Raw genomic sequence first — 56320 nt, forward strand, 5'->3', positions numbered from 1 at the left:
TCGCTCGCCGTCGACGGCGACCGAGGCACGGCGTGGGTCCCAGGAACGGACGGGCGCATGGTCGTCGATCTGGGACGGTCCGCCGCGATCGGCACAGTCAGGCTGACCTGGAACGGAGCGCAGGCGCCGGCCGCGACCGTGTCGGTCAGCGACGACGGCCTGACGTTCACCGACGCCGGCTCGGTCGCGGCCGGCACGCAGCTCGGCTCGGTCAAGCTGGGCGCCACAGCACGGTACGTCGCCCTGACCACCACGTGGCATCAGGGCGACGCCGGGCTCAGCACCCTGGAGGTAGGCCCGGGCGTGTAGCGCCACCGGATTCGAGTACAGCTCCATCGCCCTCCCCGGGTTCGCACCCGGGGAGGGCGTGTCGACGGGTCTACCGGCTCATCTGACGGTCACCGTGTGGAGCAGGTCGTTGTAGCCGGTGGCGGGCTCCCACACGCCGGTGTTGGCGAGCCGGATGGCGTACTCGGGCCGGTTGGCCAGGCTGGGCTGCGGGTCGGGCAGGGAGAGCAGCAGCCGGTAGCTGCCGGCCGGCACGCCCGACAGCGAGACGGACTGGTTGACCGTCGTGGAGGTGCCCGCGGCCCATCGGCGCGGGTCGGCGTTGAGCGGCCTCAGGTAGACGGCGCCGGAGGTGGTGTTGCGCAGCACGAGGGTGAGTCCACGCGGGTTGAACGGTGCGGCCCAGCCGGCGTTCTGCACGGTGAACTGGACCGCCAGGCTGCCGCCGGCCGTCGCGTTCGCCGGATACGTGCCCTGGGTGAGGGTGAACCGGTGGCCGAGGCCGCGGCGCACGGTGGTCATGCAGCCGCCGCTGGTCCAGCCGTTGAGCACCTCCGCGCGGTAGTCGGTGTTGAGGTAGTTCCAGTGGAACTGGCCGAGCTCCTGCAGCGCGGTCGGGCACTGCGAGCGTGGCGGGTTGGGCTGGCAGGTCTCGCCGCCCATCGGCACGAACTGGGTGTCCGCCGCCAGGTACGGGTACTCGACCGCGGTGTTCTCGTAGGTGCCGAGGTCGTCGGCGCTGGCGAGGAAGCAGTCGTTGTGGTGACCGATCCGGGCGATCGCGGTGCCGCCGTACGCCTGGCCGGACGTCACCGCACCGGTGCCGTACATCGTGCGCTTGAACTTGGGGGTGCGCACCTCGACCATGCGGCTGGACGGCAGGACGCTGAGGAGCTTGTCCACGACCGCCTTGCGGTTGGCCCAGTCCGCCTGGGTCACGGTGCCCTGGTTGCCGAAGTTCTGCGTGTACCACCACTCGCCCCACGCGCCGATGAAGCCGGCCTGCACGACGTGGATGACGTCGCTGTTGGCGCTGAGGTAGGGCGCGAGCTGGTCGAGGTGCTGCAGCACCCGGCTGAGCGGGGCGTCGTCGCCGGCGGTGGACGTGGTGTACGCGAACCGCAGGATCATCTTCAGCCCGGCGGCGCGCACGGTGTCGGCCTGCCGCTGGAACTGGGCGAGCGCCGCCGCGCTGATCGGCGCGTTCTTGAAGCCGGCGAGGTAGAACACGCACATGACGAGCGTGGTCTGCTGGCTGGTGCGGTAGCTCTGGAGGGTGGCGAGGTCGAAGGTGTTCGTGTCGCAGTCGCCGGTGTGGTGGTAGAAGCCGCGTTCGGGGTTGGCGATGTCGGCGGTGTCCGCCTGGTAGGTCACCGTGCCGCCGCCGCTGCTGGAGCCGCTGTAGACGTGGGTGTAGCGCGCCGAGGTGTCCAGCGGCGCCTCGGTCTGGAAGACCAGGTCGGCGTCGTTGGGCGTCGCGGTCTCGCCGATGTCGGCGCGGTTGACGGTCCAGGTGGCGACGCCGCCGCCGCTGGTGTGCGTGACGGCGGTGACCACCGTCCAGCTCCAGCCGCCGCCGGTGTTGCGGAAGAGCGTGCCGTTCTCCAGCAGGTAGTCGGCGCCGATGCCGGTGGTGGCGAAGCCGGTGGCCGCGTTGCGGTCGGTGTCGATGTAGACCCGCAGCCACGTGGGCGTTCCGGTGTACTGGTAGCGGTAGGTGACGGTGGTGGCGGTGTTGGTCGCCGTCTGGCCGGTGATCGCGGCGTGCGCCGGTGCCGCGCCGTACGTGGCCATGACCAACACACCCACGAGGGCGGCGGCGGTCACTCGTCTCGAGGACATGGCTCCCTTTCCCTTCGGTCACATGACGTTGACGACTGCGGTGGTGTACTCGGGTGAGCTGCCGGAGCCGTGGAACACGACCCGGTGCGGTGCCGCCGCCATCGCCGCCGGGATCTGCCAGACGTAGTGACCGTCCGCCGACGACACGAGCGGGCTGGGCCCGTCGACCGGTTCCCAGCTCCAGCCGGTGCCGGTGTGCCGGTAGAACCAGCCGTTCTCGATGAGCAGGTCGGCGCCGATGCCCGCGGTGGCGAACCCGGTGCCTTCGTCGCCGTCCACGTCGATGAAGACGTGGTGGAAGTCGTACGGCAGGGTGAAGGTCGCCTCGTAGGTCACCGCGGTCGCGCCGATCGTGCCGGTGGCCGCGGTGATCGGGTCGCCGGACGGGGTGGCCGTGGTGACCGTGAGCGGCCCGGCCATGGGCGAGACGTTGCCGCTGGCGTCACGGGCGGCGACCGTGAAGGTGTACGCCGTGCTCGGCTCCAGACCGCTGATCGGCACGCTCGGCTCGGCGCCGGCCAGCCAGGCGGGCACGGACAGCAGGCGGGTGCCGTTCAGCTGGATCTCGTATCCGGTGACGTCGCGTTCGGGTGCGGCCGTCCAGCTCAGCACGGTGTGCGCGACCCCGGTCTCGGATGCCCGGAGACCGGCCGGTGCCGCGGGTGGCTGCGGATCGGGCCGGGCGGTGGTGAGCACGGTCGTGGGGGTCGGGGTGGAGGTGTTGCCGGCGACGTCGCGCGCGGCCACGCCGACCCGGTACTGACGCCCGGGCTCCAGGCCGCGGATCGTGGCCAGGGGCTCGGTGCCCGTGGTGCCGGCGACCCGTGCCCCGTCGAGCAGCACGTCGTAGCCGGCGACCCGGCCGCCCGGGTCGGTGGCCGGCAGCCACGCGACGGTCACCTCGGTCGAGGTGACCCGGACCGGCACCGGGCCGCCGTGGACCCGCGGCGGGTTGCGGTCGGGGCGGCCGGTGTCCGCGGCGGCGGCCAGTTCGCGGGTCCAGTACTCCGGCGGCGGCAGGCTGTCCCAGGGGTTGGCCAGGACGTCCGGGGTGACGTAGACGTATCCGGCGTTGCGCTGCTTGCTCAGCCGCATCGCCTCGTCGAGCTGGTCGAGCGTCGCGGTGCCGTGCACCAGGTGCCACAGCCGGCGCGGGTCCATCGCGCGGTGCCATGCCGGCGGCTTCCACTGCCGGTACGTGTCGTACGTGCCTTCGAAGGTGAGGATGACGTCGCCGATGTCGGCGTAGCACGGCTCGGTCTCGATGCCGGGGTTGATGACGGTGAAGGCGCCGTGGTGCCAGGCCCGGGTGTGCTCGTCGAGCGCGCGGTAGGTGCGGGCGTATGCGCCGTCGGGGCCGCACACGTTCTGAACCTCGTCGAAGAAGATGCCGCCGAGCCCGTCGCCGCCGTAGAGCCGGTACCACGTCTCGATGTCCTGCTGCACCTGGGCGGACCAGGCCGCCGGGGTGGTCTGCCCGAGCCGGGTCGCCCGGCCGGTCGTGCCCAGGTATCCGGTGGGCACGTACCCCAGCACGGTGACGCCGCCGGCCCGGGCCGCGGCGATCGCGGCGGCGTAGCGGGGGTCGCGGGTCTTGCCGGGCCCGGAGAACGGGTTGGCCACGACGATCCCCGTGCCCGGGCCGGTGAGCCGCTGCCACAATGCGGTGCCGTCGCCGCCCGGGTAGAAGTAGGCCGGCACGGCCAGGCGCTGACCGACGCCGTCGGCGGTCACGCTGGTCGTGGTGCGGGTGGTGGGCGCGCCGGCGAAGGCCGGTGCGGGCGCGATCGGTGCGAGCGTCGGTGCGACCACCAGTGCGAGTGCTGCGGCCAGCGCACGCGGGCGCGACCGGCCGCGGCCATGTCGGTCAGACATGGTCGGCTCCATTCCTGTGCTGGTTGGGCCGTCAGCCCTTGTTGCCGCTGAGGGCGATCCCTTCGATGAAGTGCCGCTGCAGGACGACGAAGACCGCGATGACCGGCAGCGAGGCGAGCAGCGATCCGGCCATGAGCACCGGGTAGTCGGTCTGGAACTGGCCCTGCAGCGAGGCGAGGCCCGCGGACAGGGTCATCTTGTCCGGGTCGGTGTTGACGACCAGCGGCCAGAACAGGTCGTTCCAGGACCAGAGCATGGCGAGGATGGCGAGTGCCAGCAGGCCGGGCCTGGCCAGCGGGAGCATCACCGACCAGTAGATGCGCAGCGGTGACGCGCCGTCCAGGCGTGCCGCCTCGTCGAGTTCCTTCGGCAGGCCGAGGAAGAACTGCCGCAGCAGGAACACGCCGAACGCGCTGAACAGGCCGGGCACGATCAGTGCCTGGAGGGAGTTGAGCCAGCCGAGGTTCGCCATGATCTCGTACTGCGGGATGACGAACAGCGGTGGCGGCACCATGAGCACGGACAGGAAGACGCCGAAGAGCACGTTCCGGCCGGGGAACCGCAGCCGGGCGAAGGCGTACGCCGCCATCGAGCAGAACAGCAGCTGCCCGGCGGTGCGCCCGACCGCGGTGAGCACGGTGTTGAGGAACTGGTCGCCGAACGGCAGGAGCTCGAACACCCGCGCGTAGTTGGACCAGTGCCAGTCCGGTTCGATCGTCGGCGGCACCCGTGTCGCGCTGGAGAGGGTCTTCAGCGAGGTGAGGAACTGCCAGGCGAACGGGACGACCATCAGCGCCGTGCCGGCGGCGAGGAGCCCATGGGTCCCGAGATGCCCGCTGCGCCGTGCGGATCTAGCCATAGTGGACCCACCTCCGTTGGAGCCGGAACTGCACCGCGGTCAGGGCGACGATCAGCAGGAGCAGGGCCATCACGATGGCCGCCGCGTAGCCGCGGTCGTTGCTGGAGAACGCCTTCTCGTAGAACAGCGCGACGACGGTCTGGATGCGCGGGTACGCGGGGTTGTTGCGGGCGGACTGCCCGCTGCCGCCGATGACGTACACCAGGTCGAACAGCTGCAGCGAGCCGATCACGGACAGGACCGAGACGAAGAAGATGGAGGGCGACAGCAGCGGCAGCGTCACCTTGCGGAACTGCATGACCCGTCCGGCGCCGTCCATCGCGGCGGCCTCGTACTACTCCCGCGGGATCGCCTGCATGCCGGCCAGGAAGATCACCAGGTTGTAGCCGAGGCTGGTCCAGATGCCGACCGCCGCCAGCGCGTAGAGGGCGGTGGCCGGGTCGGCGATCCAGTGTGGACCATCGACGCCGACGAGCGACAGGGCGTAGTTGATCAGGCCGTAGTCGCCGTTGTAGAGCCACCGCCACACCATCGCGACGGCGACCGGCATCGTCACCATCGGCAGGAAGAACAGCATCCGGTAGACGGACACGCCCCGCAGCCGGCGCTGGTTGAGCAGCGCGGCGAAGCAGATGGCCACCGGGACGCCCGCCAGGCCCAGCACCGTGTACAGCGTCGTGTTGCCCAGCGCCCGCAGCACCTCGCGGTCGCCGGCGAGGGTCCGGTAGTTCTCCAGGCCGATCCACTCGTGCCCGCCGAACGGCCCCCACTCGGTGAACGAGAAGTACGCCGTCTGCAGCACCGGCCACAGGTAGAACACGCCCAGGCCGAGCCCGGTCGGGGCGATGAGCAGGTACGCCCAGAGCGCCTCGCCGCCCCGGCGCCGCCAGGACCGGCGCCGCCGGAGCCGGCCGGCGGGTGCGGGCACCGCGGCGGGCTCGGCCCGCGCAGCGCCCGACTCGGTGACCACCATCGCGAGCTACTCCTTCGCCAGCAGGGCGTTCATGTCCTTGGCGAGCGCCTTGGCCGCGGCCTCCACGTCCACCTCACCGCTGTACGCCTGGGTCAGGTACTTGGCCTCGGCCTCGTTCCACGCAGCCGTGTTGCGGGAGATGGGGTAGGGCACCGCGTACGCCACCGCGTCGAGGAGGTACTGCACCTGGAACCGCGCGTTGGCGCTCGCCCACGCCGTCTGCGTGCCCGTGTATGCCGGGATGGGCCCGCTGCGCCCGAGGATCTCGGCCGCCGGCCGGGAGCCGAGGAACTGCACGAACTGCCAGGCCTGCTCCGGGTGCTTGGTCTTCGTCGAGACCACGTTGGCCACACCGTGGATGATCGTGGCCTTCTTGACGCCGGCCGGCAGCGGGCCGACGTCGACGCGCGTCTTCGTGTACTCGTTCTTGGAGAACTCCGAGACGTTCCAGGAGCCGCCCCAGTACATGGCGAGCTTGCCGGACTCGAACAGCTGCAGCGGCTGGGTGTCCGTCATCGTCTTGAGGTCCGGCGAGTGTCCGGCCTTGATGAGATCGGTCCAGAAGCGCAGACCTTCGATGGTGGCCGGCTGGTCGTAGCCGGAGGTCTTGCCGTCGGCCGAGATCACCTGGCCGCCGGCCTGATAGATGGTGTTGTAGTAGTACTCCTGCCCGGACAGGTTGGCGCCGACCGCGAACACGCCCTTGGCGGGATTCGTGAGCTTCGCGGCCGCCGCCTTGAAGTCGGCCCAGGTCCAGCCGTCCTTCGGGTAGGCGACCCCGGCCGCGTCGAAGATCTCCTTGTTGTACCAGACACCCACGGTGTCGAAGTCCTTCGGCAGGCCGTACACCTTGCCTTCGAAGGTGTGCAGGTCGACGAGCGCCTTGGGGTACGCACCCAGGTCGATCTTTGCGGCGCTGATCCGGTCGGACAGCGGCATGATGACCTTGTTGGCGGCGTAGAGCTGGATGTTCGGGCCGTTCATCCAGAACACGTCCGGCGCCGCTCCGCCGCTCACCGAGGCCCGCAGCTTGGTCCAGTAGTCGGCCCAGGGGGTCATCTGGACGTCGACGGTGATGTCCGGGTGCTCCTTGGTGAAGGCCGCGGCGAGCTCCTTCATCACCGGCACCTGGTTGGTGTCCCACACCATGTACGACAGGGTGACCGGGCCTTCGGCGGGGTCCTTGCCGCCGCTGCACGCGGTGGCGGAGAAGGAGAGCGCGGCGGCCAGCATGGCGGCCAGCCCCAACCGCAGTGGTCTCGACATGTGGCGGTCCCTTTCCAGGAGACTCAGGTCACATCAACGACGCCACTATTAACACTCTCCCTCATAAGTCTGTCAAGGCCGAGCCGTCGATGCGTGCGCGGCACCCCGCGGAACGGGTCAGCGCGCGGGTGCCGCCGGCGCGGCCAGGCCGCTGCCCGGATCGAAGATGTGCCGCTCCAGATGGTCGAGGGCGTGACGGACCGCGCCGAGGGCGACGGCATCGTCGGCGAGCGCCGACCGCAGCACCTCCGGCGTGCGGATGCACCGCTTGTCCAGCTCCTGCCGCAGCGGCTCGAGCAGCACGTCCGCCGAGCGCGAGAACCCGCCGCCGAGGACCACCATCTGCGGATCGAGCGCCAGCACCAGTGCCGAGGCGCCGACCGCCAGGTCCTTCACGTATCTGCGGACCAGGGTGAGGGCGCGGCGATCGCCGTCCCGCGCGGCGGCGAACACCAGCGCGGCCACGTCGTCGGGGTGGGTGGTGGCCGGCGCGTCGGACCAGACGCGCAGATGCTCCTGGGCGCGGATCCAGCCCATCTCCGGCATCGCCCCGAGCTCGCCGGCCGCGCCCGCGAAGCCCCGGTGCAGCTGGCCGTTGATGATCAGGCCGGTGCCGGTGCGCAGCCCGGCCAGCAGGTAGACGACGTTCTGCGCGTACCTGGCGACGCCGCGCCACGTCTCGGCGAGGGCGGCGAGGCGGCTGTCGTTCTCCACCAGGACCGGCCCGGCGACCAGGCGGCTGAGGTGCTCGGTCAGGTGCACGCCGGTCCACTCGGGCAGGGCGACCGACAGCACCACCCGGCCCTCGGCGTCGGCCAGCCCGCTCGTGGCCACCGCCGTCGCCCACATCTCCGCTCCGGTGCGACCGGCGCCGGCCAGGCACTCGGCGACCACCTTGTCCACCACCGTGAGCCGCTCCGCCCGGCCGGCGTCGGGCGAGACCGGCCGGCGCGACGAGTGCCGGATCTCGCCGTCGAGGTCGGCCACCAGGGCCCGGACCGTGTGCCCGCCGATGTCGACGCCGAGCACCCAGCCGGCGTCGGCGCGGAAGCGGTACCGCCGGGCCGGCCGCCCCATCGAGCCCGCCGCCGGATCGACCTGATCGACCCACCCCTGTGCTTCGAGATCCCGGACGACCTCCTCGATGGCCGCCCGGGACAGGCCGGCCGCCCGGGACACCTCGGTCAGGGTGCGTGGCGCCTGATGGCGCAGCGCGTGCACCACCATGAGCGTGTTGAGCTGCCGCAACCTCGACAGGTCACCACCGGCGAGTTGTCCGGTCACCTGCATCCCCCTTGACGTCCGTCACCGGCGCACCTACTAATGATGGAGAGTCTAATAAGTAGCCCCACGGAAGGCACGCACATGACTGTAGACGGGGCACGACTGGTCGTGGCGGGCGCCGGACTCCGGGGGCTCGGGTACGCCCGCCTCGCCACCGCGTCCGGACGGGCTCGGGTGATCGCCGTGGCCGAGCCGGACCCGACCCGGCGCGCCCAGTTCGCCGCCGAGTTCGGCGTGCCGCCGGAGCACGTCTACACGGACTGGCGCGACCTCGCCGCGGCCGGCCGGATCGGTGACGCGGTGGTCATCGCCACGCAGGACCAGATGCACACCGACCCGACCATCGCCTTCGCCGAGCTCGGTTACCACATCCTGCTGGAGAAGCCGATGGCGACCGAGGAGGCCGACGCGCTGCGGATCGCCGCCGCGGTGGAGAAGGCGAAGGTCATCTTCGCGGTCTGCCACGTCATGCGGTACACGCGCTATTCCAAGGCGCTCAAGCGCGAGCTCGACAACGGTGTGATCGGCCGGCTGGTCAGCGTCCAGCACCTCGAGCCGATCGGCTGGTGGCACTTCGCCCACTCCTTCGTCCGCGGCAACTGGAGCAACAGCCACACCTCCGGCCCGCTGCTGCTCACCAAGGCCTGCCACGACATCGACTGGCTGCTGCAGCTGTTCGGTTCCGCGCCGACCGAGGTCAGCTCGTTCGGCCGGCTCAGCCACTTCCGCCCGGACCAGCGGCCCGAGGGTGCCACGGACACGTGCCTCACGTGCCCGGCCGAGCCGTCGTGCCCGTACTCGGCGACCCGCGTGTACCTGTCCTGCCTCGGCGACCCGGACCGCGAGTTCTGGCCGCTGTCCGCGGTCACCACCGACCACACGCCCGCGGGCGTCGAGGCGGCACTGCGCGACGGGCCGTACGGCCGCTGCGTCTACACCAGCGCCAACGACGTCGTCGACCACCAGGTCGTCACCATGTCGTTCGCGGACGGCGCGACCTGCTCGTTCACGCTCACCGCCTTCACCCCGATGGGGGGCCGCCGCACCCGCCTGTTCGGCACCCACGGCTCCATCGAGGGCGACAACAGCCTGCTGCACATCACCGACTTCCGCACCGGCCGGGAGTGGACGATCGACACCGAGTCGGACGCCGGCAGCACCGCCGCCGAGGGCCACCACGGCGGCGACGCCGCCATGATGGACACGTTCCTGGAGGCCGTCGCCGCGGGCGATCCCTCGCTCATCCCCTCCGACGCGGCCTCGAGCCTGCTCAGCCACCGCGTCGTCTGGGCCGCCGAACGTGCCCGCGCCACCGGCACGGTGGTCCGGGTGCCGGCGATGCGGCGGTGAGCGCCGCGGTCACGACACGGCCGGTGTGAGGCCGGACGAACGGAACGGCAGTCGCGCGCAACCGGTCCGCAACGCCGGGCGAACCGTGGTGCGCCCCGCCTGTCCGACGGTTGGTGGAACCGATCACCAGCCGTCCGACAGGAGCCGCCCATGTTGCCCGCAATCCGGCGTACGATCGCCGTCGCCCTCGCCGCGACGTTCGTCTCGCTCGCCGTGGGAGCCGGCGTCCCCACGGCCGCGCAGGCCAGCGATCCGCTGTTCTCGTGCCGCTCGCGTGGCACCGAATGCCACCAGCCCGGCGAGCCGCGCGCGAGCCTGCCGGAGCCCAACGGCACCATGACGACGGCGGAGTTCATCGCCGCGTCCGTGCCGGGCGCCCAGCAGAGCCGCCTCGAGGACGGCGTGCCGGTGTCGGTGACGATCGCGCAGGCGATCCTCGAGTCCGGCTGGGGCAAGAGCGCGTTGTCCACCGTGGACAAGAACTTCTTCGGCATGAAGTGCAACAGGCAGGGCAAGTACGCGACCGGCTGCCGCAGCCACAGCACGAGCGAGTGCACCGCGGCCGGGGCGTGCTTCGGGACCACGGCGTCGTTCCGGGTGTACGCCAGCGCGGCGGACTCGTTCCGCGACCACGGCTACACGCTGGCCACGCTGCCGCGCTACAGCGTCGCCTTCCAGTACCGCGACGACCCGAACCGCTTCGTGGCGGAGATGCACAAGGCCGGCTACGCGACCGACCCCGAGTACACGGTCAAGCTGACCGGCATCATGGCCAAGTACGACCTGTACCGGTACGACCTGGCCTGAGGGCCGCCGGTGGCACGCACCGGGGTCAGGCGGTCAGGCCGTCAGGTCGATGAAGCCGGACCAGCGGCCCGCGTAGTACAGGTAGTAGGCGTGCCCGTCGCGGCCGGCCGTGTACGCCTCCGTGGTGCCGAACCGCGGGTTGTACAGCACGGAAGGCGCACCCGCTGTGACCCCGCCCAGGTTGTTCCAGCCGGACCAGCCGTTCAGGTAGTAGATGTACCGCAGCTCGTCGCCCTGGGTGTGGACGTACACCTCCGTGGTGCCCGTGGTGCGGTTGTAGACGATGCCGGGGTCACTGTCCAGGGAGCCGCCCAGGTCGATCCACGAGGACCAGCCGCCGAGGTAGTAGCGGTACCTCAGGGTGCCGGTCGAGGTCCGGGTGTACGCCTCGGTCGTGCCGTAGTGCGGGTTGTAGAGGACGCCGGGGGTTCCCTCGACGGTGCCGCCGAGGTCGATCCAGTCCGCCCAGCCGTTGTTGTAGTAGCGGTAGGCCAGGGACGAGCCGACCTTCGCGTAGACCTCGGTCGTGCCGAAGCGCGGGTTGTACAGGACCGCTGGGTCGGCCGCGGCCGGGCCGCCGAGGTCGATCCAGTCCGCCCAGCCGTTGTTGTAGTAGCGGTAGGCGATGTGGCCGTTCGCGAGCCGGGCGTAGACCTCGGTGGTGCCGAAGCGCGGGTTGTACAGCACGGCGGGGGCGCCCGCGCCGTCGCCGCCGAGGTCGATCCAGTCCGCCCAGCCGTTGTTGTAGTAGCGGTAGGCGATGTGGCCGTTGGTGAGCCGGGCATAGACCTCGGTGGTGCCGAAGCGTGGGTTGTACAGCACCGCCGGGTCGTCCTGGGCGGTGCCGCCCAGGTCGGTCCAGCCGGCCCACTCGCCGGACCAGTAGGCGTAGGCGACTGAGCCGTCGTTGGTGCGGGCGTAGACCTCGGTGGTGCCGTAGCGCGGATTGAACAGGCTCACGGTCCGCGAGGCCGGGCGCGGCGGGTCCGCCTGGCGGACGTAGAGCAGGCGGTTGGTCGTGGTCGCGGCGGCGTACGCCGGGTACGTGGACATGTCCAGGGCGCCGACGGTCGAGCTCTGGATGAGGGCGGTGCGGATCTGCTGCGGGCTGTAGTCCTGGTGCGCCTCGAGGATGAGGGCGGCGGCGCCGGCCACGTGCGGCGAGGCCATCGAGGTGCCGTCGAGCCGGCGGCTGGCGATGTCGTCGGTGATCCAGGCGGAGACGACGTCCTCGCCCGGGGCGAAGAGGTCGACGCAGGGGCCGTAGTCCGACCAGCGCAAGGGGTGGTCGGAGGGGCTCGACGCGCCGACCACGATGGCCTCGGCGACGTCGCCGGGCGAGTTCTCGCAGGCGTTGAGCGGGTTGTCGTTGGCGTCCCCGTTGCCGGCGGCGACGGTCCAGGTGAGCCCGGACTCGATGGAGCGGCGCACGGCGGCGGCGAGGATCGCGGACTTCTCCCCGCCGAGACTCATGTTCACGACCGCCGGGTGGACGGCGTGGGCGGTCACCCAGTCGACGCCGGCGACGACCTCGGACAGGTAGCCGTCGCCGCCGCAGTCCAGCACCCGCACGGCGACCAGCTTGATGTCCTTGGCCACGCCGTACGTCTTGCCGCCGATCGTGCCGGCGACGTGGGTGCCGTGGCCGTCGCAGTCGTTGGCGTTGGCCGGGTCGTTGCTGTTGCCGGCGTTCTCCGGGATCGGGTTGGGGTTGGTGGCCCGGTCGACGAAGTTGCGTCCGTAGCTCGCCCGGCCGCCGAACTGGGTGTGCGAGATGCGGATGCCGCTGTCGACGTCGTACGCGGTGACGTGGCTCGCGGTGTTCGGGTAGGTGAACACCGTGTCGAGGAGGGGGGTGCGGTTGTCGATGCGCCCGATGCCCCACGGCGCGTCGATCTGGGTGGCGGTGGCGTGCAGAAGGATGTTGCGTTCGACCCGGGCGACCCCGGGCGCGGCCGCGAGCCGCCGCGCGTCCGCCTCGCCGAGGCCGTCGATCGCGAAGCCCTGCACGGCCGTGCTGAACTGCTCCTGCACGTCGCCGCCGTACTTCTTGGAGAGGTCGGCCGCGGCGGCGGCGACGGCGGCCTGGGCCTGCCCGGCGCTCTGTACTCCGACCGGCGGGTCGAGCAGCACGACGTAGCCGGCGGCGGCGCCGGTCGGCGCCTCACCGTGCACCACGCCCTCCGGTGGCGCCGCCGGGCCGGAGGCCAGCAACGCCGCGAACGTGGCCAGGGCAAGAGCGCCGATCATGCGTCATCACCTCAGGTAATGAGAACACTACTCAAAGTGACCATACTCGCGCGTGACTCAGCGAGGGCCGCAACGGTCCGGTCCGGGCCGTGACCGCCTACCGGATCAGCGGTGAATAGAGCGGCCACTTCCGGGCAGGAGCAGGGATTGACAGGTCGACGGCAAGGGGGCCGAGATGGGCCGGCCGAACCCGGGCATGCAGGCCATGATGCACACCGGCGCCGCAGATACCGGCCTGTTCAACGCCCACGATCACGGCCTCGCAGGCGACGGGTCGGCCAATGACCAGCCGGCACTGCAGGCACTCGTCGACCGGCTCGGGGACGCGTATGCCCGCGACCGCCAGCCGCGGAGCATCTTCTGCCCGCCCGGGACGTATCTGATCCGCGACGCCGCCACGGTGTGGCGCAGCGGGGTGTCCCTGCTCGGCGCCGGTCCGGTGGCCACCCGGTTCGTGCTGGACAACGCCGGCAACCCGACACAGCCCGTCCCCCTGGCCTGGTTCACCGAACTGCAGCACGGCGCCGGCCCGGACAACCACCTGGCCGACTGCGGCTTCTCCGGGTTCGAGATCGACGCCTCCGCGGTCCACCTTCCGGCGTACGACCCCCTGGCCAAGGGGCTCGGCCTGCAGTACGTGCTGCGCGGGTGGTTCCGTGATCTGTACATCCACGACAGCATCGGCACCGGGTTCGGCTGCGACCACCTCCAGGACTCGCGCGTGCAGGGCGTGACCGCGCTGCGCTGCGGACGGATGGACAACGGCGAGCAGATGGGCGGCGCCGGGATCGGCATCGGCGTCGGCGGGTGGGGCGAGATCGAGCGACTGACCATCAGCGAGTGCACGGCGATCGGCAACGGCACCAACGGCATCTTCATCGAGCTGCAGGAGGACATGTGGCCACCGCCGCGCGGGATCCGCATCGTCGACTGTCATTGCGAGGACAACCGGTTCGGCATCTCCGACTGGGGTGCCGACGGGCTCGTCGTCAATGCGTGCGCGATGCTGGGCAACCACGAGGCCGGCTATGACCTCTCGTCGCAGGGGACGTCGTCGGTGGCCGGCCGCGGCGGCCTCGTGACGAACTGCATCATGGACGGCAACGTCCGCGACGGGCTGGGCATCGGCAACACCCCGGGGCCGTACACGTTCAGCGGCAACCGCATCAGCGGCAATGGTCGATACGGCTACTGGCAGCACAACCTTGGCGGCGGCCACCAGGGGCCGGCCGGCAACATCACGCTGGACGACAACGAGATCTGGGCCAACGGGGTGGCTGGCATCCACCTCGACGCCGACCTCTTCGACGCGACCCTGCTCAACAACCGCATCCGGGACAACGGCCGGCAGGCCGCACCGGGTGCCGCCGGCGGCGGGGACACGGTCACGTACACCGGCCGGACGCTGACCGACACGGCCGCCGAGTGGCTACCGGACGGCCACGCCGGCAAGCAGGTGACGGTTGGCGGGCAGCACGCGATCGTCACCACCAACACCGCAACCGAGCTCAGTCTCGCGCCGGCCCGGCCCGGCGCCACGACGGCCTGGAGCGCCGGCACACCAGAGCCGGGCAGCCCGTACGAACTTCCCGGCTGTCCCGCCCAACGCCCCGGCATCACCGTGGCCGCCGTCACCGACCACACCACGAAACGGGGCAACCGCGTCTGGGACAGCCGCAGTCCCGGCCGTCAGACCCACGGGCTCTGGATCACCGAACACGGCGCGTGCCGTGAAAGCTGGACCACGAACAACAACTTCCTCGGCAACACCGAGGGATCCGCACGGCTCGACACCGCCCCCACCGGCGGCCACTGGCACGACAACCTCGGTCTCGACTGGCCGGCCGCCTCGCCCACGGCACCCGCACCGTAAGAGACCGCTACCGCAGCACGCCCCTGCCGTTGCTCCGGTGCGGTAGGACCGCGCCAGGGTGACGCACCGGCCGGACGGTACTGACCGGCCGCGGCGAGTGTGAGGAAGTGCTCAGATCGCGGCGTCGCGCTCCGATGGTGGGTGCGGCGGGTCCCGATCGGCGGGCGGTCTGGTGTAGGCGGGTTACAGATGACAGGTGCGGTTGAGGACGTACGTCCGCACGGTGCCGGGCCAGGCCGGGGCCTGTCCATTCTGGGGCGGATCCTGGCCGCCCTGTTCGTCGTCGCGTTGGCGGCGGCCGGGGTCGGGCTGCTTTCCGTGCAGCAGATGGGGAAGCTCAGTGACGATCTGGACGAGCTGCGGGTGCGGCAGGGCGTGAGCGACGCGGCGCTGCAGCGGGTCCGGGCGGCGCAGGCGCTGATGTTCCAGAACCTGTGGTCGTTCGCGGCGCAGGGCGAGGGGGCCGCGAAGCGGACGCAGGCGGCGGTCACCGCGTCGGACGAGGTGATGGATCAGGCGCTCGCGGACTTCGCGTCCAGTGCGTCCAGCGCGGCGACGAAGGCGGCGGCGAGCGAGTTCGGCACGCAGTGGAGCCAGTTCCGGCAGATCCGCGACGCGTTCGTGTTCGGCGCGCCCGCCCCGGCGGGCGCTGTCGTCCCGGGCGACGCGGAGGCATTCGAGGCGCTCGCGATCCGGCTCGGCGCGGGGCTGGAGAAGGTCGTGCGGGCGCAGCAGGACGACGCCCGCGCCGCGCAGGCCGTCTCGGAGCACTCCTACAGCCGGGCCCGGAACATCGCGATCGCCGGCATCGCGGTCGGGGTGCTGGCGGCGCTGGCGATCGGCCTGTTCATCTCCCGCATGATCGCCCGGTCGCTGGCGAGGGTGTCCGAGGTGCTGAAGGCCGTCGCGAGCGGCGACCTGACCCAGCGGGTGCCGGACCAGTCCGCGCGGGAGCTGCAGGCCATGGCCGAGTCGGTGAACACCGCGACGGGCAGCCTGCGCGAGACGGTGACAGCGCTGGCGAAGAGCTCGGAGGTGCTCGGCGGCACCTCCGGCCGGCTCAGCACCAGCAGCGACGCGCTCAACGTGGGCGCCGAGCATGTCAGCGCCCAGGCCGAGCGGGCCACCTCCACCGCCTCGTCGGTGTCGGAGAACATCGGTACCATCGCCGCCGCCGCCGAGGAGATGAGCATCTCCATCCGGGAGATCGCCTCGACCAGCCTCGAAGGCACGCGGATGGCGGGGCGGGCGGCCGACGTCGCCGAGTCCACCAGCCAGACGATGGACCGCCTCGGCGAGACCAGCCAGCAGATCACGCAGATCGTGCAGATCATCACCTCGATCGCCAAGCAGACCAACCTGCTGGCGCTCAACGCCACCATCGAGGCGTCCCGGGCCGGCGAGGCGGGGCTCGGCTTCGCCGTCGTGGCCGGCGAGGTCAAGGACCTCGCGCAGGAGACCGCGCAGGCGACCGAGCAGATCTCCAAGCAGGTCACGTCGATCCGCACCGAGTGCGAGGCCGCGGTCTCCGCGATCGCCGACATCACGTCGATCATCGGGCAGGTCAATGACTTCCAGGCGACGATCTCCGCGGCGGTGGAGGAGCAGTCGGCGACGAGCCTGGAGATGAGCCGGAACATCTCCGAGGCGGCGACCGGCAGCACGGAGATCGCCGCCGACATCGAGGCGATGACCGTCGCGGCCCGCCGGTCGGCGGAGTCGTCCTCGCACAACCGGCACTCCGCGGCCGAGCTCGCCTCCCTGGCGGGCGATCTGCAGCAGATGGTTTCGCGATTCCGGATCTGACCTGGGGGGAACGTCCACATGCGACACTCACGACTGCGCGCGCTGGGGCTGCTGATGGCCGTGTTCGGCGTGGTGGCCTCGGCGGGGTGCACCGCGTCCATCTCCGCGGCGGACCGGAAGATCACGCTGACGGTCGACACGTTCGGCAAGTTCGGCTACGACGAGTTGTACAAGCAGTACGAGAAGGACCACCCGAACATCACCATCAAGAGCCGGGTGGTGGAGAACCTCGACGTCTACTGGCCGAAGCTCAACGTGTACCTCGCGGCGGGCGGTGGCGCCGGCGACGTCGTCGCGATGGAGGAGGGTGTCACGCCCTTCTACAAGGGACAGTCCGACAGCTTCGTGGATCTCGCCAAGTACGGCGCGAACGACATGAAGGGCGACTTCCTGCCGTGGAAGTGGGCGCAGGGCACCCTCGACAACGGCAAGGTCGTCGGTCTCGGCACGGACATCGGCGGCCTGGCGATGTGCTACCGCAAGGACCTGTTCGCCAAGGCGGGCCTGCCGACGGACCGCGACGCGGTGTCGAAGCTGTGGCCGACCTGGGAGGCGTTCCGCCAGACCGGCGTGCGGTTCAAGGCGGCCAACACCGGCGCGGCGTTCGTCGACTCGCCCGACCAGATCCTCGCCGCCGCGCTGTCCCAGGCGGCCGCGGCGAACGACAACGTCACGTACTTCGACCGCGACGACAAGCTCATCATCGAGACCAGCCCGGCGGTGAAGACCGCCTGGGCGGAGGCGACGAGCGTGGTCGCGTCCGGGCTCAGCTCGAGGATCGAAACGTGGACGGACGCCTGGCACGCCGGTTTCCGCGACGGCACCTTCGCCACGACCGCCTGCCCCAGCTGGATGCTCGGCATCATCCAGGACGGCGGCGGCCCGCAGACCAAGGACAAGTGGGACGTGGCCGCGATCCCCGGCGGCGGCGGCAACTGGGGCGGCTCGTTCCTCGCCGTGCCCGTGCAGAGCAAGCACCCGCGCGAGGCCGCCGAGCTCGCGATGTTCCTCACCTCGCCGGCCAGCCACGTGGCCGCCTTCAAGGCCGTCGGCGCCCTGCCCTCGGACGTGAAGTCGCTGCAGGACCCGGCCTTCCTGTCGATCACCAATCCGTATTTCGGCAACGCCCCGGTCGGCAGGATCTTCGGCGAGGGCGCCATGAAGATCCAGCCGATGTACGTGGCGGTGCGGCACCGGCCGGTCGCGGAGACCACGCAGGCGGCCCTCGACGCGTACCTCGCCGGGAAGATCACCGCCGACGCCGCCTGGCAGCAGGCCGTCGCCGCGGCGAAACGGAAGGCCGTGTGAGCCCGGCCCTGCGCATCCACCTGCTCGAGGTGTCTGCGGCCCCGGCTTCATCATGCTGACGGCCGTCATCGACCGCCGCGTGGTGTAGGTTGCCGGTGCTCGGCAACCGGGCCGGACCGAGGTTTGCCGACCGGTGCCCGTGTATGCCGCCGGCCGCTGGCCGATGCTGGAGATTCTTCGGCACGGCCAGCAGGGGTGGTGACATGGCGACCGATGCGTCGCACGGCGGGCGACCCGCCGCGCCGGACACGGTGGCGGTGATCGGGGCGGGAGTGGTCGGCCTGTCCACCGCATGGTTCCTGCAGGAGGCCGGTGTACAGGTCACGGTGTACGAGCGCCGCCATGCCGGCGCCGGCGCGTCGTGGGGCAACGCGGGCTGGCTGACGCCCGGGCTGACGGCGCCGCTGCCGGAACCGGCGGTGCTGCGCTATGGGCTGCGGGCGGTGCTCAGCGCCCGGTCGCCGGTGTACGTGCCGCTACGCGCCGACCGGAGGCTGCTGCGGTTCCTGGCGTCGTTCGCCGCGCACAGCACCGCGCGGCGGTGGCGGCGTGGCATGGCCGCCTATGTGCCGCTCAACGAGCGGTCGCTGGAGGCGTTCGATGTGCTGACGGCCGGGGGCGTGGCCGCGACGACGACCAAGGCGGCCAACTTCCTGGCCTGCTACGCCCGTGAGCGGGACCGGCGTGGGCTGCTGGCCGAGCTGGAGCAGATCCGCGCCGCCGGTCAGGATGTGCGGTTCCATCCGATGCCGGGCCTGCGGGCGCGGGCCATCGAGCCGGTGCTGACTGACCGCGTCGATGCCGCCGTACAGATCTACGGACAGCGGTATCTGGACCCGCCGCGGTTCGTCGACGCGCTGGCGGCTGCGGTGCGTGCGCGTGGCGGGCGGGTCGTGGAGGGCTGCGACGTCCTCGATCTGCGAGTGGAGTCCGGGGGTGTCGGCGTGCTCTGCCGGTCCGGACAGCAGGACCGGCACGATGCCGTCGTGGTCGCCACCGGGGCGGCGTTGGGGAAGTTGACCGAGCGTTTCGGGGTGCGGCGGCCGGTACAGGCGGGGCGGGGCTACAGCTTCAGCGTGCCGGCGGAGCGGCTGCCGGGTGGGCCGCTGTACTTTCCCGCGCAGCGGGTGGCGTGCACGCCGTTGAACGGCCGTCTGCGGGTGGCCGGGATGATGGAGTTCCGGCGCCCCGATGATCCGCTGGACCCACGGCGGATCACCGCCATCGTGGACGCCGTACGTCCGTTTCTGCACGGCGTACACCTCGACGACCGGCGCGACGAATGGGTCGGTTCCCGCCCGTGCACTCCCGACGGCCTGCCGTTGGCCGGGGTGACCGCCGCTCCTCGGGTGTTCGTCGCGGGCGGTCATGGGATGTGGGGCGTCGCGCTCGGCCCGGTCACCGGGCAGCTGATGGCCCAGACGGTCCTCAAGGGTGAGGCCCCGCCGCAGCTGGCTCCGTTCGACCCGCTGCGGTAGACGCATCGTCGCGCAGGCAGCGGCCGGATCTCCCGGTGTTGCGTGTCCTGCCGGCGAGAAGTACCAGGGATGACCACCATGGGCGGCCACACCGGTGCCGGGATCCGGTCGGTGTGGCCGCCGGCCCGGACGACTGCCGGGCGGAACGCGGTCGGTCGCGCTCAGCGTGCCGGCGCGCCGGTCGCCGGTTTCTGCTCGCTGTTGCCACTGTTGCCACTGTTGCCACTGTTGCCACTGTTGCCGCTGTTGCCGCTGGTGCCGCTGGTGTCGGTGCCGTCGGTGTTGACGATGTCGAAGATGCCCAGCAGGCCGGCCAGGGCGATCGCCTCGTCGCGGCTCAGGGTGATGCTGCAACTGCCGTCGGGATCGTCGCTGCTGCTGTGGATGAGGTCCCGGCGGCTGCTGGCGTGGTGGGTGATGACTCCCACCCGGCGACCTGCGGCGCTGGTGAAGGTCCGGCATGTACCGATGCCGGGGAGCGAGATGCGTTCGATGTCCATGAACAACTCCGAAGGTGTGGGGAAGGGTCCGCGTAGCCGGCTGCGACGCGAGGACACGTGGGGGACGGGTCTGCGCTGTTCCGGTGCCGTCAGCCGGTGAGCAGCAGCCGCAGGCCGTTGAGGGTGGCAAGCGGCGGATCGGCGGGCATGGTGACCGAACGGCCGGTCCGGGCGGCCAGCTCGGCGGCGATTCCTGGCGTCATGGCCCCACCGCCGGTGAGCAACAACCGGTGCCGTCTGCCGCGGGGACGGTGCAGTCGTCGCACACAGTCGGCGATCGCCGGGATGCGGTCGACCGGGCCGGTCTCGTCGACATGGTGCGCGGCCACGACACTGCCGTCGGCGATCCGCGCGATCTCGGTCCGTCCCGACCCGATGTCCACCACGACGACGTCGGCGCCGGTGTCTTCGGCGCCGTGCCGGCAGGCCAACGCCGCCGCCAGGGGCTCCTCCACGGCGGTCACGCGCCCGCCGACGCCTCGGCGCACCGCGGCGACGAGCACGGTCCGCTGGCGCAGGGTGGCGGTGGCCGGCACGCCGACGAGCACCTGCAGCGTGGGATCCGATGGCAGCCCGAGATCCGCGACCAGCAGCCGCAGCAGTTGCACGCAGGCGAAGAAGTCGCGTACCACGCCGCCGCGGACCGGCCACGTCGCGCCGGCCTCGCCGTCGGGCAGGGCGAGCGCGGCCTGCCCTGCGACGGACCGGCCGCCACCGAGCCGGGCAAGGACGGTGGGCGCGGTGATCACCGCGCCGGTCGCCGGCGTCCACAGCCGAACGGTCGACGTTCCGAGGTCGAGCGCGAGACAGTGTTCGCCGCCGCGTACGGCGTACGCGCCCGGGGTGAGCATGACCATCACCCCAGCGCCGATAGCGAGACCGGCCGGCTCCGGGCCGGCAGCGGTGACCGCGATCGGCGGCCGGGCATGGGGGGACAGGGTCGATGACGAGACGTGGGCATGGTGCATCCAGATCACACGGGCAGCGTCACGCCTGGACGCTGCGCAGCGGGCGGCTTCAGACGGTGAGCGCGCGCCGCGGCGGTGCCCGGTCCGCCGACCACGCCGGAACACACCCCGGAACCGCACGCCGGGCCAACCGGAAGACGATGCACAGTCCGATGTCCCGAGCGGCCTCGATCGCGACCAGCAGCACGGCCACCAACGCCAGCACCGGCAGGGCGGAACGCCTGCCGATGCCGCCGAAGCCGCACCCGTCACGCATGCCGGTCACCATAGCCGTTCGCAGCGCCCACGACCATCACGCCGTAGCCGCCAGGTACACGGACAGGGTTCGAACCCGCACCCATCGGGTCGGGAGCGGCCGGAGCGGGTCTGGAGGTCACGGCTTGGGGTAGACCTTCCCCGGGCAACGGTCCTGCTGGTAGCTGATGCCGCCCATCTCCATCGGCATGTAGTCACCGCCGGCGAGCGGGATGCCGACGTACCAGATCCAGCACTTGTCGGCCAGCCCCTCCGGGTCGTTCCACGTCGTCGTGGCGAAGTCGGCCTGCGAACCGAACACGTAGCAGTACGCGGCCTTGTACGTCTTCCTGAAGTGGTCCACGCAGCCCTTGCCGGCGTCGAGCAGCTGCGCCGGCGTGCCGCCCGCGACGACCGCGGCGTTGGCCTGACCGCCCTTCACCTTCTTCGTCACCGACATCTTGCGCACCATGTCTGGCCCGAACCGTGGGGCAGCCGGTGCCGCGGATGACGCTGCCGGGGGCCGGCTCGATGCGGGCACGGTCACTTCGACGGACGGGCGAACTGACGGACCCGCTGTCGGACGATCCGAAGCCGCCGGCGTACTGTCCCCAGCCGAGCTGCCGCAGCCAGCGAGGAGCAACCCGGCGGCCACGGGCAACAGCCAGAATCTCCGAGGGACGGACGTTGTCCGGGAAACGCACACACGTGCATCATCGTGGAGTGCCTGAGCGACACTGAAGTCCTTGAACGGGCACGATGATCGTCATCTTGCCGACAGCGCCCCTCTCGATCGAGCCGTCAATCTTGGCGAAGCGAGGCACCCCTGTGGATACCGGCCAGCACAGCGCGGCGGCGGAACGGCCCGGGCTACCGGCCGGCGTCACCCCGCCGGCCGCTGGCACAGTCACGGCCGGCGGCGAGACCTCGAGTACCCGCGCGCCGATCCGGCGTCGGTGGATCCGGCTGGCCGTGGCCGGGGGAGGGGTTACCGCGATCGTGGTCGCGGGTCTCGTCGCCGCCAGGACGGCTGCGACAGGGGGCGGCCAGGGGAAGTTGACGGATACGGGCATCGCGTCGTGCGCGCGCCATATCGCCGAGGGGGTGGTGACCGACGTGTCGCCGTCCGGTGCGGGCGGCGGGTGGCAGGTCACCATCCAGGTGGAGGCGTCGCTGAAAGGCGCCGACGTGGGGCGGCCGCTCACCTACCACGCCGATGAACCATCGGGTTCGCAGGTCAGCCCCGGCACGCGGGTCGTTGTGATCGTCTCGCGTTTTCCCGACGAGCGCGTCCAGCAGTACGTCGGTGCGGACGTCGCCTGGGCCCGGGACTGGATGGCCCACGCCGTGCCGCTGTCGCACGACGTGCCGTGCGACACGCCCGGCTGAACGGATGCGGCATCATGCAGGCGGATCGGAAGAAGCCGGTGCGCGAAACGGCCTGGACGGCGCTACGCGAGTTCGTAGGTGAAGCGGTCGATCCGACCCGAGGCGGCGTCGCGGTCGGCCGACGCGCGAAGGACGTCTTCGATCCCACCGAGACGGGCACCGGGCCGACCCGGCCGCCATCACGACGTCGACAGCCGTCTGCTGGCCGGCGCGCACGGACGGCGGCAGATCCGGATGTCGCTCCAGCGCGCTGCCCAGGCGCGTGGATAGCGCTCGATCAAGTGTTGACCTTGTGAAGGTACTGGGCAGGCCGTCGCGTGATCTGGGTGTGGGCTGGCAGGCTGACGGCGTGGGTCATGCAACGGCAGGAGCGGTCGGCGACCGAGCGCGCGGAGGTCGAGCGTCTAACCGGACCCCGTTGATCGTACTGGTCTGTATGGCGCTGTGCGCGCTTGGCAGCGCTTGCGGCGGTCCGATGGGGTCACAGGACCGCGCGACGGCTGTCGGTTACCTGCCGGACGGTCGGGTCCTCATGGCGGCTGCAGGGTATGAGCGGTCGGCCAGTCTCTCGACCGTGCAACCAGACAAGGACCCACGCCCGCTGCCGTTCGACTACTGTAGCCCGATCATGGTCCTGTCGATCTCAGGCTCTTCGAGCAACGCGTCGCACATCCGCACCGCGGCGTCACGTTCGCTGGCGTAGATCATGTACACGGTCTCTCCCGTTCAGAGACGGTTCCTTCGATCACCATCGATCGCGAAGCTGGACAGAGCGCCTTGCTCGGCACCTCGCCGGTGGTGTTCCACCGTTGGACACGTTCGGGCTCCCAGAGCATCGGCACGAACGGGCAGCTGTCCGCCCACCGGCAGTCCGGTCGAGGCCACGGCCGACTTCGAGATCTCCGAGACTGCCGGTGGACGGGACGACTAATCCTGTCCGGTCGTCACAGCATCATGGCGGAGGCAACGTTCCAGCCTCCACCAGCGCCGAACCGGGTGGTCCATGGGTTGGCGGTGGCCGACCCGTTGTGCGGGTAGACCCAGAGATTTCCGCTGGCGTCGCGCACGACAATGTCGGGCCGGCCGGTACCGGTGACATCGGCCAGCAGCATCACGTCCGCGAGGTTCCAGCCCGTACCCGCGCTGAAGGGGGCCGGCACGGGACCGGTCGAGTCCCCGGCGGGAAGGACCGTCAGAGCTCCGGTGCTTTCACGCACTACCAGGTCGGGGCGCCCGCGACCGGTCACATTACCGACTAGCAGCCCCGTTGCCCCGCTCCAGGCGACGCCGGCCAGCCTCCGGTCCGTCCACGAAGCGGCCGTTCCGGTCTGCCCGTTGTGCGGATACATCCACAGGCCGCCGTCATCGAGGCGGGCAACCATGTCGGGGCGGCCATCGCCGGTCACATCCACCAGCGCAAGCCAATTGGCAATGTTCCAGCCGAACAGCCCGGTGTAGTACGGAGCGTTCCAACCGGCTGCGGTGCCGGTGGCACCGTTGTGCGGATACACCCACAGTGAACTGGGGTCCGGTGTGTCCGTGCGCACGGAGACGATGTCGGGGCGGCCGTCGCCGGTCACGTCGGCCAGCAGGAGTTTGCTGGCGTTGTTCCACCCGACGGTTCCGGTGTCGTACCGGGACGTCCAAGGATTTGAGGTTGTGGACCCGTTGTGCGGGTATACGTAAAGCCGGTCCGCCTCGCGGATCACCATGTCGGGCCGACCGTCGCCGGTCACGTCGACGAGTGGAGCGGCCGCCCCGGCCTCTGGCAACGGCGGGGTGAGAAGTGTCTTGCCCATTGCTAGCTCCCGTTCACGATGAAGTCTGTTCCAAGGCCCGGAACGCACGTGGTCCGCAGCGCGCCCGTACGGCGCCGTGGTCTTGTGGTGCGAGTTACAGGACGATCGTGTCCCGGGCGGGGCGGGTTACGCCGTTGATGGCGATGAATTCAACGCCTGATCCCGGTACGTTGTGGACGACGACGTTGCTCGGTGGGTGGTGCCATCTCCCGGCGTACGTGATGTTGAGCGTCTTGCGGTCGGCCGAGAGCTGGAACGTGAGGTCGACCTGACCGAACTTGGTGGGTACGTTGGTGAATTCGGTTGCCGTGGTGGTCAGCCACCCGTTCGGGCACATGCGCAGGAGGTGCAGCTCGGTTTCGGAGATCGAGTCGTCGATGACCGAGTGCAGGACGGACCACACGATGATCGGGTAGCTGAACAGGTTGCCGTAGATGGCGTGACGATGCTCGCTGGAGATGTAGGTGTCCTGCGAGAGACCTCCCACAAGCAGTCCATACATCCCTTCGAGGTAGTGGTCACGATCGCCCAGCTCCCAGTTGTGGAACATGTTCCAGCTGTAGCAGGGCTCGCTCGACGACTGTTCGTGGTCCAGAACCGCGCGGTAGAGCGCGTTGTGGTGGACGGGGTCGAACAGCTTGGTGTTCGGGCCGACGCGGAAGAACTCGACGAACGACTTCATCAGCGGGTCCGAGGCAGGCATCAACCCGGCCCACACCGACATCAAGGCGCCGGTGTCCAACATGGTGAAGTCGTCCCAGACGCCCACGCCTGAGAACTGCGGAGGGAAGACCGGCCACTGTGCGCCGGTCCCGTCGGTCCACTTCTTGGAGCGGCCCGCGAGCGCGACCATCGCCGCGCCGAACGCTGTCTTGAACTTGCCGGCGAACGTCTCGAACTCCGCCGCGCGTGGATGGCCTTCCCGCTTCAACAGGGTGATCGCCGACCGCAGGCCCTTGTAGGTGAAGCACTGCGTGATGATGCCCTGTGTTTCGGCGCCTTCGTCGGTGGAGTGGCCCGGAGGCATGATGCCTTTCACCCCGTTGTGGTTGGTCTTTCCGCACGCCTCGACGATGAAGTCGCATGCCAACACGATCGGGCCGATCCACTTGTCGATGAAGGCACGGCGATTGGTGAGGAGCGCGTGGGTGGCCAGGATCTCGAGGATGGCACCGTGGTCGCTCATCCAGTCGATGGCCTGAAGGGTCTGCGGTGTGGAGAGATACCCCGGATAGGTACCGGGGGCGAATACCGAGCTCGGCGGCTTCCGGGTGCCCTGCGTCACCTTGTAGATCTCGATGTGCTTCTCGACCACGTCGTGGTAGCCCAGCCGATCGAGGAACATGTGGCTGACCATCGAGGTCGGTGTGCTCCACAGGACGTCGTACGCGTAGGAGCCGGACAGGAACGTGAAGAGCCCGGTGTCGGGACTCTTCTCCGCGACGACCTGCGCCAGCTGCGGGCCACGGCGGATGACCTGGTTGACGTAGTTCTCCGGCGTCTTCACCTTCGCGGCCGACGGCTCGACCTGCTTCCAGTAGGCAGTGCATTGGGCGAGGACCGCATCGCGTCCGGGCGCGGCCTCCGCCGTCACATTGGCAAGCGGCTGCGGGAGCATCGGCACCAGTACGTCGATGTACGCCCCCACCTGGACGGGGAGCCCGAGCCGGAGGTCGTGGACACCGGGCTTGGCGTTCTTCGCCAGCGCGATCGAGCCTTTGCCGGTCGCGAAGTTGGCGTTCGTCACCATCAGCCGTACATTGCCGCTGTCGTCGGTGATGGGAACCGCCATCGGGCCGATCGGGTTCCACGCACGTTGCATCGTGAGGTTGCCGGCCAGCGGAGCCTCATCCGGCACGACTGTCAGCGGGACGCCGTTCTCCTGCTCGTACGGGCCGCGCGGCTTGACGTACGCCTTGCTCAACCAAAGCTGGAACGTGAAGTCTTTCGGCGCTTTGATCGGATCGACGTAGACAACCTCGAAACGGATCCACGCGTAGATGGGCTCAACGGCCGTCTGGACGTTGCCGCCCCCGGGGATGTGCGCGAACACCGTCTGCCGGAGGATCAGGCCCTCTTGACGCCGGTACTCGGTCCACAGCACCGGCGCATCGTTGCTCTCGTCCCAGCCCTGCTTGCGGAACCCGAGATCGTCGTCCCACAGCTCGTGCACCGAGGTCGGGAATGCCGGAAACCCACCATCGCGCTTGGGCATGGCGACTGTGAGCTGGAAGTTCCTCCCGAAGTAGGGCTGCGTGTTCGGCTTGGCCGCAAGGACCCAGCTCGGGTCGCAGATCAGCGTGCCGTTGTAGACGGCGTTGAACCGGAACAGGTGGCCTTTCCAGCCGATCGGGGTCCACACGTTGCGCTGCGGGAGCCACCAGTGTTTCGCACGCTCGACGTTCGGCTCAGGACTTCCTGGCCCCAACGCGGTGGACTCGAAGGTGTCGGCGTGGGCCTCGGAGACGAGCGCTTTCGGAGCGGCGAGCGTGAGCGCACCCCCCGCCACCGCACCACCCGTGAGTTGGAGAATCCGCCTTCTTGACACTTCAGCCATGCCAGGCCTCCATCGGTCATAACACATGCACGAAGTATCTTCGAAATACAGAAGATATCTTCGTGGTTTCGTGCATTGAAGGATGGCATCGCCGGGTCCAGCGGGCAAGAGGCAAGTCCGACGGGGTCAGACGAGCGAACAGCACCGTCACCGGCGTGGGGGCGAGCTTCGACCACACGTCCCGCGGCCCACTCGTACACCGTCAACATCGGCGCGAGCCCGGTCAGCGCCCGGTGATCATCGGACGGGTCACCACCACCGGCGGCACGCCGATCTCCGGCGCCACGGTGGACGCCGGCGGCGGGCGCAACGGCACGACCGACGCCGCGGGCTACTTTCGCATCACCGCGCCTGTCGGCGTCTACACGTTGACCGCGTCCAAGGCCGGCTCTACCACGAAGGTCCGCACCGCGGTCGACGTCTCCACCCTCGGTGCCACGCCGCTACCGTTCCGGCTCAGCTGATGCCGCGCCGGTGCTGTGCCGTGACTGGGCCCACCGGCGCCCGCGCCGGTGGGCCCAGTCTCCCACCCCTACTGTGCGGATCAGCGCCGGCGGCGGCTGCCCTTGACCGCGACGACGTCGATCTCCACGAGGATTCCGCCGAGGCTGGATCCGGCGGTCGTGCGGACCGGGCGCGGTTCCTCGAAGAACTCGCGGTACGCCGTGTCGAAGGCATCCCAGTCGTTGTCGATGTCCGCCAAGTGAGCGGTCACCTTGACGACGTCCTGCAGGTTCGAGCCCGCGGCCTCCAGCGCGGCCGCGACGTTGCGGAGCGTCTGACGGGTCTGCTCAGCGACGTCGTCGCCGACGATTGCCCGGGTCACCGGGTCGACCGGCCCGAAGCCCGCGGTCCAGACGAGGTCTCCGACGACGACCGCCTGAGAGTAGGCCCCTCGCGGCGGTGGAGCCTGGTCGGTGTGGATTCCTATCTTCGTATGATCCGTCATCTCCAAGTCCTTTCGACGGGCGTCACCAGAGCGCTAGAGCACCAGGGAGATCGCGTCCTGGTAGCCGTCGCCGCCCGGTCTGGGAGTGCCGGACCACCGGTTGCCCGTGGTCGCACCGTTGTTGGTGTAGATCGACAGCTTGCCGGAGGCGTCACTCACGACGAGGTCCGGTCCCGGGTTTCCGGTCACGTAGCCGACGTCGAGCCACCGTGTTCCGGACCAGTTGCCAGGGACCACGATCGGATCGGTCGACGCGCCCGTCGGGAAGACCCACAGCGATCCGTCGTTCTCCAGGTCGATGAGGTCGGCGATACCGTCGCGGTCCACGTCACCCAGGGCGAGCCGGGTGGCTGTCTGCCAGTTGCTGCCGACCCACATGCGCGGTTCCCAGGGGAACGCGGTTGCGGAACCGTTGCCGGGGTACGCGTAGAGGTCGCCGTTGGGGAACCGCCCGACGATGTCGGCGAGGCCTTCGCCGGTGACGTCCCCGACCATCAGGTAGTCGAAGATGTTCCAGCCGGTTCCGGCGATGTATCGCGAAGTCCACCGTGGACCGGTGGTGGAACCGTTGTTCAGGTAGATCCACAAGGTGCCGTTCGAGGCACTCCTGTCGAGCGCGATCAGGTCCAGGAGGCTGTCGCCGTTGACGTCGCCGAGGAAGACCTGGGAGGCGAAGCCCCAGTCGGTCCCGGCGCTGATCCGGGAGGGCCACGGATTGCCGGTGGCAGCCTTGTTGTTCGGCAGGAGCCAGAGGTCGCCGCCGCGGGCCACCCTGGCCACCAGTTCGGGCTTGCCGTCGCCGTTGACGTCGCCGGTCAGGACCTCGGCGGCGTACGCGAAGCCACTGCCCGCCGCGAAGCGCGTCGTCGCGGACCACATGGCGCCCGTCGTGGGGCTGAGCCAGAAGTGGACCCACAGCGCGCCGGTGGTGTCCCGCGCGATCAGATCCGGGTGCCCGTCGCCGGTGACGTCGGCCAGGATCAGTTGGCCGGAATTGCTCCATCCGCCTGTGCTGCCGTAGACGATCGAGGTCCAGAAATTTGTTGATGTCGAGCCGTTGTGGGGGTAGACGAGGACGGCACCGTTGCCGTCGCGGGCGACGATGTCGAGGCGGCCATCGCCGGTGACGTCGCCGAGCATGATCGCCTGAGCGAGATTCCAGCCGGTGCCGGACCAGATCGGCGCCTGGGTCCACGGATTCGACGCCACCGAGCCGTTGTTCGGGTAGACATACAGGGTGCCGCCGTCGACGGAGCGGTTTCGCGCCACGAGGTCGGGGCGCTTGTCGCCCGTGACGTCCCCTACCAGGATCTTGTCGACGCTGTTCCAGCCGGTGCCGGCGGCGTACCGGCGCTGTTCCGGCCACGGATTGGCCGAGGTCGAACCGTCATTGGGGTAGATCCACAGGGTGCCGCCATTCGTGGCGGGATCGCGTGCGATGACGTCGGTGCGGCTGTCCCCGGTGACGTCGGCGAGCAGCAGGATGTCGGCGTACGCCCACTGCGGGGAGGTCGCCACGTAGGTCGGCTGCCACGGGTTGGACGTGGTCGCCCCGTTGTTGGCGTACACGCGCAACGATCCCGCGTCGGCGCTGGGGACTTGGGCGACCAGGTCGGCACGGCCGTCCCCGGTGACATCGGCGGTCGCCGTCATGGGGGCGGCAGCGGCGGCCTGGGCGGAACTCGTAGTGGCCTTTTTGGATCTGATGGCCCTTGTGTCCCACTTCTTGGACTTCATCTTGCTCGGGGTTTTGGCGGACTTGCCGATCGCGGTGTGGTCAGGCCGGCCGTCGCCCGGGCTCGCCTGCGCCGCCGGCGTGACGGCAAGAACGGTGAGAACGGTGAAAACGGCCATGGTCAGGGCAGTGCCCACCGTGGTCACGCGAACTGCTGTTGTCATCAGAGCACAACCTCCCGCTCGGTGCGGTATTTCCTCCCGTTGACGGTGATCCACTTCAGGCCGGGTAGCGGCGGACTCGACACCGTGACGCGCTCGGGTCTGTGGTGCCAATCGCCCTGGAACTCCACATCGAGGGTGTCGCGCCGGCTGTTCAGCCGCATGCGCAGCGTCACCGGGCCGAACCTGGTCGCGACCTTCTCGAAGCGGGTCTGCTGCTGTGCGGAGAGCCACTCCAGCGGGCAGAGCCGGAGCAGCTTCAGCTCGCCGGCGGCGAGGCTGTCGTCAATGACCGAGTGAAGGAGCGACCAGGTGATGATGGGGTAGGAGAAAAGGTTGCCGTAGATCGCGTTCCGGTGCTCGCTGGAGATGAAGGTGTCCTGCGAGAGGCCGCCCGTGAGCAGGCCGTACAGACCTTCGATGAAACGCGCCCGGTCTCCCAGCTGCCAGCTGTGGAACATGTTCCAGCTGTAGCAGGGCTCGCTGGAGGACTGTTCGTGGTCGAGGACGGCGGGGTACAACGCGTTGTGGTGTGCCGGGTCGAACAGCCGCTGGTTCGGCCCCACGCGGAAGAACTCGACGAACGACTTCATCAACGGGTCGGACGCCGGCATCAGTCCGGCCCAGACCGACATCAGCGCACCGGTGTCGAGCATCGTGAAGGCGTCCCAGACACCCTCGCCCGCGAACTGCGGCCGGAACACCGGCCACTGCCTGCCCTCGGCATCGGTCCACTTCTGTGATCGGTCTGCCAGGTCGCGTACGGCTCGGACGAAGGTGGCGCGGAAGGTGCCGGCGAACGCGGCGAACTCCGCCGCCCGGGGGTGCTCGAGTCGCCGCAGGAGTTCGACGGCGGATGCGAGTCCTTTGTACGTGAAGCACTGACTGATGAAGCCCTGGGTTTCGACGCCCTCGTCCGTGGAGTGGCCGGGAGGCATCAGCCCCTTGACGCCATTGTGATTGGTGAGTGCGCAGGCTTGCACGATGAAGTCGCATGCCTTCACGATGGCGTCGAGCCATTTGTCGATGAACGCCTCGCGGTCGGTCAGCAGGGCGTGCACAGCCAGGATCTCCAGGATCGCGCCGTGGTCACTCATCCAGTCGATGGCCTGCAGCGTCTTCGGGGTGGACAGGTAACCGGGGTAGGAGCCGCCGGCGAAAGCGGCCCCGGGCGGGGTCCGTGTCCCCTGGGTGGCCGCGTAGATCTCGATGTGCTGCTCCACGACGTCGTGGTAGCCGAGCCGGTCCAGGAACATGTGGCTGACCATGGAGGTCGGCGTACTCCATAGGACGTCGTACGCGTACGAGCCGGACAGGAAGGTGAACAGACCGGTGTCGGGGCTCTTCTCGGCGACCACCTGGGCGAGCTGCGGACCGCGGCGCATCACCTGGTTGATGTAGTTCTCCGGGGTGTCGACCGTGGCGACGGTGTTGGCGCGCTCCTTCCAGAACTGCTGGCACTGGGCGAGTGCCGCGTCGCGACCTGTCGCCGCCTCGGCCTTGGCCGCGGAGAGCGGCTGGGGGAGCATCGGGATCAGCACGTCGACATGGGCGCCGACCGTCACGGGCAGGCCGAGCCGCAGGTCGTAGACGCCGTTGACCTTGGGGTTCTGGGTCATGGCGATCGAGCCCTGGTCCGCGGTGGTGACCATGACCCGGACGTTGCCGCCCGCGTCGGTGATCGGCACCGTGATCGGTTTGCCGCTCGGGTTCCACACCCGTTGCATCGTCAGCCCGCCGGCGATCGGGGCAGTCTCGGGGAACACCGTGAGCGGTACGCCGCTCTGGTCCTGATAGGGGCCGTTGGGCTTCATGTACGCGCCGCTGAGCCACAGCTGGAACGTGAAGTCCTTGGGCGCGATCCGCGGATCGACGTAGACGACCTCGAAGCGGGTCCACGCGTAGATCGGTTCGACGGCCGTCTGGACGGGGCCGTTGCCGGGCACGTGAGCGAACACGCTCTGCCGGATGACGAGACCCTCGTGGCGCCGATGCTCGGTCCACAGGACGGGCGCGTCACTGTCTTCTACCCAGCCCTGCCTGCCGTAGCCGAGGTCGGCGTCCCAGATTTCGCGCGTGAAGGCCGGGAAGTCGCGGAAACCCCCGCCTCGCATGGGCATGACGACGGTCGTCTGGAAGTTCTTCCCGCGATATTGCTCGGTGTTGGGCTTGGCCGCCAGGACCCAGCTCGGGTCACAGATGAGGGCTCCGTTGTAAACGCAGTTGAACCGGAAAAGGTGTCCCTTCCAGCCGATCGGCGTCCACACGTTGCGCTGGGGGAGCCACCAACGCTTGGCGCGTTCGATGGTGGGTTCCGGGTCGCCCGCGGCCAGCGGCGTCGGCACCACCGTGTCGGCGTACGCGCTGGGCTGGGTGGTCAGGGGGTTGGCGGCGGCCAATGCGCCTCCGGCGACGGCTCCGCCGGTCATCAGGAGTAGTTGGCGCCTGGAAGGTCCTCTCACGTGCGCGGCCTCCTCGGACGTGGCAGCAAGGGAGTTAGTTTCGATATTTCGAATATATCTACGAAGTATCGATAATTGAACACTGTGGCATCGGCACCCAGGAAAAGGCAAGGGGCAATGCGCGGAGACGATCATCAGTCCGCGCCGGATGGGCGGTATGGAATCGCCCAGGTGGCGGCGGCAACCAAGGCCCCCGCCGCGCCCCGAGGTTTCCGCCTCAGTGGCGGGTGGAGGTCAACGGACCGCCGTTCCGTCCGGAAGATCGAGTATGGACAGCTCCGCGCGGGTCGGCAGTCCCTCCCAGTCGCCGTGGCCCGCGACCGCGAAGGCCCCTGTGGTGATCGCTCGCGCAAGGCGTTCCGCCACTGGCAGGCCGTCCACGATGCCGGAGAGGTATCCGGCGACGAAAGCGTCACCGGCGCCGATGGTGTCGACGGCGGTGACAGGCTTCGCCGGGTGGCTGATCGCCCCTTCGGCCGTGAACGCCGTAGCGCCGGCCGCCCCGCGCTTGACGACGACCTCGGTCGCCCCTCCGGCGAGCAGCGATCGCGCTCTGCTGACCTCGGTGTCGCCGCTCGTGGCGAGTGCGAGCTCGTCCTCGGAGGCGACGACGAGGTCAGCTTCGGCGGACAGCTCGCCCAGCATCCGGCGGGCGACGTCCTCGGACCAGAGGCGGCTGCGGTGGTTCACGTCCAGACAGACTCGCGCCCCGGCGGCCTTGGCCAGGCGTACCGCGGCGCGCACGGCCAGCGCCGGGCCCTCGCCGAGAGCCGGGGTCACCCCGGTGATGTGCAGGATCCGCGGGGGAGCCGGCAGCGCCGCGTACGCGTTCTCCACATCGGAGATGGAGAGCCTGCTGCCGGCCGAGCCGGTCCGGTGGTAGTCCACACGGGTCACTCCGGCAACGCGCTGTTCGAAGACCACGATTCCCGTTGGTGCCGGGTCGGTCCGGAGTGCCTGTACGCCCACCCCTTCCGCCCGGAGCGTACGCCGTGCGAGCTCGCCGAACTGGTCAGGCCCGACAGCGCCGACGAACGCGACGTCGTGCCCGAGCCGGGCCAGGCCGATGGCGACGTTGGCCTCTGCGCCCGCGACACTCATCCGGGCGGTTCCCCCGAGCTTGACCGGACCGTCAGCACGCAGGCAGACCATGATCTCGCCGAGTGTCAGGACGTCAGGCATTTCGGCGCACCAGCCCTTCATTCCACGCCGAGACGAAAGCACCTGCGCGCTCCGTCAACGTCGCCCAGCGGCGATCCGCGACAAGGTCGGCCGAGACAAGCGCGCCACCGATGCCGGCGCCGACGCACCCCATCTGTGCGTACGAGTTGATGTCTTCGAGGCTCACGCCTCCGGTCGGCAGCAGGGGCACATCGTGGAGTGGTTCCCGAACAGCCCGCAGGTAGCCGGCTCCGCCCAGGGCGGAGGCGGGAAAGACCTTGACCACAGCGGCGCCCCGGTGCCAGGCCAGTTCGATCTCCGTCGGGGTGAGCGCGCCGCATGCCACCGGTATGCCCGCAGCGCCGGCCACGTCGAGGACATCTGTCGCAGTCGTGGGGGTTACCAGGAATCGGGCTCCCGCGATGATGGCCGCATGGGCGTCGGAGGCTGTGCGGACGGTCCCCGCCCCGACGAGAACGCCCGCTTCCGTGCTCCAGCGGCGGATGGCGTCGAGCGCCCCGGGTGTCGGCAGGGTCACCTCCATGATGTCGACGCCGCCGTCCCGCAGGGCGGTCGCGATGGCGTCATCGGGTTCGCTTTCGCGAAGGCGGATGATGGCTACGACTCCGGAGATGACTGTCTCTGGCTTCCCCTGGTCAGTGTTCACAGGTTCCGAACCCTTCGATATAGTGAAGGTATCATCGAAATCTCAGATTATCGGACCTGGGGCCCGGGCCACGTTCCGGTGGGTCACCACCAACGCCAGCAGGAACCGACGAGCGGAAAGGTAGGACTGGCCGATGTCTGATGGTGGCAGTGAGGTGGATCGCCCGGCGTCCCCGGGCGTGGACCGCACGCTGACCGTTCTCGAGCATTTGGTGCTGGCCGAGGAGGGTCTCACGCTGACGGCGCTGGCGAAGTCGACCCGGATACCGCTGGCGACGTGCGCGAGCATCGTCTACACCCTGGAACACCGCGGGTACGCCACCCGCCGGGTGATCGGGCGCAGTCATTTCTGGCGCCCCACGCTGCGCCTCTACAGCCTGGCCTGCCAGTTGGTGCGCAAGGTCGACCTGTCGCAGATCGCGACCTCCGAGATGCGGGCGCTCGGCGAGGAGTTGGGCATGCCCGTCCACATCGGAGTCCTCGACGGTGCTTCGGTGGTCTACGTGGCCAAGGCCGCGACCCCGGGTTTCATCCAGTTCGACACCTACCCGGGCAAGGTCGCGCCCTTCGACCTGACCGCACTGGGCCGCGCCATCGCCGCATACCTGCCAGACGATGAACTCGCCGCGCTGCTGCCGCATCTGCGGGCGGGGCAAGGGCCGCAGGCCCGGGAGTCCAGCCCGGAGGTGTTCAAGGGACTGCTGGAGAAGGTGCGCGTGGACGGCTACGCCATCGAGGAGGAAGAGGAGCAGGCCGAGATCTCCTGCGTCGCCGCGCCGTGCTTCGACGCCGAGGGCCGTATCGCCGGGGCGGTCGGGGTGACCGGCTTCGCTCGTGACCTCGTCGGGGACAGGCGGGACAGCGCCTCACGAGGTGTCGTACGCCTCGGCGTTCTGATCTCCCAGCGGCTCGGATGTCCGGTGACGGTATTGCCGTCGGAGCTACGCCGATTCTAAGATTCGATCTGCCGGAAATAAATTCGATATATCGAAGGGTTGCGGATGGCGTCGGTGGCTCTGCGGTGGTCCGAGTTGGACCGCGACCAGCTGAAACGGCACCTGCCTGAGGCCGTTGTCATCATTCCCGTGGGTGCGACCGAGCAGCATGGTCCGCACCTGCCGACCGCGACGGATGCTCTGATCGCCGAAGCGGTCGCCGACAGTGCTGCGACTGCGGCGGCGGGCCGCAGCGGCAGGTCGCTGATCGTCGCGCCCACGGTCGCGTTCGGGGCGTCGGACCACCACCTGGCGTTCGGCGGGACGCTCTCGTTGTCACCGGAGACGCTGCTCGCCCTGATCTGCGACCTGCTCCGCTCGATCGCGGCGCAGGGCGGGCAGCGGACGGTCCTGCTCAACGGCCACGGCGGCAACGTCGGCGTCTGCCACGCGGCCGCCGCGGCGGCCGCGACCCGATTCGGTCTGTCCCTCGCGCATCTGGACTATTGGCGGCTCGCCGGCACCGAGGGCGAGCCGCCCGTCCCAGGACACGCCGGGGAGTTCGAGACCTCGATGGTCATGGCCATCCGGCCGGATCTGGTCGGCCCGCGCGAACGTCGGGCACAGGTGCCGGAGACCTTGGCCGTTCACGGCGTGGACCTGCACTCGGAGATCGTCTGGCGCCGGATCGACGGCTTCACCGACTGTCCAGAGCTTGCCGAGGCCAGCGACGGCAAGCGGCGGCTGGAGGGCATCGTCGGCCGGACGGCGGACCGTCTGGTAGAGCTTGCGAGCGTTCTATGATCGACTTCCACACGCACACTCCCGCTTGGCGTACTGCCAGCTGGCTGGGAGGGGTCCAGTTCGGCGCGGACGAGTTCGTGGCCTTCATGGACTCGGCCGGCATCGAGCAGGCGCTGGTTCTGAGCCACGACGGCCTCTTCGACGCCACTGCCGAGGCCAATGACGACTTGGCGGCCTTCGTCGGGCGGTATCCGCACCGGCTCGTGGGCTTCGGGACTGTGCATCCGCGCCGCGCGGACGCCGCCGAAGAGGTCGACCGGATGCTCAACCGGCTCGGGCTGCGCGGTCTCAAGCTGCATCCCTGGCTGCAAGGCTTCAGCATGCACGAGTTGGCGCTCGATCCGATCTGCGAGGTCCTCGCCCAGAGCGGCGGCATCCTGCTCAGCCACGACGGTACACCGCCCTACTCCACCGGCGGTCAGATCGCGGCCCTGGCCCGGCGGCACCCTGCGGTGCCGGTCGTCCTGGGGCACGGCGGCCTCCACGACACCTGGCGAGAGGCGCTCGCCCTCACCATCGAAACTCCGAACCTCTACATCTGTATCTGCGGTACGCCGCCCTACGCCGCGCGCGAGATCCTCACCCGGGCGCCCTCGCACAAGGTCCTGTTCGGCACCGACGCCGGTCTGTCGGACCGCAAGAGCCAGGACTACGCGGTGGCCCGGGTCGCCGAGATCGACGGATGGGGAATCACCGACGACCAGCGCCGCGCGATGCTGGTCGACAACCCCCGCGCACTGCTGGCGGCAGGGCGGTGAGGCCCACCGTCACCGCGGTCCACACTGCGGCCGTCAGCCTCCAGGTGCATCCGGACCTGGTCGTCACCGGCGCCAGGGGCACCCACGCCCGGTCAGACTTTCTTCTTGTACGCGTGGTGACCAGCGCTGGTATCGAAGGGTACGGCGAGGTCAGCGCGACGCCACTGTGGAGCGGTGAGGACGGCGTCAGCGCCGCCCACTTCATCCGTGAGATCCTGGCCCCCGCCCTGGTCGGTCGGCCGCTCGCCCCGGTCGGCGGCCTGGAGATCCTGATGGACCGGCTGCTCGCGGGCAACCCGTTCACCAAAGCGGGCGTGTCGACAGCACTGTGGGACGCGTACGCCCGGACCCTCGACGTCCCGCTTGCCGTGGCCCTCGGCGGCCCGTACCGCGACGAGGTCCCGATCAAGCTCTCCCTGTCCGGCGACGGGGCGGCATTGGACTCGGTCTTCCGGGCCGCGACGGCGGCCGGGTTCCACGCGTTCAAGGTCAAGGTGGGGCTCGGCGTCGCGGGCGACGTCGCTCGCGTTGCCCGGGCCCGTACGCTCGCGGGTCCGGCGGCGTTCCTCGGCGCCGACGCCAACGGAGGGTGGACACGCAGCCAAGCGGCGCGGGCGATCCCCGCGCTGGCGGAGCAGGATGTCTCGTTCGTCGAACAGCCGGTCGCGCCGGCCGATCTGGACGGTATGCGGCAGCTGCGCAGTCTCGGGCTACCGGTCGTCGCCGACGAGTCCGTCTTCGGCCAGGCGGATCTGGCCGCGCTCATCCGAGCGGAGGCAGCCGACTGCGTCAGCCTCTACGTAGGCAAGAGCGGCGGCCCCGGACGTGCCGTCGCGATGGGGCAACTGGCTTCGTCCTTCGGGATCGACACGCTTCTCGGCTCCAACGGTGAGCTGGGGATCGGCGCCGCCGCGCAGCTCCACGTCGCCTGCGCGCTCCCGGCACTGTCCCGGGAGTTCCCCTCCGACATCATCGGCGCGCACTACTACGCCGAGGACATTCTCGACGAGTCGCTGGACAGCGACGGCCGTCGCGTGAGGCTCAGCGACACACCCGGGCTTGGCGTCCGGCCACGAGCGGACTTGATGAAGGAATTCCGATGATCGTCGATGTCCATGCGCACACCCCTACCCACCGGGACACGGTGCCCGCCGAAGAGGCCTGCGTCTTCACCTCCTGGCGTACCGACCGTCCCGTCGTGACCACGAACAGCTGGGCCGACTTCGATCGCGCCATGTCCGCCGCGGATGTCACGATCGTTTTCAACATCGCGGTCGCCGATCCGGCCGCCGCGACCGGCATACCACACGATCCGGACCGCACCAACGACGCGACCGCGGAGTTCGTGGCGAACGACCCTGTCCGCCGTATCGGGTTCATGTCCGTCGACCCCACGTCCCCTGACTGCATCGATGAGGCCGAACGATGTCGTGAGATGGGGCTCGTCGGCGTCAAGCTCGGCCCCAACTACCAGAACTTCGACCCGCTCGGGAAGCCCGCCCTGACGTTCTACGAGTACTGCGAGCGCAACGCGCTGCCCATCCTCTTCCATCAGGGAGCGTCGCCGATCCGCGCGGCGCCGCTGCGCTACACCTACCCGCTGGTGACCGACGAGGTCGCGCTCCGCTTCCCCGAACTGCGGATCGTCATGGCCCACATGGGTCACCCGTGGGGCAAGGAAACCGTCGCGACGATCCGTAAACACCCTCATGTGTACGCCGATGTGTCGTCCATCTACCTGCGACCGTGGGTCTGTTACGAGTCCCTGCTCGCCGCGGTCGAGTGGGGGTGCACGAACAAGCTACTGCTCGGTTCGGACTTCCCGATCGCCAATACCGCCGAGGCGATGGGGGGCCTGCGGGGCGTCAACAAGATCCTGGAGGGTACGGCGTTGCCGCGCGTGCCGACCGAGCTCATCGAGCAGATCATCCATGCTGACGCGCTCGGCGCGCTCGGCCTGACCGTGGGGAGGCCCGTTGATCGTTGACGCGCATGTACGCCTGGGGCGGGGCCGGGAGGTCAGCCTCGACGCCGATCAGTTGATCGCCACGATGGACTCATTGGGTATCGACGTGGCGTTGGTGGCACCGGACGAACGCTGCATCGCCTACGACAACAGGGAAGGCAACGAACGCGTCGCCGCTGCGGCGGCCGCGTCGCGGGGGCGGCTGATCGCGTACGCGGTGGCCAATCCATGGCGCGCACGGGCTGCTCTGGACGAGCTCGACCGGGCCAGGGACGCCGGTGCCCGCGCGCTCAATGTGGACAGTGTGCTGCAGGGCTTCGACCTTCTCGACGGGCTCATTGATCCGCTGCTGGAGTTCGCCACCGAGGCGGGGTGGCCCGTCTATGTGCGTACCGGTACTCCGCCGAGTGCGCTGCCGCTGCCCCTGGCGAGCCTCGCCAGGCGCTGGCCGGAGACGCCGTTCGTGATGGGCCGCAGCGGCGCCACCGACTTCTGGATCGACGCGGCGCCGGCGTTGCACTATGCGCCGAACCTCTACGGCGACACGAGCTATGCGCCCTGGGACACCGTCCTGGTCGAGCTCGGACGGGATCAGGACATCGGCCCGTCGCGGCTGATCTTCTCGACCGACGCGCCCTACACGGTGCCGCGTTCCGAGCTGCGCCGAGTGCTCGACTGGCCGATCGACGACGACGCGCGACGCGACGTGCTCGGCGGCACGATCATGCGCCTGCTGCGCGCGTCCCACGGCTGACATCCGGTTCCTCCGCCGCAAGCCTCTTGCCCAACCTGGGCCTTGGGATCTATCGTTCATAAATAAGAAAATGTTTTCGATATTTCGAAAGATCGGCTTGGAGGGCGAATGAACATCCAGACGAGTGCCTCCCCCGTCCGTGGCGGTAGCGGGGATGCCTCGGACCTGGTTCGGGGGATCTCGCCTGTGCTCGAGGTTCCGTTCACCGATGCCGGAGACGTCGACTTCGAGGGATTCGGCCGGGTCGTTGACCATGTCCTTGGCACGGGCGTGACGAGCGTGATGTTCCCCGGCTTCGCCTCGGAGTTCTACAAGCTCACCGAGGAGGAGCGCCGCCAGCTGACGGGGATTCTCCTGCGGCGGACCGCCCACCGGGAGGACCTCGCGGCGATCATCGCGGTGCAGGACCACACGACCCGGATGGCCGTGGCGAGGGCCCTCGAGGTTGTGGCTGCCGGAGCAGACCTGATCAACCTGCTGGCACCGCACTTTCTCCAGCCCCCGCGCCAGGCTCAGGTCGAACACGTGGCGGCGGTCCTGGACGCGGTGGCCCCGACGCCGGTGGTGCTGCAGTACGCCCCGGCCGAGACGGGGGCCAGCCTCGACGCGGCTACCATCGCGAGCCTGGTCCGCACGCACCCGAATCTCCGGCTGGTCAAAGTGGAGTCCAGCCCGCCCGGGCGGCTCATCGGCGAACTGGCGGCTCTTGACCCGCCGGTGACCTCGCTCGAGGGCTACGCAGGCGTGCAACTGCCCGACGCCTGGCGGCGCGGCGCGGTCGGTAGCCAGCCCGGATGCTCGTTCACCGAGATCTACGTCGAGATCTGGCACCGGCTCAGCTCGGGCGACGAGGAGGGTGGCGAAGACCTGCACCGGCGGCTGCTGCCCTACATCTCCTACTGGATGCTCGACACCGAGCTCATCATCGCCGCGGAAAAGCAGATCTCGTTCCGCCGGGGCCTCATCGACAGCCCGTACTGCCGCAAGCCGGCCCACGTGCTCGACGCCGAGGAGCTTCGCCGGATCGAGGTTTTCCTCCGGGAGTTCGCGGATCTGTTGCCGGATCTGTCGAGGCGGAACTGAAGCATTGCCCTGATAACGCCGAGAATGGAGGTTCCAGTGAAGTTTCCGCATAAATTACTCACAGGATTGGTCCTCGTTTCCTGCCTGTCTCTGGTGGCGTGCGGCAACGGAAAGGGCACGGGCCAGTCGGAAGCACCGGACCCCACGAGCTGGCAGCAGAACATCAAGGGCGGGCCGATCGAGGTCGGCGTGCTTCCCGCCGCCGGCACCCCCTCGCTGAAGTTCCTGGAGCAGGTCGCGGCCGGGGTTGAGAAGGACCACCCCGGCGCACAGCTGAAGATGACCTTCGCCAACACGAAGGCGCGTCCGGCCCTGGAACAGCGGTGGCGCGCGGGAGACGGGCTCGACGTCGACTACACGATGTTCGACGGCACCAATCCCGCGCTGCTGGAGTGGGCCGACAGCGGCGCGCTGCTGGACCTCAAGCCCTACCTGGACCAGGTCGACGCGGCGACCGGCAAGCCCTGGCTGGACCAGTTCAGCCCCGCGGTCATGCAGTTCATGCAGCACCCCACGACCAAGAAGATCTACGGCGTCCCCTCCGAGTTGTCCATGCAGGTGCTGTTCTACAACGCGGGACTCTTCAAGCAACACGGCATCACACCGCCCGCCACCTGGGACGACCTGACCGCGGCCGCGGACAGGCTCACGGCCGCCGGGGTCGACCCGATCGCGGTCACCGGCCTGTTCGAGCCCTACATGGGCATGTGGAGCGACAACATCTGGCTGCGCACCGTCGGATACGACAAGGTCCACGACGTCCTCACCGAAGGCAAGGGGCGCATCACCGGCGACCCCGGGTTCCTCAAGGGGCTGCAGATGCTCCAGGGCCTCCGCGACCGGAAAGCCTTCCTCAAAGGGTTCGAGGGCACCGACTTCACCGCGGCTCAGGCCCAGTTCTTCCAGGGCAAGGCCGGCATGATCCTGATGGGTAGCTGGCTCGTGAGCGAGATGGCCGACGTGATCCCCAAGGGCTTCGAGTTGGGCGTCCTGCAGTTCCCGACCGTGACCGGCGGGACCGGCGACCAGGCGAGCATGCTCGCCACCGCCCAGCTGATGTCGGTGTCGGCCAAGAGCAAGAACATCCCGCTCTCGCTGGCTTGGATTCACCGGGTCACCGGCGTGGAGACCCAGACCCGCAGGGCAACCGAGATCGGCGAGGTCTCCGGTGTGAAGGGCGTGCCGAGCCCGCCCGGCCTGCCGGGCATCTCCGACGTCGTGGCCAAGGCCGACCGGCTTCAGGCGAGCTACTACGGCCTGCTGCAATCCAAGGCCAAGGACATCGTCTACCCCGAGATCGCCAAGCTCCTGTTCGGCAAGCAGGACGCGCAGCAGACTCTCGACAACATCGACAAGGGACTGCGCCGGGTCTACGGCAACTGAACCTTGTCAACCGAACCCGCCACGGGGCTCCGCTCGCACACCGAAGCCCCAAGCCGGAACTCCGTGCCGGCGCCCCGTGGCGGTGCACGAATCGGGAGGTCACATGCACAAGGCGGCACAGCGACGCATCATCATTCCCTTCCTGATGCCCGCGCTCGCGCTGCTGGGGGTCTTCTTCCTGTACCCGTTGATCAAAACGGTGGACCTGTCGTTGAACGAGTTCACCCGTACGGGAACGATGCGGTTCGTCGGGATTGATCAGTACCGCCTGCTGGCACGGGATCCAGACTTCTTCAACTCGCTCAAGAACACATTCCTGATCACGCTCATCGGCAGCTGCATGCTCTTCCCGCCCGCCATGGCGATCGCCTGGGCGCTCTCGCAGCGCATCCACGGCGAACGCTTCTTCCGGTTCGTGGTGTTCGCCCCGGTGGTGCTGTCCGTCGCCGTTGTCTCGATGATGTGGAAGTTCCTCTACCACCCCACTCTCGGTCTGATCAATCCCGCGCTCAAGTCCATGGGACTCGGCGCATTGGCCAAGACCTGGCTCGGCGACCCCGCGACGGCGCTTGCCGCTGTGACGTTCGTGTCCGTGTGGCACGGCATCGGCATCTGGATCGTTCTGCTGTGCTCGGGCTTCGAGCGACTGCCCGTCGAAATCCTGGAGGCCGCGCGCATCGACGGTGCCGGCGAGTGGCGGGTGTTCCGGAGCGTCATGCTGCCGATGATGAGCGACCTCATGCGGATGCTCACCGTCTTGTGGGTGGTCCAGAGCCTGCAGACCTTCGCCTTCGTCTACATCATGACCGGGGGCGGTCCCTTCGGCTCGACCGACACCGTCGGTACCCTGATGTATCGCGTCGCCTTCGACCGGGCCGACTTCGGCTACTCGGCGGCCATCGCCGTCGTGCTCGTGATAATGATGCTGGCGGTGGCCATGCTCCTCAACAAGGTGATGAAGCGCGATGACCTCCAGTACTGACCTGCCCGGGACCGCCACGCCGCGGCGGCGGAGTGCCTCGTTCCGGCCCCGCACCCGCTTCCGCCCGCACCACCTGTTCTTCTATCTGCTGCTCGGCGCGGTCGCGCTCTCCTCGATCAGCGCGTATGCCTGGGTCTTCAACGTGTCGATGAAGACCAACGCCGAGTTCATCTCCTCGCCCCCCTGGCAGATCGCCGCCGGGTGGCGCTGGGAGAACTACGCCAACGCATGGGATCGCGCGAACATCGGGCTGTTCTTCGGCAACAGTGTGGTCGTCAGCGTCGCCTCGACGCTGCTCGGCGTCGTCCTCGCCGTGTTCGCCGCCTATCCACTGGCTCGGATCAGCTTCAAATTCAGCAACCTGGTGCTCAGCACCTTCCTGCTCGGGCTGATGATCCCGTGGATGGTCACCTTCGCACCGCTCTACCTGATCATGCAGGATCTCGGCCTGCTCGACAGCCAACTCGGGCTGATCCTCGTCTACACCACCTACAACCTGCCGTTCAACGTCTTCGTCCTGGTCGGCTTCATGAAGACGCTGCCGTACGAACTGGAGGAGGCGGCGGCGATCGACGGGGCGGGCCCGACCCGCACATTCATCTCGATGATACTGCCGCTCACCGGGCCGGGACTGGCGTCGGTCGCCATCATCAGTTTCCTGCAGAACTGGAACGAGTTCTTCTACGCGCTGCTGCTGATTCACTCACCCGAGAAAATGACGCTGCCGCTCGGGCTGTTCCAGCTCGGCCAGGCGGCCGACTACGGCACCAACTGGGCCACGCTGTTCGCCGGAATGATGATCACGGTCACCCCTGTACTGCTCGGATTCGCCGTACTCCAGAAGCAGATCACCAAGGGACTGACGGCCGGCGCACTCAAGTAGCCGAGCCACCGAGAAAGGGAGATCCATGTCGTCTGGTCCTCGGGACGCGGCTCCGCCGCGGTGCGCGCTGATCACGGGTGCCGGCGGGGGCATCGGGGCGGTGATCGCCCGCGTCCTGCACGCCGAGGGCGCCGCAGTGATCGTGACCGACGTCGACCTGGACGCGGCGCGCGCCGTCGCGGACAGGATCGACGGCGCCGAGGCGGTCCACCTCGACGTGCGCTCGGAGGAGTCTGTCCGGTCGGCGATCGACTCGGTCACCTCGCGCCACGGTCCTTTGGACATTCTCGTCAACAACGCCGCGGTCTGCTCCAACATCGAGTTCGAATCCGTACCCGAATCGGTCTGGTCGATCGACCTGGACGTCGTACTCGGCGGGACGTTCCGCATGTGCCAGGCGGTTCTGCCAGGCATGCGCGCGGCCAGGCGGGGAGCCGTGGTCAACGTGGCGTCGGTCAACGGCCATCGGTATTTCGGTAACGACGCCTACAGCGCGGCCAAGGCCGGGCTGATCAACCTCACCCGCGGACTGGCCGTCCAATACGGCCCGTACGGCGTGCGCGTCAACTCGGTGTCGCCCGGCACGATCGCCACCCCGGTCTGGGCCGAGCGGCTCGCGGCCGACCCACACACCCTGGAGAGAGCGGTCTCCTGGTACCCGATGGGACGGGTCGGCACCATGGACGACGTCGCCGAGGCCGTCGCGTTCCTGGCGAGCGACCGTGCGTCGTGGATCAACGGGATCGATCTGCCCGTGGACGGCGGTCTCCTGGCCGGAAGCCGGGCCTTGGCGGTGGACATCGGCGCAGCCGTCGTCGATGTCGAATGATCAACCGCTCCCCGAAGACCGGACTCCGACACAGCGGGACTCCGCCCGGCCGGCCTGCGCCGCCGCCCGGCAGCGGTTGCCGGGAGAGGGCGGCCCGCCGTCGGCGGCGGCCGAGTCGGATGATTGCGGGACCCGTGGGAGCGACGGCCCGCCGCCAAGCGACTGCTCGACGCGCTGCGCAGGCCGGACCGAGGATTCGACGACGTCGTCATCGGTGAGCCACACCTCGCCCATGTCACCGGGGAAGTTCCGCACGACCAGGTACAGGGTTCCGCCGCCGACCGACGCAGCGAACACCGGCCAACGGTCTGGATCGTCGAAGCGGTCCAGGTACGCGTCAAGGTCAGCCAGGTCGGCATTGAAGGCGCTCGGCGCCGCGGTCGCCATCCCGACGCGCAGCAGGAAGGCCGGCCAGAACAGGTCATCCTCAACCCAGCCGTCTGCGTCAACCAGCGGCGACGTCGTCAGCGACGGATGGAAACCGTCGAGATAACCGGGCATGTGCACGGCCAACCCTACGATGCCGACCAGATCCCAGAGGCCTGGACCTGCCGCTGGGTCCGGTTCACCGGGTCAGAGGCCGGCGGCGATGAGGAGGCGGTCCATCTCGGCCGGCGACAAGGCCGGTGATCCGGCCGCCGCCTGCGCGACCCACGCGCTCTGGTCCGCCAGCAGGCTGATCAGCGTCGCCGCCGGCAGCCGCGGATGCCCGGCGACCGAGCCGCGGACCACCGGCTCGGGATCGGCCGCCAGTCGCGCCGCCAGAGCCGGTGGCAGGTCGGGGTCGCGCGGCGCGAGCTGGCGCATCCGCGGATCCGGGTCGGTCGCGAGCCGGCGGAGCGTCGCCTGCGGGAACGTGAGCCAGTCGGCGGGACGGTCCCCGGTTCGTTTGACCGGACGGTAGTCGCGGTCGATGCGCTCGGCGGTCACCGGGTCGACGAGGTGCGGGGCCTGGAAGGCCATGGCCGTGCGGACCGTGCTGTCGTCGTCGTGCAGCAGCCGGTGTACGACGTGCGCGGGCAGCGACGCGCCGGCAGCCGCGGCGGCGGCACGGAAACAGGGGTACGGCGAGTCGACGTGCGGCAGCGGGTCGGCGGTGACCCACGGCAGTTCGAGCATCCACAGTTCCATCTCGTACCTCAAGCCCAGCACCTGCTCGTGGATCCGGCGCCGCAGCGGCTCGGGGGTGTCCTGCCAGGCGAAGACGGCGATCCGCACCCCCGGTTCCCGATCGTCGCCGAGCCGGTCCCGCACGTCCGCGGGCAGCCGCGGATGCCCGGCGAGGGCCTCGCGGACACTGCCGTCCGGGTCATCGGCCAGCCGCCGCGCGATCGCCGAGGTCAGGTCCGCGTGCCGGACGGCGCTGGCCCGGGTCACCGGGTCTTCGAGCAGCCCGGCGACGAGGTCGGCGGGCGGGACGGGGTGGGGAAGCCGGCGGAAATACGTGGAGCAGGCCGCTCCCCGCACCGCGTCGACCGGGTCGGTCAGCAGGCTCCGCCGCATCTCCTCGGGCGCGTCCGTCCACCACTGCGCCAGCGTGGCCCGGACGTCCGGATCGGGGTCGTGGGCCAGCCGGCCGCGAACATCCGCCGGCACGTCGTCGTGCTGGGCGAGGTACTCGCGAACCCGCTTGTCCGGGTCGTCGACCAGCCGGAGGTACAGCTCCCGCGGCGTGCCGCGCCCCGACACGACCAGGGCGGCCCGTACCGCGCCGTCGGGATGCCCGGCGAGCCGCAACCGGACCGTGTCAGGCAAGTGTCGGTTGAGCGCCAGCGAGTGCAGCAGCCGATGGTCGTCCGTGGCGATGATGGCGTCGATCGCGTCGCTGGTCAGGTCCGCCCGCCTCGCCACCTCGCCGAGCCCTCGTCGGTAGCGCACCAGCCTGAGGAACAGTTCCGGCGGCAGCGCCGGGTTCCCGGCCAGCCCGGCCACGATCGCATCGATGTGCATCCTGAAATCCTGGCACGCTACGCGCGGCTGACGGCGCAGCCGGCGGCGGCGGTGGCAATGATGGTTGCCGCGTCGAGGCCCGCTGCGCTACATCGAGGCCAGCTTCACCGTCACGGTCGTGAGCGCGCTGCGGTGCATCGTCTGGTCGTCACCGGCGTCCTCCCAGCCGCCGTGCCCTACCCGCCGCTGCCGGTCCCGGCGGCAGTCCCGGCCGGGATCAGGTTCCTCGCGGGTGCCGACCGACGGTGACAGGCAGGCACACACGGCCGAGCGCCCCAAGCGGCAGATGTGCACATCCGATCAAGGCCAGGTTGGAGGAGGCCATTGGAGACGGATGCGGTCATCAGCGATGATCGGATCATGAAGTACACCCACGTGTGTCCTAAGTGCCACGCGTCGAGCGTCGCTCGTGTCCCTGGAGCGGTGGGCGCCTACGGGGCGGGCAACAACATCCTTGTCGGGCTCACGACCTTCGGGGCCGTCCCGGTCTCCCGGTATATCTGTCTGAACTGCGGCTTCGTCGAGGAGTGGATCGACACACCAGAACACCTGGCTAAGCTGCGGCAGAAATACGGTCAGTCAGCCGGCCCATCCGGAGCCTGATCCGATCAGCATCAGGCGGGACGAGACACGGCTCTCTGCACCACCACCGAAAATTGCGTCTCCACGCTGATCAACAACGCATCGAGCGCGCTCATCGGCGGATTCGCCTATCTGCCAACCTGGGCGCCGTCACGCCGGGTAGCAAGCACCTCGCGGCTACTTGAGCGCACCTGATCAAGAGAATTGATGGATCGGCGCGCTTTGCTTGGCGCGCTCGTGGCCTTCGACAGTGCCGCTCAGCGGGCCCTCCTCGTCGCCCGCTTGCGAGGCGGCGTCAACAGGTCGGCGATCGCCGCGATCGCGGACGGCACCAAGCGGTAGTACGCCCAGACGCCGCGCTTGTCGCGCTCGAGCAGGCCGGCCTCGGTGAGAATCCGAAGGTGATGACTCACGGTCGGCTGGGATAGACCAAGCGGCGCGGTGAGGTCACTCACGGAGGCCTCGCCATCCGGAGCGGACTGGATCAGACTCAGCAGTTGCAGCCGGGCCGGATCGGCGAATGCCTTCAGTACTCCCGCGAGCCGCTCAGCATCGGCACGCTCAATCGGCTCGCCGGCAAGCGGCGAGGTAGCAGGCATAGCAGTTGTCGCAGTCTCCACGCCTTCCATCGTTCCACCAGTACCATCGATCGGCTGGTGGAACCGGAATCAGGACCCCCGATTGCGACCACTAGGCCGAGTACCCCATTGCGCAGTTGGGCGGCAGGTCTGGGCACGGACGGCGGTGAAGCCGCAGGTCACCAGCTTGGCGGTCATTGGTCACCATGCCGACCGTGGCGAGCGCTTCGCGGCATGTCCGGATGTAAAGATCACCTTGCCTTGATTGACTTCCGGTCGACTCGACTCGTGGGCAGAACAGGAAGCTGCGGCACCTTCGTTCAGTCCTGTGTCCGGCCGCCCTGCGAGCACGGCTGCGCAGCGATGCCGAAATGCGTGATGGTCATGTCGGCCACGTCAGCGGGACTGCGCCTGGTGTTGTCGATGCGCAGGTAGTCGGTACGGTTGTCGAACCGGCCTCCCGAGCCGAGGCGGTACTGTTGATCCAGTTCGAGCAGGTTGCGCTCCGAGAAGGCGACATCCCGCTTGGACGGCTTCTCCGCCATGCGTGACGCGCCGCGATTCCGCCGGAGCCGTTCCTCCTGACTGGCCTCGAGCTCCAGGAAGAGGACCCGGCCGCCGCGCCGTCTGAACGGCTCCGCGAAGCCATCCACTGCCACCTCATCGTGGGGAAGGTCGAACGCCCAGACAAGGGTGAAGATCAGTCCGGGCAGATCGCTGGCCGCCACCTCTTCGATCAGGTCGCGACGGAACCGGTCAACCAGCCGCCCGAACGGCGGACTACCGAACGGGAAGAACCGAAGCACCGGCTCAATCGCCATGTGGTTGTGGAACAGCCGCAGGCCGGTCCGGGCGGCGATCTGCTCGCCCACGGTCATCTTCCCCACGGCCGGCGGCCCGACGATGAACAGCAGCGTCCCGGTCACCTCGCCAACGCTAACGGTCCTCAACCTCACGATCGAGGCGTTTACCGGCCGGGCGCGTCGGCGCCGGATACTGCGTGCCCACCAAGAGGAGCCTCACGATCACCTGCATATCAAACAGATCCGGACGCTCGGCGGTCGCGTAGCGGCGGCGTTGCCGTTACGCGCCGTCACCGCCAGCCGGTCACCCGTAACCGGTGATCTGGCTATCCTCCGAGGCCGGCGCCCGCGGCATCAGCCAGGGTCAACAGCGCCCGTCGCATGACGACGCCCTTCCGGGCTCCAATCTTGATCGGAGTAATCGAGGCTCGGTGCAACCGTGGCGATCGTCAGGAACCCACCCCGGCCGCATGCGTGAACGCCCCGAACCCGGGGGCAGGTTTCGAGGGGCGGTTTCGTGGTAGGTGCGTGCGGTCGCTGTACCTGACGTCGGGGGGATTGTCATGTCGCAGACCAGGGAGTTGCTTGACACGGTCGCGGTGAGTTTCCGGCCGCAGGTGAGCAGTGAGCGGTTGGCGGCGGCGATCGACGCGATAGGGGAGTGCGAGGAGGCGGTCACCGCGTGCGCGGCCGCGATGGTCGGCGAGGACGACGTGCGGGTGCTGCAGGATGCGATCGTGCGGGATCTGAACTGCGCGGACGTGGTGGCAGCGACCCGCCGTGTGCTCAGCCGTGGCAGTGACGCCGCGCTGCTGAGCGCGCAGCTGGAGGCGTGTGTGCTGGCCTGTGAGCACAGCGCCGAGCTGTGTGCCAGGCACGCCCACCATCACGAGCACTGCCGGATGTGCTCACAGGCGACGCTGCGGTGTGCTGAGGCGTGCCGGCAGGTGCTGCACGGGCTGCACGGCTGAGCACGACGCCGGACCCGGCCGGGCGCTGTCGCGTTGCGGGATCGTTGGACGCGTTGAACTCTGATCCGGGGTCGGCGGGTCAGATCGCTTGGGCGAGTTCGGTGAACGCGGCGGCAACCCGCGTTGCCGGCATGAAAGATCTCCCGTCAGTTTGGTCGCGGCGAGTGCTGTGTCGGCTGGACAGTGCGGCAGGACGTCATCGACGGGGCGGGTGCCTGGCGGAGGCTGAGCATGACGTGATCGGCGCCGAGGCTGGTCGAGGTGGCGGAGAGCCGAGCGGTGAACTGGGCCCCCGCGTCGGCGTCTGACCAGTCGTTGTCCAGTGACAGCTCGATGCCGATCGTGGGCCGGTCAGCGGCTGCCAACCGATCCAGAGCGGTCGAGGTCATCGTCGCGTCTCCCCAGCTGTCACGCCCAGCTTGTCGAGTACCGCACGGGCGGTGTCCGCGCTGGATTGTGGGTTCTGGCCGGTGACCAGGTTGTCGTCGATCACGACGACGCTCGTCCAGGGTTGACCAGCATCGATCGTCGCGCCTTGCTCGCGCAGCCGCGACTCGGCCCCCCACGGGGTGGCGTCGCCCAGCCCGCCCTGACGCTCCTCCGCGTCGGTGAAGACGGTCAGGCGGCGTCCGGCGAAGGTGAACGTCCCATCGGGACGGTGGGCGCTGAGCAGGGCTGCGGGGCCGTGGCACAGGGCCGCGATCAGCTGGCCGCGGTCGTCGGCTTCATTGAGCAGCACGCCGAGGTCGGTGTCCGAGGCGAGGTCGGCCATCGGGCCGTGCCCGCCCGGGACGAAGATGGCGTCGTACGCGGTCGCGTCCGCATCCGCGAGCGCCAGCGGCTTGGCGAGGTCGCCGGCGATGGAGACGAGATAGTCGCGGAAGGCGTCGGCGTCGGCATCGCTCACTCCGCCGCGGGAGTCGAGGCTGATCGGGTCGACGGTCGGGGCGACGCCACCGGGTGTGGCGATGTCGACCGCGACGCCGGCGTCGCGGAAGACCTTGTGCGGGGCGGCGAGTTCCTCGGCCCAGAAGCCGGTCGGGTGGCTGGTGCCGTCGGCGAGCGTCAGGCTGTCCGCGGCAGTGACGATCATCAGGACCTTGGGCATGACTGGGTTCTCCTTCGTGAGTGCGGTGATTCAGGCCCGGGTGCCGGCGTGCGCGGCGGCACCCGCGCGCCGGGCGTCCTGGGATTTGCCACGGCGGACGGCGTGCCCGGCGGCCAGCAGGACGAGCAGTCCGGCGAAGCTGAGCGCTGCTCCGGCCCACAGCGTGGAGGTGTAGCCGAGTCCGGCGGTGATGGTGACGCCGCCGATCCAGGCGCCGAGCGCGTTGCCGACGTTGAAGGCAGCGATGTTGGCCCCGGAGGCCAGGGTCGGCGCCTGCCCGGCGTACTGCATGATTCGCATCTGCAGGCCAGGTACAGTGGCGAACCCGAATGCGCCCATCAGCGCAAGCGAGATGATGGTCAGCGCTTGGTTGGGCGCGGTCAACGCAAACAGGACGAGGGTCGCGGTGAGCGCAGCGAGCACGACCATGAGCGTCTTGGGCACCGACCGGTCGGCGGCCTTGCCCCCGAGGGTGTTGCCGACGAACAGGCCAACGCCGAACAGGATCAGCAGCCACGGCACCGTCCCGGTGGCGAAACCGCTGACCTCGGTGAGCGTGTACGCGATGTAGGTGAACGCACCGAACATGCCACCGAAGCCGAGGACGGTGATCAGCAGCGAGAACCAGACCTGCGGATGCGCGAAGGCCCGGATCTCGTGACGCAGGCTCGCCGGCACGCTCGCGCTACTGGTGCGCGACGGGACCAGGGTCGCCATGCCGATCAAGGCGACGATGCCGATGCCGGTGATCGCCCAGAACGTCGCCCGCCAGCCGAGCTGCTGGCCCAGGAATGTGCCGAACGGCACACCAAGGACGTTGGCGGCGGTCAGCCCGGTGAACATCATGGCGATCGCCGCGGCCTGACGCGACGGTGCGACCAGGCTGGCGGCCACGACCGAGCCGATGCCGAAGAACGCCCCGTGCGACAGGGCGGCGACGACGCGGCCGGCCATCATCACCGAGTACGTGCCGGCCAGCGCGGAGATCAGGTTGCCCGCGATGAACAGCACCATCAGCCCAATAAGCACGTGCTTGCGGTTGAGCCGGGTGACGGCGGCGGTCAGTGCGATCGCGCCGACGGAGACAGACAGGGCGTAGCCGGAGATCAGCCAGCCCGCGGCTGACTCGGTGACGCCGAAGTCGGCTGCGACCTCGGGGAGCAGTCCCATGATCACGAATTCGGTGAGGCCGATGCCGAAGCCTCCGATGGCGAGGGCGAGCAGACCCAGTGGCAGGCGCCCCGTTGAAACAGACATGTTCTCTCCCGATGACGATATGCAACGCGCTTGCAACTACCGGCGTGTGCAACCCAATACTTGCGTGCGCGCTATATCGGCGCAAGCATGCCGTCGATCACATCGCAAGCGTCTGCAAATACCGGCGTACGCGGCTATGCTTTGGCCGGAGCCGTCACGCATCAGTGGCTCTCGAGACGAGGTGAACAGGTCGTGGGTATCGGCGACGACGCGGTCGAGATCCGCGCCCAAGGCTGGCGGACCCTCGCAGCCCTGCACGGCCTCATCGACACGGCCCTTGAGAAGGCATTACAGGCCGAGCATGACCTGTCGGTCGTCGAATACACGGTGCTCGACGCCCTGTCGCGCCAGGACGGCTGGCACATGCGCATGCAGCAGTTGGCCCGAGCAGCGGCGCTGTCCAGCAGCGCGACTACCCGCCTGGTCAACCGCCTGGAAGACCGAGGACTGCTCACCCGAATCCTCTGCCAGGACGACCGCCGCGGCATCTACACCGAACTCACCGAACGAGGCTGGACGCTGCTCAAACAGGCCCGTCCAACGCACGACGAAATCCTGGCCACCGCCCTCGCACAAGCCGAGGAAATGCCCGAACTGGCACCCCTGGTCAACGCCCTGCACCGACTACCTGCCAGAGCATCGGCATGAAGCGACCCCCCGGCGAACGAACGCCCGGGACTGCACCCCGACGTATCCATCGACGCAAAGTAATGATTGCGCATCGACGGGAGTAATCGTTAACTTTCTTTCATGAAGCGACTCGTCGTCAGGGCGGTATTGATCGTAAGCGTTGTGCTGTCGGCCGTCGGCATCGGCTCGGCAGCGCAGGCCGGGGCGCCCGGCTACACCCGGCAGGGGCTGTACGGCTGGCCCGACCAGTGCGCCGGGATCGGCTACGTCGGCCAGCAGAACCACCAGTGGACCTCCTACTACTGCGAAACCATCCAGGCGACCAACTGGAACGCACCCGGCCTCTATGCGCTCTGGGTCGCCTGAACGCGCCAAACCGTAGGGCGATGACGCGACCGCCCGGATGCAATGGACGGCTGGCACGGCTGCTCGAGGTGCGCGGCGTCGACATCGGCGACGCCGCGCACCGACTGACCTCGCGCTGGCGTGGTTGCTGACCTACCTGCCGCGAGCCGTTGCGGAGCTGCGGCGGCTCTTCGAGTCCATGCCACAGGAGCCCCGGCCCGATCCGCAGCCGCCGGAGCCCGCGTACCACCGCTACCCCGACGACGGGGCCGGGGCCCCGTTGGAGCCGTGGTGTCAGGGTTGGTTGAGTGGGAGCTTGGCCTGCAGGTGGGTGCCCTGGCCGGCCGGGCTGTCGAAGGTGAGCGTGCCGCCGAGTGCTTCGACGCGGTCGGTCAGTCCGGTGAGGCCCGTGCCGCGTTTGGGGTCCGCGCCGCCGATGCCGTCGTCGCGTACCGACAGGTGCAGGTAGCCGTTCCGGACCTGCACGCAGACGTTGGCGTGCGTGGCCTGAGCGTATTTGGCGGCGTTCGTCAGCGCCTCCGCGACCACGTAGTAGGTCGCGATCTCGACCGGCTCCGGCTGCCGGCCGTCGACGTGCATGTCGAGTTCCACGGGGACGGCGGAGCGGCGGGCCAGCGTGCGGAGCGCGGGTCGCAGGCCGCCCTCGGTGAGGATCGCCGGGTGCAGGCCGCGGGAGAGCTCCCGCACGTCGTCGACTGTGTCGGTCAGCCCGGTCACGACGGCGGCCAGCTGCTGCCGGAGCTGGGTCGACTCCGGCGGTACGTTCGCCTCGGCCTGGCGGATGTCCAGCGCGAGTGAGACGAGCCGGTGCTGGACGCCATCGTGCAGGTCGCGCTCGAGCTGTCGGCGGGTGCGGTCGGTGGCGAGCACGAGCCGTGCCCTCGATGCGACGAGGTTGGTGCTCTCCACGAGCGTGACCGCTTGGCGGATGATCAGCAGCACGATGACGACGGTTGCGACGACGACCTCGACGCCGTCCATCGGGATGCCCCGGACGAGCTGCACGATGAACAGTACGCCGGTGCCCGCGACGGGCACGTACGGCAGCAGCAGGTGGCCCCAGCGGGCGTGCGGGCGTATCGCCCAGCCTGGTGTCTCCTGGGTTGGGGTCAGCACGGCGACTGCGACGAGTCCGAGCCCGATGACGAGCCCGACATGGGTCAGCGGCGGTAGGCTGGATGCGCCTCTGGACAGCCGATAGAGGAAGATGCTGTCGGAGAGCGACATGGAGAACAGCCCGGCGCCGAGGATGATCAGCTGCAGTCGGTTCGACGCCGACGATGCCGCCGAGATCAGGAGAATGACCAGGACGGTCAGCAGCAACTCGGTGACCGGGTAGGCGATGGCGGCTGCGTAGGTGAGCTTGCTACCAGCACCGGCCCGCACGAGTGGCCCGAGCGTGGTGGCCCAGGTGAGCACGAACAACGCACCGACGACAATGAGCCCGTCAAGGACCATCACCAGTTGCCCCGAGCGGCGCCGTAGTGGGCCCTGCGCGGGCTGGTCGGTGGCCAGAGTAATGAGTGCCACGAGGGCGAACAGCGGCATGGTCATGAATGCGGCGTCCGCGAGCGACGGGAACGGCAGCGTGACGTTGAGGACCAGCTGGTACCAGGACCAGATGAGCCGCCCGATCATCCAGCCGCATGTCGCGACGCCCATCCACACCCGCCAACGCCGTTGCGCACCGGAGTGCTGTCTGGCAGTGATCCAGCAGGCGAGAGTCGCGACGAGCGCAGCGGAGAAGTGCCCGGCGTCGTCGAGGAGCGTCGACCACCACGGGTTGAGCAACCCCGAACTGGCCAGTCCGACGGCGGCAATCACCCATACGGCGGTGACTGCGAGAAGGGCCGGCAAGGGTCCGCGCGACAACTTGCTCAACCCTGACGGAAGGAAGTTATGGCGACACGCGGACAAGGTTACCCCGCCCCGTGTGGCTTCCGCCGCGTCGCGACCCCACGGTTGGGTCCCGGTCAGTTCGCCAGCTGATCAGACAGGCCGCCCACCGGTACACCTTCTCGAAACCCGACACCACAGGCATGGCTGCCCAGGTTGAAAGGCATGGGCGGTATCGACCCGGGCTGTCGCACCGCGACGGCGACAGCCGACGCGGCTGCTCGCCGGCGGCCGGGAGGTGTCCGCTGCGTCACGGGTGAGTGCCCAGACCGCCAGGGCGCAGGCGGCGAACGCGGCCCCGAGGACGCTGGAGCCGGTCCATCCGGCGGCGGCGAACGCCTTCGTCGTCGCGGTGGCGCCGACCGCGGAGCCGAGGGAGTAGAAGACCATGTATCCGCCGATGACGCTGCTGGTCCGGTCGGGTTTGGCGGCGGTGAGCAGGTGCTGGTTGCTCACGTGGACGGCCTGCACGGCGAAGTCGAGCGCGACGACGCCGATGACGAGCGGCCACAGCGACCACGAGGCCGAGGCGATCGCCGGCCAGGACGCGATGAGCAGGACGAGGGCGCCGCCGGCGACGCGGCCTGTGTGCCCGGCGTCGGCCCATCGGCCTGCGCGGGCGGCGCCGAGTGCTCCGGCCAGCCCGGCGACGCCGAACGAGCCGATCTGTGCGGCGTTCAGGTGCCACGGGGCGTCGGAGAGCGGGAGGGCCAAGCCGCTCCACAGTGTGCCGAACGAGGCGAAGAGGAAGAACGCGATCAGGCCGCGGCTGACGAACGGCCGGTCCCGGAGCAACCCGACCAGCGATTCGAGCGCTCGGCGATACGTGGTCCCGCCCCGTGCGTGAATCGGCGGGCAGCACCGCGGCGACCAGCATCGCCAGCAGCACCGACAACGTGGCCAGGGTGATGTACACGCTGCGCCAGCCCCAGGCTTGCGCCAGCGCGCCGGTGAGTACCCGGGCGCCCAGGATGCCGATCACGACCCCTGAGGTGACCACCCCGATGGTCCGCCCGCGGTCCTCCGGCCGCGACAGCGCGGCAGCGTACGCCACCGTGGTCTGCACGATGACGGCGAACAGGCCTGCGCAGGCGAGCCCCACGAACGCCAACGCGCTGGACGCCGCGACGGCGACCAGCCCGGCGCCCACGCCCGTGAGTATGAGGTGCGCGGCGATGAGGTTCCGTCGGTCGAGGACATCTCCCAGCGGGACGAGCGCGATGAGGCCGGCCAGGTAGCCGAGCTGGCCGACGGCGACGACCCAACCGGCCCCGGCGCGCCGACGGGGCGGTCCTCGATGCCGGAACGACGCACGTGCGGAAAGTGTCGTAGCGGGCGTCACCGCGGCCGGGGCGGCTATGTCCAGGCCGACGTGACCAGTGAGGATCAGGTGCGCGCCGCGGTCGAGCGCGCACCGTTGGAACGTTATGCGCGCAGCTGCTCGTTCATGATCAGGAAGGCGCCGAGTCCGTGTGTGTCATTCACCCTGCGGAGACGATTGAAGTAGTAGTCCTCGTCCCCGACGTTGGTGCCCTCGCAGATGTCGACGATCCGGGTCAGGCCGTCGGAGCCCATTGACAGCTGGCCGAGCACTCCTTGGTATCCCTTCGACGCCACGTGCTGGTACTCCGGACCGAGGTACCCACGCTGGACCCCTCGCGAGAGCATGAAGGTGAACATCGCGGAGCAGGACGTTTCCCGCCAGTTGCGGGTGTCGGTGCTCTTGTTCACGACCTGGTACCACATCCCGGTCCAGGCGCCCTGGTAGTTACGGTAGCCGGCGGCGAGATGGCGGACGATGTCGATCAGGAGGGCCCGCCGGGGGTGGTTGGCGGGGAGGACCTCGAGGAGTTCCACGGCGGTCATACCGAACCAGCCGATCGCCCGTCCCCAGTGCACCGTCGAACGGCCGCCGTTGCTCTTCGCCCACGGTGCGGAGCCGTCCTCGTCGTACGCGTGGAA

At 69.3% G+C, this 56320-nt stretch carries 53 protein-coding genes and 2 pseudogenes (1 of these 55 cut by a window edge); 24 read left to right on the forward strand and 31 right to left on the reverse strand.

Features of this window, described 5'->3' with window-relative positions:
- A partial coding sequence (locus ACFY3L_RS00005; protein WP_389316567.1) for a discoidin domain-containing protein occupies nt 1-309 on the forward strand: 309 nt, incomplete at its 5' end.
- Nucleotides 310-387: 78 nt separating this feature from the next.
- On the opposite strand, the gene ACFY3L_RS00010 is transcribed toward ACFY3L_RS00005, so the two are convergent.
- From ACFY3L_RS00010 to ACFY3L_RS00040, 7 genes and pseudogenes are all read right to left on the reverse strand, one after another.
- A complete protein-coding gene (locus ACFY3L_RS00010; RefSeq protein ID WP_389316570.1) occupies nt 388-2130 on the reverse strand; it encodes a DUF4832 domain-containing protein in 1743 nt (580 codons plus the stop codon).
- Between the two features lie 18 nt (nt 2131-2148).
- Nucleotides 2149-4005: a spherulation-specific family 4 protein gene (locus tag ACFY3L_RS00015; RefSeq protein WP_389316573.1), complete on the reverse strand. Its 1857-nt coding sequence runs from the start codon at nt 4003-4005 to the stop codon at nt 2149-2151.
- 31 nt (nt 4006-4036) lie between these two features.
- Nucleotides 4037-4864, reverse strand: coding sequence for a carbohydrate ABC transporter permease (locus ACFY3L_RS00020; RefSeq protein ID WP_389316576.1), 828 nt, complete (start codon nt 4862-4864; stop codon nt 4037-4039).
- Nucleotides 4857-5186, reverse strand: a pseudogene (locus ACFY3L_RS00025) (carbohydrate ABC transporter permease); the annotation flags it as partial. The pseudogene ACFY3L_RS00025 and the gene ACFY3L_RS00020, both read right to left, overlap by 8 nt.
- A gap of 12 nt (nt 5187-5198) precedes the next feature.
- The gene (locus ACFY3L_RS00030) at nt 5199-5837 is read right to left on the reverse strand and encodes a carbohydrate ABC transporter permease (protein ID WP_389316579.1); all 639 of its coding nucleotides are present in this window, start codon (nt 5835-5837) and stop codon (nt 5199-5201) included.
- Between the two features lie 6 nt (nt 5838-5843).
- On the reverse strand, nt 5844-7103 hold the full coding sequence (locus ACFY3L_RS00035) for an ABC transporter substrate-binding protein (protein ID WP_389316582.1): 1260 nt from the start codon (nt 7101-7103) through the stop codon (nt 5844-5846).
- Nucleotides 7104-7220: 117 nt separating this feature from the next.
- Complete coding sequence (locus ACFY3L_RS00040) at nt 7221-8387, reverse strand: ROK family protein (RefSeq protein ID WP_389316585.1); 1167 nt, start codon at nt 8385-8387, stop codon at nt 7221-7223.
- 81 nt (nt 8388-8468) lie between these two features.
- On the opposite strand from ACFY3L_RS00040, the gene ACFY3L_RS00045 reads away from it, so the two are divergent.
- Together ACFY3L_RS00045 and gsmA are read left to right on the forward strand one after the other, a co-directional pair.
- A complete protein-coding gene (locus ACFY3L_RS00045; RefSeq protein WP_389316588.1) occupies nt 8469-9737 on the forward strand; it encodes a Gfo/Idh/MocA family protein in 1269 nt (422 codons plus the stop codon).
- Between the two features lie 150 nt (nt 9738-9887).
- Nucleotides 9888-10544: a sporangiospore maturation cell wall hydrolase GsmA gene (gsmA, locus tag ACFY3L_RS00050; RefSeq protein ID WP_389316591.1), complete on the forward strand. Its 657-nt coding sequence runs from the start codon at nt 9888-9890 to the stop codon at nt 10542-10544.
- A gap of 33 nt (nt 10545-10577) precedes the next feature.
- On the opposite strand, the gene ACFY3L_RS00055 is transcribed toward gsmA, so the two are convergent.
- Complete coding sequence (locus ACFY3L_RS00055) at nt 10578-12794, reverse strand: S8 family serine peptidase (RefSeq protein ID WP_389316594.1); 2217 nt, start codon at nt 12792-12794, stop codon at nt 10578-10580.
- Nucleotides 12795-12969: 175 nt separating this feature from the next.
- On the opposite strand from ACFY3L_RS00055, the gene ACFY3L_RS00060 reads away from it, so the two are divergent.
- The 4 genes from ACFY3L_RS00060 (at nt 12970) to ACFY3L_RS00075 (ending at nt 19259) form a co-directional block, all read left to right on the forward strand.
- Nucleotides 12970-14667, forward strand: coding sequence for a right-handed parallel beta-helix repeat-containing protein (locus ACFY3L_RS00060; RefSeq protein ID WP_389316597.1), 1698 nt, complete (start codon nt 12970-12972; stop codon nt 14665-14667).
- Nucleotides 14668-14856: 189 nt separating this feature from the next.
- The gene (locus ACFY3L_RS00065; protein ID WP_389316600.1) at nt 14857-16473 is read left to right on the forward strand and encodes a methyl-accepting chemotaxis protein; all 1617 of its coding nucleotides are present in this window, start codon (nt 14857-14859) and stop codon (nt 16471-16473) included.
- 18 nt (nt 16474-16491) lie between these two features.
- The gene (locus ACFY3L_RS00070) at nt 16492-17781 is read left to right on the forward strand and encodes an ABC transporter substrate-binding protein (RefSeq protein WP_389316603.1); all 1290 of its coding nucleotides are present in this window, start codon (nt 16492-16494) and stop codon (nt 17779-17781) included.
- A gap of 203 nt (nt 17782-17984) precedes the next feature.
- Nucleotides 17985-19259, forward strand: a complete 1275-nt coding sequence (locus tag ACFY3L_RS00075) for an NAD(P)/FAD-dependent oxidoreductase (protein WP_389316606.1) — start codon at nt 17985-17987, stop codon at nt 19257-19259.
- Nucleotides 19260-19420: 161 nt separating this feature from the next.
- Here ACFY3L_RS00075 and ACFY3L_RS00080 read toward each other — a convergent pair whose 3' ends face one another.
- The 4 genes from ACFY3L_RS00080 to ACFY3L_RS00095 form a co-directional block, all read right to left on the reverse strand.
- Nucleotides 19421-19759: a potassium transporter TrkA gene (locus tag ACFY3L_RS00080; protein ID WP_389316609.1), complete on the reverse strand. Its 339-nt coding sequence runs from the start codon at nt 19757-19759 to the stop codon at nt 19421-19423.
- Nucleotides 19760-19848: 89 nt separating this feature from the next.
- Nucleotides 19849-20610 carry a rod shape-determining protein gene (locus ACFY3L_RS00085; RefSeq protein ID WP_389316612.1) on the reverse strand — a complete coding sequence of 254 codons (762 nt, stop codon included), beginning with the start codon at nt 20608-20610 and terminating at the stop codon, nt 19849-19851.
- A 166-nt stretch (nt 20611-20776) separates the two neighbouring features.
- On the reverse strand, nt 20777-20983 hold the full coding sequence (locus ACFY3L_RS00090) for a hypothetical protein (RefSeq protein ID WP_389316615.1): 207 nt from the start codon (nt 20981-20983) through the stop codon (nt 20777-20779).
- A 117-nt stretch (nt 20984-21100) separates the two neighbouring features.
- Nucleotides 21101-21433: a hypothetical protein gene (locus tag ACFY3L_RS00095; protein WP_389316618.1), complete on the reverse strand. Its 333-nt coding sequence runs from the start codon at nt 21431-21433 to the stop codon at nt 21101-21103.
- A gap of 287 nt (nt 21434-21720) precedes the next feature.
- Between ACFY3L_RS00095 and ACFY3L_RS00100 the strand changes: the two genes are divergently transcribed.
- Nucleotides 21721-22350, forward strand: a complete 630-nt coding sequence (locus tag ACFY3L_RS00100) for a hypothetical protein (RefSeq protein WP_389316621.1) — start codon at nt 21721-21723, stop codon at nt 22348-22350.
- A gap of 944 nt (nt 22351-23294) precedes the next feature.
- On the opposite strand, the gene ACFY3L_RS00105 is transcribed toward ACFY3L_RS00100, so the two are convergent.
- Together ACFY3L_RS00105 and ACFY3L_RS00110 are read right to left on the reverse strand one after the other, a co-directional pair.
- Nucleotides 23295-24149: an FG-GAP repeat domain-containing protein gene (locus ACFY3L_RS00105; protein WP_389316624.1), complete on the reverse strand. Its 855-nt coding sequence runs from the start codon at nt 24147-24149 to the stop codon at nt 23295-23297.
- Between the two features lie 94 nt (nt 24150-24243).
- Nucleotides 24244-26706, reverse strand: coding sequence for a hypothetical protein (locus ACFY3L_RS00110; RefSeq protein ID WP_389316627.1), 2463 nt, complete (start codon nt 26704-26706; stop codon nt 24244-24246).
- A gap of 233 nt (nt 26707-26939) precedes the next feature.
- On the opposite strand from ACFY3L_RS00110, the gene ACFY3L_RS00115 reads away from it, so the two are divergent.
- Nucleotides 26940-27170, forward strand: a complete 231-nt coding sequence (locus ACFY3L_RS00115; protein ID WP_389316630.1) for a carboxypeptidase-like regulatory domain-containing protein — start codon at nt 26940-26942, stop codon at nt 27168-27170.
- A gap of 80 nt (nt 27171-27250) precedes the next feature.
- Here ACFY3L_RS00115 and ACFY3L_RS00120 read toward each other — a convergent pair whose 3' ends face one another.
- The 5 genes from ACFY3L_RS00120 to ACFY3L_RS00140 all read right to left on the reverse strand — a co-directional run bounded on the left by ACFY3L_RS00120 (nt 27251) and on the right by ACFY3L_RS00140 (nt 33841).
- Nucleotides 27251-27655 (reverse strand): RidA family protein, encoded by a 405-nt coding sequence (locus ACFY3L_RS00120; RefSeq protein WP_389316633.1) that lies wholly within the window; start codon nt 27653-27655, stop codon nt 27251-27253.
- Nucleotides 27656-27688: 33 nt separating this feature from the next.
- Nucleotides 27689-29554, reverse strand: a complete 1866-nt coding sequence (locus ACFY3L_RS00125) for an FG-GAP repeat domain-containing protein (protein ID WP_389316636.1) — start codon at nt 29552-29554, stop codon at nt 27689-27691.
- Nucleotides 29554-32148 (reverse strand): hypothetical protein, encoded by a 2595-nt coding sequence (locus ACFY3L_RS00130; protein ID WP_389316639.1) that lies wholly within the window; start codon nt 32146-32148, stop codon nt 29554-29556. Before ACFY3L_RS00130 ends, ACFY3L_RS00125 begins: the two co-directional genes overlap by 1 nt.
- A 99-nt stretch (nt 32149-32247) precedes the next feature.
- Nucleotides 32248-33195, reverse strand: a complete 948-nt coding sequence (locus tag ACFY3L_RS00135) for a sugar kinase (protein ID WP_389316642.1) — start codon at nt 33193-33195, stop codon at nt 32248-32250.
- Entirely contained in the window at nt 33188-33841 is a 654-nt protein-coding gene (locus ACFY3L_RS00140) for a bifunctional 4-hydroxy-2-oxoglutarate aldolase/2-dehydro-3-deoxy-phosphogluconate aldolase (protein ID WP_389316645.1), read from the reverse strand. The genes ACFY3L_RS00135 and ACFY3L_RS00140 overlap by 8 nt, the downstream gene beginning before the upstream one ends.
- Nucleotides 33842-33974: 133 nt before the next feature.
- Here ACFY3L_RS00140 and ACFY3L_RS00145 point away from each other — a divergent pair, with 133 nt between their 5' ends.
- From ACFY3L_RS00145 to ACFY3L_RS00195, 11 genes are all read left to right on the forward strand, one after another.
- A complete protein-coding gene (locus ACFY3L_RS00145) occupies nt 33975-34796 on the forward strand; it encodes an IclR family transcriptional regulator (protein WP_389316647.1) in 822 nt (273 codons plus the stop codon).
- A 45-nt stretch (nt 34797-34841) separates the two neighbouring features.
- Nucleotides 34842-35579 carry a creatininase family protein gene (locus ACFY3L_RS00150; RefSeq protein ID WP_389316649.1) on the forward strand — a complete coding sequence of 246 codons (738 nt, stop codon included), beginning with the start codon at nt 34842-34844 and terminating at the stop codon, nt 35577-35579.
- A complete protein-coding gene (locus tag ACFY3L_RS00155; protein WP_389316652.1) occupies nt 35576-36337 on the forward strand; it encodes an amidohydrolase family protein in 762 nt (253 codons plus the stop codon). The genes ACFY3L_RS00150 and ACFY3L_RS00155 overlap by 4 nt, the downstream gene beginning before the upstream one ends.
- Complete coding sequence (locus ACFY3L_RS00160) at nt 36262-37440, forward strand: mandelate racemase/muconate lactonizing enzyme family protein (protein WP_389316654.1); 1179 nt, start codon at nt 36262-36264, stop codon at nt 37438-37440. Before ACFY3L_RS00155 ends, ACFY3L_RS00160 begins: the two co-directional genes overlap by 76 nt.
- Entirely contained in the window at nt 37437-38324 is an 888-nt protein-coding gene (locus ACFY3L_RS00165) for an amidohydrolase family protein (RefSeq protein ID WP_389316657.1), read from the forward strand. Before ACFY3L_RS00160 ends, ACFY3L_RS00165 begins: the two co-directional genes overlap by 4 nt.
- Nucleotides 38314-39057 carry an amidohydrolase family protein gene (locus ACFY3L_RS00170; protein WP_389316660.1) on the forward strand — a complete coding sequence of 248 codons (744 nt, stop codon included), beginning with the start codon at nt 38314-38316 and terminating at the stop codon, nt 39055-39057. Before ACFY3L_RS00165 ends, ACFY3L_RS00170 begins: the two co-directional genes overlap by 11 nt.
- 108 nt (nt 39058-39165) lie before the next feature.
- Nucleotides 39166-40140, forward strand: coding sequence for a dihydrodipicolinate synthase family protein (locus tag ACFY3L_RS00175; RefSeq protein WP_389316663.1), 975 nt, complete (start codon nt 39166-39168; stop codon nt 40138-40140).
- Between the two features lie 24 nt (nt 40141-40164).
- Nucleotides 40165-41523 carry an ABC transporter substrate-binding protein gene (locus tag ACFY3L_RS00180; protein WP_389316666.1) on the forward strand — a complete coding sequence of 453 codons (1359 nt, stop codon included), beginning with the start codon at nt 40165-40167 and terminating at the stop codon, nt 41521-41523.
- A gap of 103 nt (nt 41524-41626) precedes the next feature.
- Nucleotides 41627-42505 (forward strand): carbohydrate ABC transporter permease, encoded by an 879-nt coding sequence (locus tag ACFY3L_RS00185; protein WP_389316668.1) that lies wholly within the window; start codon nt 41627-41629, stop codon nt 42503-42505.
- Complete coding sequence (locus ACFY3L_RS00190) at nt 42489-43388, forward strand: carbohydrate ABC transporter permease (protein WP_389316671.1); 900 nt, start codon at nt 42489-42491, stop codon at nt 43386-43388. Before ACFY3L_RS00185 ends, ACFY3L_RS00190 begins: the two co-directional genes overlap by 17 nt.
- Nucleotides 43389-43413: 25 nt before the next feature.
- Nucleotides 43414-44217 carry an SDR family NAD(P)-dependent oxidoreductase gene (locus ACFY3L_RS00195; protein ID WP_389316673.1) on the forward strand — a complete coding sequence of 268 codons (804 nt, stop codon included), beginning with the start codon at nt 43414-43416 and terminating at the stop codon, nt 44215-44217.
- On the opposite strand, the gene ACFY3L_RS00200 is transcribed toward ACFY3L_RS00195, so the two are convergent.
- From ACFY3L_RS00200 to ACFY3L_RS00210, 3 genes are all read right to left on the reverse strand, one after another.
- Entirely contained in the window at nt 44218-44718 is a 501-nt protein-coding gene (locus ACFY3L_RS00200) for a hypothetical protein (protein WP_389316676.1), read from the reverse strand.
- Nucleotides 44719-44790: 72 nt separating this feature from the next.
- Nucleotides 44791-46167, reverse strand: a complete 1377-nt coding sequence (locus ACFY3L_RS00205) for a hypothetical protein (RefSeq protein WP_389316679.1) — start codon at nt 46165-46167, stop codon at nt 44791-44793.
- 87 nt (nt 46168-46254) lie between these two features.
- Entirely contained in the window at nt 46255-46446 is a 192-nt protein-coding gene (locus tag ACFY3L_RS00210; protein WP_389316682.1) for a hypothetical protein, read from the reverse strand.
- A gap of 81 nt (nt 46447-46527) precedes the next feature.
- Between ACFY3L_RS00210 and ACFY3L_RS00215 the strand changes: the two genes are divergently transcribed.
- On the forward strand, nt 46528-46770 hold the full coding sequence (locus tag ACFY3L_RS00215; RefSeq protein WP_389316684.1) for a hypothetical protein: 243 nt from the start codon (nt 46528-46530) through the stop codon (nt 46768-46770).
- Between the two features lie 236 nt (nt 46771-47006).
- On the opposite strand, the gene ACFY3L_RS00220 is transcribed toward ACFY3L_RS00215, so the two are convergent.
- Both ACFY3L_RS00220 and ACFY3L_RS00225 read right to left on the reverse strand, forming a co-directional pair.
- Nucleotides 47007-47348: an ArsR/SmtB family transcription factor gene (locus ACFY3L_RS00220; protein ID WP_389319111.1), complete on the reverse strand. Its 342-nt coding sequence runs from the start codon at nt 47346-47348 to the stop codon at nt 47007-47009.
- Nucleotides 47349-47647: 299 nt separating this feature from the next.
- On the reverse strand, nt 47648-48253 hold the full coding sequence (locus tag ACFY3L_RS00225; RefSeq protein ID WP_389316687.1) for an AAA family ATPase: 606 nt from the start codon (nt 48251-48253) through the stop codon (nt 47648-47650).
- A 509-nt stretch (nt 48254-48762) separates the two neighbouring features.
- On the opposite strand from ACFY3L_RS00225, the gene ACFY3L_RS00230 reads away from it, so the two are divergent.
- Nucleotides 48763-49101 (forward strand): four-helix bundle copper-binding protein, encoded by a 339-nt coding sequence (locus ACFY3L_RS00230; protein WP_389316690.1) that lies wholly within the window; start codon nt 48763-48765, stop codon nt 49099-49101.
- A gap of 146 nt (nt 49102-49247) precedes the next feature.
- On the opposite strand, the gene ACFY3L_RS00235 is transcribed toward ACFY3L_RS00230, so the two are convergent.
- The 3 genes from ACFY3L_RS00235 to ACFY3L_RS00245 are packed head-to-tail and all read right to left on the reverse strand — an operon-like array spanning nt 49248 to nt 51466.
- The gene (locus ACFY3L_RS00235) at nt 49248-49490 is read right to left on the reverse strand and encodes a hypothetical protein (RefSeq protein WP_389316693.1); all 243 of its coding nucleotides are present in this window, start codon (nt 49488-49490) and stop codon (nt 49248-49250) included.
- Nucleotides 49487-50209, reverse strand: coding sequence for a type 1 glutamine amidotransferase domain-containing protein (locus tag ACFY3L_RS00240; RefSeq protein WP_389316695.1), 723 nt, complete (start codon nt 50207-50209; stop codon nt 49487-49489). The genes ACFY3L_RS00235 and ACFY3L_RS00240 overlap by 4 nt, the downstream gene beginning before the upstream one ends.
- A gap of 30 nt (nt 50210-50239) precedes the next feature.
- The gene (locus tag ACFY3L_RS00245) at nt 50240-51466 is read right to left on the reverse strand and encodes an MFS transporter (protein WP_389316698.1); all 1227 of its coding nucleotides are present in this window, start codon (nt 51464-51466) and stop codon (nt 50240-50242) included.
- A gap of 192 nt (nt 51467-51658) precedes the next feature.
- Here ACFY3L_RS00245 and ACFY3L_RS00250 point away from each other — a divergent pair, with 192 nt between their 5' ends.
- The gene (locus ACFY3L_RS00250) at nt 51659-52114 is read left to right on the forward strand and encodes a MarR family winged helix-turn-helix transcriptional regulator (RefSeq protein ID WP_389316701.1); all 456 of its coding nucleotides are present in this window, start codon (nt 51659-51661) and stop codon (nt 52112-52114) included.
- A gap of 102 nt (nt 52115-52216) precedes the next feature.
- Nucleotides 52217-52462 (forward strand): hypothetical protein, encoded by a 246-nt coding sequence (locus tag ACFY3L_RS00255; protein ID WP_389316703.1) that lies wholly within the window; start codon nt 52217-52219, stop codon nt 52460-52462.
- Nucleotides 52463-52735: 273 nt separating this feature from the next.
- Here ACFY3L_RS00255 and ACFY3L_RS00260 read toward each other — a convergent pair whose 3' ends face one another.
- The 4 genes and pseudogenes from ACFY3L_RS00260 to ACFY3L_RS00275 all read right to left on the reverse strand — a co-directional run.
- Nucleotides 52736-54286, reverse strand: coding sequence for a sensor histidine kinase (locus tag ACFY3L_RS00260; RefSeq protein WP_389316706.1), 1551 nt, complete (start codon nt 54284-54286; stop codon nt 52736-52738).
- Between the two features lie 165 nt (nt 54287-54451).
- The gene (locus tag ACFY3L_RS00265; RefSeq protein WP_389316709.1) at nt 54452-55153 is read right to left on the reverse strand and encodes an MFS transporter; all 702 of its coding nucleotides are present in this window, start codon (nt 55151-55153) and stop codon (nt 54452-54454) included.
- 91 nt (nt 55154-55244) lie between these two features.
- A pseudogene (locus tag ACFY3L_RS00270) lies at nt 55245-55700 on the reverse strand (MFS transporter); the annotation flags it as partial.
- A gap of 83 nt (nt 55701-55783) precedes the next feature.
- Nucleotides 55784-56320, reverse strand: the end of a protein-coding gene (locus ACFY3L_RS00275) for a glycoside hydrolase family 105 protein (RefSeq protein ID WP_389316712.1). The gene runs 603 nt beyond the window's last position; only the last 537 of its 1140 coding nucleotides appear in the window; its start codon lies off the right edge, out of view — the gene reads right to left on this strand; it ends in the stop codon at nt 55784-55786.

It is taken from the genome of Dactylosporangium sp. NPDC000521, from assembly GCF_042898305.1.
Classification (GTDB): Bacteria; Actinomycetota; Actinomycetes; order Mycobacteriales; family Micromonosporaceae; genus Dactylosporangium.

Bases quoted from the DNA above. Each gene is read 5' to 3' on its own strand.
- ACFY3L_RS00010 (WP_389316570.1), bottom strand. From the start codon at position 2,130: ATGTCCTCGAGACGAGTGACCGCCGCCGCCCTCGTGGGTGTGTTGGTC.
- ACFY3L_RS00015 (WP_389316573.1), bottom strand. From the start codon at position 4,005: ATGTCTGACCGACATGGCCGCGGCCGGTCGCGCCCGCGTGCGCTGGCC.
- ACFY3L_RS00020 (WP_389316576.1), bottom strand. From the start codon at position 4,864: ATGGCTAGATCCGCACGGCGCAGCGGGCATCTCGGGACCCATGGGCTC.
- ACFY3L_RS00030 (WP_389316579.1), bottom strand. From the start codon at position 5,837: ATGGTGGTCACCGAGTCGGGCGCTGCGCGGGCCGAGCCCGCCGCGGTG.
- ACFY3L_RS00035 (WP_389316582.1), bottom strand. From the start codon at position 7,103: ATGTCGAGACCACTGCGGTTGGGGCTGGCCGCCATGCTGGCCGCCGCG.
- ACFY3L_RS00045 (WP_389316588.1), top strand. From the start codon at position 8,469: ATGACTGTAGACGGGGCACGACTGGTCGTGGCGGGCGCCGGACTCCGG.
- gsmA (WP_389316591.1), top strand. From the start codon at position 9,888: ATGTTGCCCGCAATCCGGCGTACGATCGCCGTCGCCCTCGCCGCGACG.
- ACFY3L_RS00055 (WP_389316594.1), bottom strand. From the start codon at position 12,794: ATGATCGGCGCTCTTGCCCTGGCCACGTTCGCGGCGTTGCTGGCCTCC.
- ACFY3L_RS00060 (WP_389316597.1), top strand. From the start codon at position 12,970: ATGGGCCGGCCGAACCCGGGCATGCAGGCCATGATGCACACCGGCGCC.
- ACFY3L_RS00065 (WP_389316600.1), top strand. From the start codon at position 14,857: ATGACAGGTGCGGTTGAGGACGTACGTCCGCACGGTGCCGGGCCAGGC.
- ACFY3L_RS00070 (WP_389316603.1), top strand. From the start codon at position 16,492: ATGCGACACTCACGACTGCGCGCGCTGGGGCTGCTGATGGCCGTGTTC.
- ACFY3L_RS00075 (WP_389316606.1), top strand. From the start codon at position 17,985: ATGGCGACCGATGCGTCGCACGGCGGGCGACCCGCCGCGCCGGACACG.
- ACFY3L_RS00080 (WP_389316609.1), bottom strand. From the start codon at position 19,759: ATGGACATCGAACGCATCTCGCTCCCCGGCATCGGTACATGCCGGACC.
- ACFY3L_RS00085 (WP_389316612.1), bottom strand. From the start codon at position 20,610: ATGCTCACCCCGGGCGCGTACGCCGTACGCGGCGGCGAACACTGTCTC.
- ACFY3L_RS00090 (WP_389316615.1), bottom strand. From the start codon at position 20,983: ATGCGTGACGGGTGCGGCTTCGGCGGCATCGGCAGGCGTTCCGCCCTG.
- ACFY3L_RS00095 (WP_389316618.1), bottom strand. From the start codon at position 21,433: ATGGTGCGCAAGATGTCGGTGACGAAGAAGGTGAAGGGCGGTCAGGCC.
- ACFY3L_RS00100 (WP_389316621.1), top strand. From the start codon at position 21,721: ATGATCGTCATCTTGCCGACAGCGCCCCTCTCGATCGAGCCGTCAATC.
- ACFY3L_RS00105 (WP_389316624.1), bottom strand. From the start codon at position 24,149: ATGGGCAAGACACTTCTCACCCCGCCGTTGCCAGAGGCCGGGGCGGCC.
- ACFY3L_RS00110 (WP_389316627.1), bottom strand. From the start codon at position 26,706: ATGGCTGAAGTGTCAAGAAGGCGGATTCTCCAACTCACGGGTGGTGCG.
- ACFY3L_RS00120 (WP_389316633.1), bottom strand. From the start codon at position 27,655: ATGACGGATCATACGAAGATAGGAATCCACACCGACCAGGCTCCACCG.
- ACFY3L_RS00125 (WP_389316636.1), bottom strand. From the start codon at position 29,554: ATGACAACAGCAGTTCGCGTGACCACGGTGGGCACTGCCCTGACCATG.
- ACFY3L_RS00130 (WP_389316639.1), bottom strand. From the start codon at position 32,148: ATGATCGTCTCCGCGCATTGCCCCTTGCCTTTTCCTGGGTGCCGATGC.
- ACFY3L_RS00135 (WP_389316642.1), bottom strand. From the start codon at position 33,195: ATGCCTGACGTCCTGACACTCGGCGAGATCATGGTCTGCCTGCGTGCT.
- ACFY3L_RS00145 (WP_389316647.1), top strand. From the start codon at position 33,975: ATGTCTGATGGTGGCAGTGAGGTGGATCGCCCGGCGTCCCCGGGCGTG.
- ACFY3L_RS00150 (WP_389316649.1), top strand. From the start codon at position 34,842: ATGGCGTCGGTGGCTCTGCGGTGGTCCGAGTTGGACCGCGACCAGCTG.
- ACFY3L_RS00155 (WP_389316652.1), top strand. From the start codon at position 35,576: ATGATCGACTTCCACACGCACACTCCCGCTTGGCGTACTGCCAGCTGG.
- ACFY3L_RS00160 (WP_389316654.1), top strand. From the start codon at position 36,262: ATGGGGAATCACCGACGACCAGCGCCGCGCGATGCTGGTCGACAACCC.
- ACFY3L_RS00165 (WP_389316657.1), top strand. From the start codon at position 37,437: ATGATCGTCGATGTCCATGCGCACACCCCTACCCACCGGGACACGGTG.
- ACFY3L_RS00175 (WP_389316663.1), top strand. From the start codon at position 39,166: ATGAACATCCAGACGAGTGCCTCCCCCGTCCGTGGCGGTAGCGGGGAT.
- ACFY3L_RS00180 (WP_389316666.1), top strand. From the start codon at position 40,165: ATGGAGGTTCCAGTGAAGTTTCCGCATAAATTACTCACAGGATTGGTC.
- ACFY3L_RS00185 (WP_389316668.1), top strand. From the start codon at position 41,627: ATGCACAAGGCGGCACAGCGACGCATCATCATTCCCTTCCTGATGCCC.
- ACFY3L_RS00190 (WP_389316671.1), top strand. From the start codon at position 42,489: ATGACCTCCAGTACTGACCTGCCCGGGACCGCCACGCCGCGGCGGCGG.
- ACFY3L_RS00195 (WP_389316673.1), top strand. From the start codon at position 43,414: ATGTCGTCTGGTCCTCGGGACGCGGCTCCGCCGCGGTGCGCGCTGATC.
- ACFY3L_RS00200 (WP_389316676.1), bottom strand. From the start codon at position 44,718: ATGCCCGGTTATCTCGACGGTTTCCATCCGTCGCTGACGACGTCGCCG.
- ACFY3L_RS00205 (WP_389316679.1), bottom strand. From the start codon at position 46,167: ATGCACATCGATGCGATCGTGGCCGGGCTGGCCGGGAACCCGGCGCTG.
- ACFY3L_RS00215 (WP_389316684.1), top strand. From the start codon at position 46,528: ATGAAGTACACCCACGTGTGTCCTAAGTGCCACGCGTCGAGCGTCGCT.
- ACFY3L_RS00220 (WP_389319111.1), bottom strand. From the start codon at position 47,348: ATGCCTGCTACCTCGCCGCTTGCCGGCGAGCCGATTGAGCGTGCCGAT.
- ACFY3L_RS00235 (WP_389316693.1), bottom strand. From the start codon at position 49,490: ATGACCTCGACCGCTCTGGATCGGTTGGCAGCCGCTGACCGGCCCACG.
- ACFY3L_RS00240 (WP_389316695.1), bottom strand. From the start codon at position 50,209: ATGCCCAAGGTCCTGATGATCGTCACTGCCGCGGACAGCCTGACGCTC.
- ACFY3L_RS00245 (WP_389316698.1), bottom strand. From the start codon at position 51,466: ATGTCTGTTTCAACGGGGCGCCTGCCACTGGGTCTGCTCGCCCTCGCC.
- ACFY3L_RS00255 (WP_389316703.1), top strand. From the start codon at position 52,217: ATGAAGCGACTCGTCGTCAGGGCGGTATTGATCGTAAGCGTTGTGCTG.